Source organism: Azospirillum sp. Sh1, from assembly GCF_008365135.1.
Taxonomy (GTDB): domain Bacteria; phylum Pseudomonadota; class Alphaproteobacteria; order Azospirillales; family Azospirillaceae; genus Azospirillum; species Azospirillum oryzae.
The window spans coordinates 1-57,039 of the sequence record NZ_VTTK01000031.1 but is presented as its reverse complement, the minus strand read 5'-3'; the positions used below and the strand labels follow the sequence as shown (position 1 = coordinate 57,039).

Below are 57,039 nucleotides of genomic sequence, written 5' to 3'. Positions count from 1 at the left end.
GAAGGACCGCTGGGGACGCGGCGCCGGCCACGACGGGCGTTACGATGGGTTCGAAGCCGATGTCCGCTATTACCCCGGCCGCCGCACCGCGCTGATCTTCCTGACCAACGGTAACCAGCAGAGCGACGACGCCCTGCTGGATGCGGTGGCCGAGGAGGTGTTCGGCCCCTGAGCCGGCCGCATGACCCATGGCGAATGACGAGCGGGGTGGAAGCTTAGGGCGGGCACAGTTGACGGAAATTGTTATCAATAGGATAGTAAGTTTATAAAAACACAACTTTCATAGCAGGATGGACAGGCTCATGGCGCTCGGACTGCACGCTTCCCGCCGCAATTTCCTTGTCGGGGCCGGCCGCTTCGCGGGTGCCGCCGCGGCGGTCCGGCTGATGCCGGGCGCCGCCTTCGCGGCGGAGACGAGCGGCACCTATTGCCCGCCGCCGTCGGCCTGGACGGATCTGGCGAAGGCGGTGAAGGGCGGGGCGGTGTTGCGGCCGGAGGATCCCTTCTTCGCCGATATCTGCCGCCCCAACAACCTGCGCTATGGCGCCACCCTGCCGGCCGGCATCGCCCGCTGCGGCACTCCCCAGGATGTCCAGGCCTGCATCAAGTGGGTGAAGGAACTGGCGATGCCCTTCGCCGTGCGCTCCGGCGGCCACAATTACGCCGGCTTCTCCACCACGCCCGGCCTGCTGATCGACATGACGCTGATGGCGGGGGCGGAGCCGGTGGCGGGCTCCGACGGGCTGGTCAGGGTGCTGGGCGGCACGCTGAACTCCTACGTTTACAAGCAGATGGAGCGGCTGGGCCGCACCATCACCCACGGGCGCTGCGATTCGGTCGGCGCCGCCGGCTTCCTGCTGGGCGGCGGCATCGGCTTCAACATGCGCAAGTTCGGCATGGCGTCCGACCTGCTGCGGGCGACCGAACTGGTGACGGCGGACGGCAGCCATGTGAAGGCCGATGCCGCCACCGAGTCCGCCCTCTATTGGGCCTGCCGTGGTGGTGCCGGCGGCAATTTCGGCATCAACACCTCCTTCACCCTGGAGACCCGCCCGGCGGAGCCGGTGACGGTGTTCAACCTGGTGTGGACCAAGGATCTGCCGAAGGTCCTGAAGCTGCTGCTGACCGAACTGGCGGCCGCCCCCGACGAGTTCGGCAGCAAGATCAACGTCACCATCCCCAGTTGGCAGGAACGCTGCGCCAACGTGCCGCTCAAGCTGTCGATCCTCGGCCAGCTGCACAAGTCCAACAAGATGCTGAAGGAGATCTTCAAGTCCACCTGGGAGCTGATCGATAAGGACCAGTCGCAGGTGAAGGAGAATGTGCCCTACTGGACGGCGCAAGACTTCCTGGTGGAGACGACCTTCCCGTACTACTACCAGGAGAAATCCAGCTACATGAGAGCGGCGGACATCGGCGACGAGGCGATTGCCGCGATGTTCGACTGGGCGGCGAAGATGCCCGCCACCTCGATGCCGGTGGCCTTCAAGTTCTTCCAGGTCGGCGGCGCCATCAACCGCGTCGGCCCGACCGAGACCGCCTATGTCCACCGCGGCTATGACTGGCTGTTCTCGGTCGAGGCCAACTGGTGGCGGCCGACGGACTCGGTGCTGCTGATCGAGCAGGCGCTGGAATGGCAGCAGCGCTTCTACGACGACGTCAACCGCCGCACAAAGGCGCAAGGCGCCTTCCAGAACTTCCCCGATCCGTCGTTGGCCGACTGGCAGCGCGCCTATTACGGCGAGAACCTCGCCAGGCTGGCCCAGGTGAAGAAGGCGGTCGATCCGGCCATGCTCTTCACCTTCGCGCAGGCGATCCGCCCGGCGTGATCACGGCAGGAAGGCTGCGGGCTCAGTCCGCCCGCAGCCCCCGTGCCTGGAACTGCCCCCGCACCCGTTCCACCAGCTCGTGCGAGGGCGGCTCGGTGTCGGTCAGCATGTATTTGCGCCCCAATGCCTTCCATTTATGCTCGCCCATCTTGTGGAAGGGCAGCACGTCGACCCGGTCGACCACGCCCAGCCCGGCGACGAACTCCGCCAGCCCGTCGATCTCGGCCGCGTCGTCGGTCAGGTTGGGGACCAGCACATAGCGCAGCCAGATGCGCTTGTTCATCCCGGCCAGCCGTTCGGCGAACTCCAGCGTCGGGCGCAGCGGAACGCCGGTCAGGTGGCGATAGGTCTTTTCGGAAAAGGCCTTGATGTCGAGAAGGACGAGATCGACGTCCTCCAGCAGATGATCGTCGGCATGGTTGCCGAGGAAGCCGGAGGTGTCGAGCGCGGTGTGCATGCCCAGCGCCTTCGCCCCGCGCAGGATGGCGGCGGCGAATTCCGGCTGCACCAGCGGCTCGCCCCCGCTCAGCGTCAGCCCGCCATGGGCGCGCTTCAGGAATTCGGCATAGAGAGCAATGTCTTCGAGGACTTCGGTCGAGGTCGTCCGCGTCCCGTCATGCATGTGCTGGGTATCGGGATTGTGGCAGTACAGGCAGCGCAGCGGGCAACCCGACATGAACAGCACATAGCGGATCCCCGGCCCATCCACCGTGCCGCCGGTCTCGACCGAATGGATCCAGCCGGACACGGCGCCGGGGCGGGCCTGGGGGAGGGGGGGTGTCATAGCGTCAGGGATCCAATTTTAAAACTCTGCGTCCCTCGGTGAGTCCTCTCCCGTCCCGGGAGAGGGAGGGGACCCGCCGGAGGCGGGGAGGGTGAGGGTCAGGGCAAGAATCCCGAACCGCTTGGTTCCTTGAATCACCCCTCACCCTTCCCACCGCTTTGCGGTGGGCCCCTTCCCTCTCCCGGGGCGGGAGAGGGGACCGGATCGCCGTTTAGCGCACTCAATGCTTGTCGTGGAACGTCCGGCTGATGACGTCGAGCTGCTGCTCGCGCGTCAGCTTGATGAAGTTCACCGCGTAACCGGACACCCGGATGGTCAGCTGCGGATACAGCTCCGGATGGTCCATGGCGTGCAGCAGCGTCTCACGGTCGAAGACGTTCACGTTGATGTGGTGGCCGCCCTGGTGGGCATAGCCGTCCAGCATGCCGACCAGATTGCTCACCCGCTCGTCCTCGGTGCGACCCAATGCGCCGGGGACGATGGTGAAGGTGTAGCTGATGCCGTCCTGCGCGTGCGAATAGGGCAGCTTCGCCACGCTGGCCATCGACGCGATGGCGCCCTTCCTGTCCCGCCCGTGCATCGGGTTGGCACCCGGCGCGAAGGGCTGGCCGGCCTTGCGGCCGTCCGGCGTGTTGCCGGTCTTCTTGCCGTAGACCACGTTGGAGGTGATCGTCAGCACCGATTGGGTCGGCATGGCGTTCCGATAGGGCTTCTGCTTGCGCAGCGCCGTCATGAAGCGCTCGACCGCCCAGATCGCGATGTCGTCCACGCGGGCGTCGTTGTTGCCGAAGGCCGGGTAATCGCCCTCGATCTCGAAATCGGTTGCGAGGCCGTTGGCGTCGCGGATCACCTTGACCTTCGCGTGCTTGATCGCCGACAGGCTGTCGGCCACCACGCTCAGGCCGGCGATGCCGCAGGCCATGGTGCGCAGGATGTCGCGGTCGTGCAGGGCCATCTCCATCCGCTCGTACATGTACTTGTCGTGCATGTAGTGGATGGCGTTCAGCGCGTTCATGTAGACCTTGGCCAGCCACTCCATCATCGGCTCGAAGCGGGCCATGACCTCGTCATAGTCCAGCACGTCGCCGGTGATCGGGGCGAAGGCCGGGCCGATCTGCTCGCCCGAAACCTCGTCCTTGCCGCCGTTGATTGCGTACATCAGCGTCTTGGCCAGGTTGGCGCGGGCGCCGAAGAACTGCATCTGCTTGCCGATGCGCATCGCCGACACGCAGCAGGCGATGCCGTAATCGTCGCCCCAATAGCCGCGCATCAGGTCGTCGTTCTCGTACTGGACCGAGCAGGTCTTGATCGAGGTATCGGCGCAGAAGCGCTTGAAGCCGTCCGGCAGCTGTTCCGACCACAGAACCGTCACGTTCGGTTCCGGCGCCGGCCCCAGATTGTGCAGGGTCTGCAGCATGCGGAAATTGGTCTTGGTGACCAGCGTCCGGCCGTCCAGCCCCATGCCGCCCAGGCATTCCGTGACCCAGGTCGGGTCGCCCGAGAACAGCTGGTCGTATTCCGGCGTGCGCAGGAAGCGGACCATGCGCAGCTTCATCACGAAATGGTCGATCATCTCCTGGGCTTCCGCCTCGGTGACGACGCCGTCGCGCAGGTCGCGCTCGATGTAGATATCCAGGAAGCTGGACACGCGGCCCAGCGACATCGCCGCGCCGTTGGCTTCCTTCACCGCGGCCAGATAGGCCAGATAGGTCCACTGCACCGCTTCCCGCGCCGTCGCGGCCGGACGCTTGACGTCGAAGCCGTAGGAGGCGGCCATCTCGACCAGCTCCTTCAGCGCGCGGATCTGCTCGGAGATCTCCTCGCGCAGGCGCAGGACGTCCTCGTCGATCCGGCTGACCTCCAGCGAGGCGAGCTGGGCCTTCTTGTCCTTGATCAGGAAATCGGCGCCGTAGAGCGCCAGCCGGCGATAGTCACCGATGATGCGGCCGCGGCCATAAGCGTCGGGCAGGCCGGTGATGACGCCGGACTTGCGGCAGCGCAGCATCTCGGGCGTGTACACGTCGAACACGCCGTCATTGTGCGTCTTGCGCAGCGCCGGGAACACCTCTTCCAGCTTGGGCGACGGGGTGTAGCCGTAGGCCTCCAGCCCGGTCTTGACCATGCGCCAGCCGCCGAACGGCATGATCGCGCGCTTCAGCGGCTTGTCGGTCTGCAGGCCGACGATGACCTCCAGTTCCGGGTCGATGTAGCCGGCGGCGTGCGAGGTGATGGAGGCGAAGACTTCGGTGTCGGCGTCAAGAACGCCGCCCTTGGCGGCGCGTTCCTGCTTCAGCAGGTCGGTGACCTTGGCGAACAGCGCGGTGGTGCGGGCGGTGGGGCCGGCGACGAAGCCTGCGTCGCCTTCATAAGGGCACAGGTTGCGCTGGATGAAATCGCGGACGTCGACCGAGCGGCGCCAGACGCCCGGGGCGAAGCCGCGCCAGGGGTTGGCGGCGGACTGCTGCTCCGTTGTCTGGGCAAGTCCGTCCATCAGCAGGGTGTCCATGATGACTCCTCAGAGATTCAGACGTCGGCGCGGATCATAGGCCGTGTCGGCAGTCTCGTGGTGCCCGCGAACCGCGCGGGACGATTGGAAGCATAGGCGCGATGGGCGCCGGATTCGTTGATACACGTCATATTCTCAGGTCGGGCGGTAAACGGCAGATGCCATGGATGGATGCCGTGATTTGCGCCCGCTCTGTAGTTTTACTACATACTCCCGGACGAGCTTCCGGACAAGGCGAACCGGCTCGACATTTTGTCGCAGGGCAGGGTTCAGCAGCTTGGAAACGCTTGGAAAGGACACCGCCGCCGGGCGACGGAATCGGTCGTTCGCAGCGCTGTATATGTAGCTTTGCTACATGTGCTAGGCTGACCCGCAATCAGAAGGGAGAGCCCCCAGAATGCTGGCGAGAATCGCCGCCGTCCGCGACCAGATCCGGCCCTCGGAACGCAAGCTGGCCGACTATGCGATGGCCCATCCGGGCGACGTCATCAACCTGTCCATGGCCGAACTGGCCGACCGGGTCGGGGTGAGCGAGCCGACTGTGGCGCGTTTCTGCGCGGCTCTCGGCTGCCGCGGCTTCCGGGAATTCAAGATCAAGCTGGCGCAGGACATCGCCGGCGGCATGCCCTTCCTGCACCAAGACCTGTCGGTGGGGGGAGAACCGGGCGCCGACGGCGGGGGGCAGGGGACGGTGCCGGGCGCGGTGCTGGCCGGCAAGCTGTTCGACCGCACCATCGCCACGCTGATGCAGGTGCGCAACAATCTGCCGGCCGAGGCGGTGGACCGCGCCGCCGACGTTCTGGCTGCGGCGCGGCGGATCGAGTTCTACGGCTCCGGCAATTCCGGCACGGTGGCGGAGGACATCCAGCGCAAGTTCTTCCGGCTGGGGATGCCGACGGTCGCCTACACCGATTCCCACGTCTATTTCGCCTCCGCCCTGACGCTGGCGAAGGGTGACGCGGTGGTCGCGGTGTCCAGCACCGGCCGCACCCGCGACATCCTCGACGCGGTGCGGAACGCCCGCAAGGCCGGTGCCGACGTGGTGGCGCTGACCCGCTCCGGTTCGCCGCTGGCGGAGATGGCGACCGTCAGCCTCGTCGCCGACATCGCCGACGACTTCGATATCCATTCGCCGATGACCGTCCGCATCGCCCATCTGGTCCTGGGCGACATCCTGTCGATCGCCGTGGCCCTGCGCATGGGCGACACGTTGCAGGAGCGGCTGAAACGCCACGACCGCGCCGTGGACGCCCACGTATCGGAGAACCGCATGCCGGCCGGCGATAGTTAAGACAGGTCAGAGGTTCGCATGGCGAGGCCACAAGCGGCGCCTCTTTCAACAAATGCACCAAAAAGGAACGGGGTCCCGTAAAATCCGGCGTTACCCACCCCCTTGCGGAGGCCGGCGAGATGGAACGGCAGCCGGGATCCTGTTTCACGATGTTCCATCCGCCCGGCCATCCTCTGTCGCGGGCGGCGGGTTCAGCGGCTGCCCGGCAGCGTCGCCCCGCCGCGGGCATAGGCCTGGATCGGCCGGCAATCCTCGTCCAGCGTGACCACCAGGGCGCCGGGCTGGTCCTTCAGATAGACCCAGGCGTCCCAGCGGACGATCGCGTCGCGGAACTCGTCGCGGTAGAGGCCGTAGCTCAGGCCGCGGATGTCCCCGGCCGGAACATGCATCCCCGTCAGCACCGCCGCTGTCTGCTGGTTGCACTCGGCAGCGGAGTAGCGCTCCAGCGTGCTCAGCACCGCCGGGTCTGGCTGGGCCACCGGCGGGGGCGAGATGACGGAGGCGCAGGCCGAGACCAAAAGGGTCAGCGCACCGGCCGCGCCGGCGGCGGCAATCTTCGGCGTGTTCATGGAGGGCACCACGTGTTCTTTTCAACGTCTTGGAAATATGGGCGCCGGCCACCGGGGCGTCGACTGCACGTTCGGCAAGCCTCCTGCGTCATGTTCGCCGAACTGCCGGCGTCGTGGCGCGCGGCCCTTGCCTCCCGCCCGCCTTTGGCGCAAGAGGTGACGGGAGAAAGTCCCTGCACCGTTCACGCTGCGGAGCCCCGATCCCCATGAGCACCGATCAGATGAGCACAGATCAGACCGCCACTGCCTTCACGCCGACCTGCGACCTGTTCGACCGATTCAAGGACGATGCCCGCTATGTCCTGCCGGGCTTCCGCGACTTCGGTGCCGTCATCCGCTTCGCGGGCGAGGTCGTCACCGTGAAGTGCCTGGAGGACAATTCCCGCGTGAAGGAACTGCTGGCCACCCCCGGCGCGGGCCGCGTCCTGGTGGTGGACGGCGCCGGCAGCCTGCGCTGCGCCCTGATGGGCGACATGATCGCCGCGTCGGCCGTCAAGAACGGCTGGGCCGGGGTGGTGATCTGGGGTTGCGTCCGCGACGTGGCCGAACTGGCGACCCTGCCGCTCGGCATCAAGGCGCTGGCGTCCATCCCGCGCGCTTCCACCCGCCGCGACCAGGGGCTGGTCGATGTGCCGGTCGAACTGCCCGGTGCGGCGGTCCGCCCCGGTGACATCCTGTTCGCCGACGAGGACGGCATCGTCCTGCTGACGCCGGAGCAGGCCGCAGCGCTGAAGTAAAGCGGGGCTGGCAAAGTGGTCATACCAAGCGCCGGTAATACCAGTGCAAAAAGAATGGCTGCTTCATCCTGACCGCTTCACGTAAGCGGGGCGCCCCCTTGCACTTTCATTTAAGCGGGCATATAAACCCGACCTGAGTTCAAGCGGGCCGTCTCACGGTTCCCATCCAAGGGCCGGCCTTTCATTTATGAGGAACCCTGCCGTGCTCGAAGCCTATCGCCAGCACGCGGCCGAACGCGCCGCCCTCGGAATCCCGGCTCTGCCCCTGACCGCGAAGCAGACGTCGGAGCTGATCGACCTGCTGAAGGCCCCGCCGGCGGGCGAGGAGGCCTTCCTCCTCGACCTCATCACCCACCGCGTTCCGGCCGGCGTCGACGATGCCGCCCGCGTCAAGGCCGGCTTCCTGGCCGCCGTCGCCAAGGGCGTCGACAGCTCGCCGCTGATCTCCAAGGTGAAGGCCACCGAACTGCTGGGCACCATGCTCGGCGGCTTCAACGTCCAGCCGCTGATCGACCTGCTGTCGGACGCCGAATGCGGCGCCGCCGCCGCGGAAGGCCTGAAGAAGACCCTGCTGGTCTTCGACTTCTTCCACGACGTCAAGGAGCTGGCCGACAAGGGCAACGCCAACGCCAAGGCGGTGCTGCAGTCCTGGGCCGATGCCGAGTGGTTCACCTCGCGTCCGGAAGTCCCGGCGTCGATGACGCTGACCGTCTTCAAGGTGTCGGGCGAGACCAACACCGACGACCTGTCGCCGGCCCCCGACGCCTGGAGCCGTCCGGATATCCCGCTGCACGCGCTCGCCATGCTGAAGAACCCGCGTCCGGGTATCGAGGCCGACGAGCCGGGCCAGCGCGGCCCGACCAAGCAGCTGGAAGCGCTGAAGCAGAAGGGCAACCTGATCGCCTATGTCGGCGACGTGGTCGGCACCGGCTCCTCGCGCAAGTCCGCCACCAACTCGGTGCTGTGGTTCACGGGCGAGGACATTCCGTTCGTCCCGAACAAGCGCTTCGGCGGCGTCTGCCTCGGCACCAAGATCGCCCCGATCTTCTACAACACCATGGAAGACGCCGGCGCTCTCCCCATCGAGTTGGACGTCAACAAGATGGAGATGGGCGACGTCATCGAGCTGCGCCCCTATGAGGGCAAGGCCCTGAAGAACGGCGAGGTCATCGCCGAGTTCTCCGTGAAGTCCGAGGTGATCTTCGACGAGGTGCGTGCCGGCGGCCGCATCCCGCTGATCATCGGCCGCGGCCTGACCGCCCGCGCCCGCGAGGCGCTGGGCCTCGCCCCGTCGACCCTGTTCCGCCAGTCCGCCGCCCCGGCCGACACCGGCAAGGGCTTCACGCTGGCCCAGAAGATGGTCGGCCGCGCCTGTGGCTTGGCCGAAGGCAAGGGCGTCCGTCCGGGCACCTATTGCGAGCCGAAGATGACCACGGTGGGGTCGCAGGACACCACCGGCCCGATGACCCGCGACGAGCTGAAGGACCTGGCCTGCCTGGGCTTCTCGGCCGACCTCGTGATGCAGTCCTTCTGCCACACCGCCGCTTATCCGAAGCTGGTGGACGTGAAGATGCACCACGAGCTGCCGGACTTCATCTCCACCCGCGGCGGCGTGGCGCTGCGTCCGGGCGACGGCGTCATCCACTCCTGGCTGAACCGCCTGCTGCTGCCGGACACCGTCGGCACCGGCGGCGACAGCCACACCCGCTTCCCGATCGGCATCAGCTTCCCGGCCGGTTCCGGCCTGGTCGCCTTCGCCGCCGCCACCGGCGTCATGCCGCTGGACATGCCGGAATCGGTCCTGGTCCGCTTCAAGGGCGAAATGCAGCCGGGCGTCACCCTGCGTGACCTCGTCAACGCCATCCCGCTCTACGCGATCAAGGCCGGTCTGCTGACGGTCGAGAAGAAGGGCAAGAAGAACATCTTCTCCGGCCGCATCCTGGAGATCGAAGGTCTGCCGGACCTGAAGGTGGAGCAGGCGTTCGAGCTGTCCGACGCCTCGGCCGAGCGTTCGGCGGCGGGCTGCACTGTGCAGCTCAGCAAAGAGCCGATCATCGAGTACATGACCTCCAACATCACGCTGATGAAGTGGATGATCGCCAACGGGTATGCCGATGCGCGCACCCTGGAGCGCCGCATCAAGGCGATGGAGGCTTGGATCGCCGATCCGCAGCTGCTGAAGCCCGATGCCGACGCCGAGTATGCCGCGGTGATCGAGATCGATCTGGCCGACATCAAGGAGCCGATCCTGGCCTGCCCGAACGATCCGGACGACGTGAAGACGCTGTCCGAGGTCGCCGGCGACAAGATCGACGAGGTGTTCATCGGTTCGTGCATGACCAACATCGGCCACTTCCGCGCCGCCGGTAAGATCCTGAACGGCAAGTCGGACATCCCGACCCGCCTGTGGATCGCCCCGCCGACGAAGATGGACGCGATGATGCTGACCGAGGAAGGCTACTACGCCACCCTCGGCAAGGCCGGCGCCCGCATGGAGATGCCGGGCTGCTCGCTGTGCATGGGCAACCAGGCGCAGGTGCGCAAGGGTTCGACCGCCATCTCGACCTCGACCCGCAACTTCCCGAACCGTCTGGGCATCGACACCCGCGTCTACCTGTCGTCGGCCGAACTGGCCGCCGTCGCGGCGCTGCTGGGCAAGATCCCGACCACCGAGGAGTATCTGGCCCAGGTTGGCGTGGTGAACCAGGCCGCCGCCGACATCTACCGCTACATGAACTTCGACCAGATCCCGGCCTTCCAGGAAGTCGCGGACAAGGTCGCCGTCCCGGCCTGATAGCCGGACACAGCGGTCAGTAATGAAAACCCCCGCCGGAGCGATCCGGCGGGGCTTTTCATTTTGCAGCGTCAGTTCCGGACCGCACTTTTGAAGGCGGCCGAAAGTCCGTCCAGCGCCTCGCGCGGCCGCCCATTCTTCACCCTCGTGTGCAGAACCACCGGCAGGCGCGGCAAGACCGGAAGCCCGAGCTTCGGGCCGACATCGACCGCGCCGAACGGCACCATGCGCGGAGACAGCGCCGCGACGCCGAGCCCGACGGTAACGGCCGCCGCCACCGCGGTCACGCCGCCACCGACGAAAATCTCGGTCCAAGGCACGCCGGCCGCGTCGAGAAGCTGCCCGGCCAATGCCCGAACCCCGCAAGGCTCGGCCATGGTGGCGATCGGCAGGGGTTCGTCTGCCCGATGCTGCCAGTTCGGCGCCGCGAACCAGCCGAACTGTTCTTCCGCGAGGAGTTGGCCGTCGTCCCGCCCTGCATGCAGGCGAACGATCACGGTGTCTAGTTCCCGCCGGTCGAAACTCTGAAGCAGGTCGCCCGACGAACCGATTCGGATTTCGATCACCAACTGCGGATCCTGCGCGTTCATTCGGGCGATCAAGGACGGAAGCTCCGGCCCAGCCACGTGGTCGCTGATGCCGATGGCGATGCGCTGGCGCCCCTGCGTCAGCGACGCCAAAGCGCGATCATGTGCCTCCAGCAGGTCGCGGGCATGATCGAGAAAGGAGGCACCGCGTGCCGACAGTTGGACATGGCGTGGCGTCCGCTCTAACAGGCGGCACCCAAGCCTTTCTTCGAGACGCTTCAGCTTCAGGCTGACCGCGGCCTGTGTCGTGCGCATCGCCTCGGCCGCGCGCGTGAAACTCTCCAGTTCGGCGATATGCACGAAGGCCCGGACCGCATCGAGGTCGAGAGGGTGGTCCATCATTTCCAGGCGTTATCTTAGATATAAGAATTCATAGCATATGAAAATGACCGGTCGGTCCATATTGTCAAGGAGGACTTCATGGAAAGGAATAGCGATGCCGCTCGTTCATATCTCGCTGCGCGCCGGCAAGTCGGAGTCGTACCGGCAGGCCATCTTCGATGGCATATACCGGGCGATGCACGAAACCTTCAACGTGCCGGAAGACGATCAATTCATGACCATCACCGAACATGATGCAGCAAACTTTCGCTACAGTGCATCTTATCTCGGCGTTCCTCGCGGGGATGACCTCATATACATACAGATTACGGCGAACAACACCCGCACTGTGGAGCAGAAAAAGGCGCTGTACGGGCGGATCGTGGAGTTGCTCGGCGACAATCCCGGCATTCGGTCGCAGGACGTTTTCGTGAACATCGTCGAAGTCGCTAAGGAGAACTGGTCGCTTGGCAACGGTGTTGCCCAATATGCCTGACGCAATGGCCGGCGTCCCTTCGATGGGCGCCTGCCACGGCACGTCACACGAACACCGGCGCGGCGAGCACCCGGTGTTCGTGGCATGAAAAGCAGGGACGTCTCATCCCTCCGGAGCGCGGTAAGCACTGCGGTCCTCGGCACGTGCCGGATTTTCCAGATAGATGCCCCGCCGCGGGATGGCGATGCTGTCGAACTCGCCCGTGAGCCGGTGCAGGGCGGCGCGCATCTCGGCCCCCTTCATCGGCTCGCCATGGCCGGTGATGACCAGTTCAGGTTCCAGGGCCGCCAGCCGAGCCACCGAATCCTTGGCCTTGTCCCATTCCACCGTGAAGTACATCGGCGGTCCATGCATCTCGGCCCGCTGCACCGCCACCGCATAGGCCGACTCCTGCCCGGTGGTGACGAAGGCGTCGCCGACGATCATCGAGCGGTCCTGCTCCCGCCAGAAAGAGACATGGCCGACGCTGTGACCCGGCGTGTGAACCCAGCGCCAGTCCGGCATCCCCGGTACCGAGCCGTCCTCCGGCAGTGCACGCAGGCGCGATCCGACATCCACCGGCCTGCGCGGGTAGAAGCGTGCCAACGCGGCCATGGCGCCGCCGCCAACCGACGGGTCGCCGGGCGGGTAGGCGGCCCGGCCGTTCAGATAGGGATGCTCCAGCGGGTGGGCGTAGACCAGGGCATCCCACTCTTCCGCCAGATCCTCCAGAGCTCCGACATGGTCGAAATGGCCGTGGGTCATGACGATGGCGGCGGGGCGGGAATCGCGGCCGAACCGCTCCGCCGCCGCGCTGCGGATGAATCCCTTGGTACCGATCAGTCCGGTGTCGATCAGCACCCATTCGCGGTCGCCGGCTCGCGGCGGCCCCCAGAACACCACATTGACGATGCCGAGCCGCCGATAGGCGATGTCAGGCGCGATCTCGTGCGTATGGTCGTTGCGCAGCACGTCGAGCGCCGGATCGATCGCGCTGCTGTCCTCCGACAAGGGGATTTGCGTGGCCATGGTCGTCCATCTCCTGCCCGTGTCTTCCGACAACAGCGTGGAGCGGCGCTTGTCCTGCAATCCCCTGCCGGTCCGGCCCTTCACGGCATGAATTGGCCGCCGTTCACGTCCAGAACCTGTCCGGTGATGTAACCGGAGCAGGCATGGGAGGCGAAGAACAGGAAGGTCGGTGCGCATTCCTCCGGCTTGCCGAAGCGGCCCATCGGGATGCCGGTCGACACGCGGGCCTTGGCCGCCTCGTCCTTGTCGGCGTGGAAAGCGGTGTCGAAGGTGCCCGGCGACACTGTGTTGAATCGGATGCCGTCCTTGGTGTGGAAGGCGACCCAGTTCTTCTGGATGTTGTGCAGCCACGCCTTGGCTGCCCCATACAGCCCGGCGCCCGGCCCGCCGCCGGTATGGCCGGCGACCGACCCGACCAGAATCACCGATGCGGTCAGGCCGCTGTCCTTGGCCGACTGCCGCAGATGGGGCAGGGCGTGCTTGGTGGTCATCAGGGCGGAGCGGGCGTTCAGGTCGGTCACCGCATCGAAGAACTCGTCGTCGATCTCCTCCAGCGGCTTGCGGGCGACCAGCCCGCCGGCATTGTTGATCAGAACGTCGATGCCGCCGAACCGCTCGACGAAGGCGTCCACCACCGCCTTGCAGGCGGCGCTGTCGCTGAGGTCGCCGGCGAAGAAGGCGGCCTCGCCGCCGGCCTGCTCCATCGCGGCAAGGGTGGAGGTGAGATCGGCCGGCGCCTTGCGGCCGTTGATGCCGACCTTGGCGCCGCAGCGGGCGAAAGCCTGAGCCGCGGCCAGCCCGATCCCCTGGGTCGAGCCGGTGACGAGGACGCGGCGGCCCTTCAGATCGTCGAACATAGGCAGGTTCCTCACTGTCAGGCTTGATTCACTTGGTTTGATGGAGGGGACTGGTGGCGCCGGGCCGGCGGCTCTCCGTCCGGTGGGCACGCCAGCGCTTCACCAACGGCAGCAGCAGGGTCAGGATGGCCACCGACAGCAGCACCACGGTGATCGGCCGGGTGTAGAGGAAGTCGTAGCTTCCGCTGGAGAGTGACAGCGCCCGGCGGAAATTGGCTTCCGCCATCGGTCCCATGATCAGGGCCAGCACCACCGGGGAGGCCGGGAAGTCCCACTTCTGCATGAAGTATCCGGCGACCCCCGCCGCCAGCATGACGCCGATGTCGAACAGGCTGTTGTTGATGGCATAGGTGCCGACGATGCACAGGACCAGAATCACCGGCGTCAGCACCGACTTCGGCATCTGCAGCACCCGGCCCATGAAGCGCAGGGAGGCCAGCCCGATGACCAGCATGGCGACGTAGCAGAACAGCATGCCGGCGAACAGGGTGAAGACCAGATCCGCATGGTCCTTCAACAGCAGCGGTCCCGGCTGCAATCCCTGCAGAGTCAGAGCGCCCAGCATCACCGCGGTCACCGCGTCGCCCGGAATGCCCAGCGTCAGCATGGTCAGCAGCGCGCCGCCGGTGCAGCCGTTGGCACCGGCTTCGCACGCGGCGACGCCGGCCAGTTCGCCCTTGCCGTAATTCTCCGGCGTCCGGCTGAACCGCTTGGCCTCGTTATAGGCGACATAGGCGGCGATGTCGGCGCCGGCGCCGGGTATGATGCCGATCACGATGCCGAGGCCGGAGGAGCGCGCCACCGTACCCAGCATGCGGCGGTAGGTCGGCCAGTCCGGCAGAATGCGGCCCAGCGCCGCCGCCATGCCCAGGCGGACCTTCGGATCCTCCAGCGTCTTGAAGGCTTCGGCCGCGGCGAACAGGCCAATCATCACCGGGATGAAGGGAACGTTGAACAACTCGGTATAGCCGCCGGTGAAGCGGGGAAATCCGTCCATCGGGTCCATGCCGACGGTGGCGATCAGCAGCCCAAGGAAGCCGGCGATCAGGCCCTTGATGACCGAGCGGCCGGAAATGCTGGCGATGATGCTCAATCCGAAGACGGCCAGCGCGAAGCTCTCCGGCGCACTGAACTCGAGGGCGAAGCCGGCCAGGATCGGGGCCATGAAGATCAGCACGAAAATGCTGGCGGTGCCGCCGAGGAAGGAGGACAGCGTCGCCGTGCCCAGCGCCACCCCCGCCATGCCCTTCCTGGTCAACTCGAACCCGTCCAGGGCCGTGGCGGCGGCGGCCGGGGTGCCGGGGATGCGCAGCAGGATCGCCGTCACCGACCCGCCATAGACGCCGCCGAAGAACACCCCGGAAATCATCAGCAGGCCGGACACCGGGTCCATGCCGAAGGTGAAGGGCAGCAGGATGGCGACGCCCATGGTCGCGGTCAGGCCGGGCAGGGCACCGATGACGATGCCCAGCGTTACGCCGACCAGCGCCAGCAGCAGCGCCAGCGGATTCGACGCCAACGTGGCGAAGCCGCTCATCAGAAGGTCAAGTTCATGCATGGCGGCTGTCTCCCACCGGGCAGAGGGGCGCGACGGAGTGGAGAGTGCGGGTCATTCGAACAGGCTCCCCACCGGCAGCGGCACCTGCAGCATGTAATGGAAGACGCCGTAGACCAGCGCGGTCACGCCGACTGCAAGAACCGGATTCCAGATCGGACTGCGCTGTCCCATCAGCGCCATGATGACCGCCATGTAGACGGCAGTGGCCGGGCCGTAGCCGACATGCTCCATGGCGGCGATGCAGGCGGCGGTCGCCAGCATGCCCAGCGCGACACCGGCATAGCCGGCAATGCCGACGCGTACCTGCCCATCGGCGGCGGGGGCGGTGGGTGCGCGCAATGTGTTGGCAATCAGGATCAGGCACAGCAGGATCAGCGCGCCGGAATGAATGATCGGGAAGCGCGCGGCGCCGACATCGGCGGCGAGCATGCTTTTCGGAAAATCGGAGGTCGTGGCGATGGCCGACGCGGCGACCGCGATCAGCACGACGGAGATCACCAGATTTGCGATCTTCGTCGTCAACGGCATGGCGTTGCCGGCATCATCGCTGGAGCCGGGGCGTTCGCTCCCGGCGGACGGGGTGCTCATGGTCCGGTCTCCTCAACCGAAAAGGCGACCCCGGCGGCGGACCACCGGGGTCTGTTCGGTCAGGCGTTACTTCGCCATGCCCAGCTTGGTCATCATGCCCTTGAAGAAGGCATTGTCCTTCTGCATGACCTGACCGAACTCGGGACCGTCGGCATAGGCCCAGGTCAGGTTCATCTTGGCCAACTGGTCGCGGAAGCTCTGGTCCTCCGCCGCGGCCTTGCTGGCGGTGCGCAGGGTTTCGACGACCGCGGCCGGAGTCTTCTTCGGCACGACGATGCCGCGCCAGGTGGCGACGGTCAGGTCGATGCCCTTCTCCTTCAGCGTGGGCACGTCGGGGAAGGCCTTCTGGCGCTGATCGGCCATGATGGCCAGCATGCGCAGTTGGCCGGCGGCGAGTTGGCTCGACACCTCGGCCGGGCTGACCGATACCGCCTCGATATGGCCGCCCAGCAGCGAGGTCACGGCCGGATTGGCACCGTCGAAGGGCACATGGTTGAAGCTGGTGCCGGTCTTGTCCGCCAGCGCTTCGGCAGCGAGGTGCCAGATGGCACCGGTTCCGGAGTTGCCGATACGCACCTTGCCGGGGTTGGCCTTGGCGTAGTCCAGGAACTCCTCGAAGGTCTTCCAGGGCGAGTCGGCCTTGACGGTGATCGCGCTCGGCTCCGCATTCAGTCGGGCGATCGGGGTGAAGTCGTCCACGGTGAAGCGGGCGACGCCCATATGCGGCAGCAGGGTGATCTCCACCGTTCCCATGCCGATCTTATAGCCGTCGGGGCGGGCGGCCATGATCTCGGTCAGGCCGACGGCACCGCCGCCGCCGGTCTTGTTGACCACGCCGATCGGCTGCGGCAGATGCTTCTTCGCCGCGTCGGCGAAGGCACGGGCGACGAGGTCGGTGCCGCCGCCGGCAGCGTAGGGGACGATCAGCTCGATCTGCTTCGTCGGATAGTCGGCGGCAAAGGCCGCACCGGGCAGGGTCGCGGCCCCGGCGATCAGCACGCCCGCGGACAGGCCGACCGTCAGTGCACGGCGGGAAAGGCGATTGGTGACCTTCATGGGATTCCCTCTGTGGTGCGCCGGCGTGTACGCCGGTCGTTGGATGGCGAAAATGGAAAGTGAAATCAGCGGGCGACGGTCCCCTCCGCCCAAGCCTGGGCGAAGCGGGCGGCGCGGGCGGCCAGTTCGGCCACCGGCAGGCCGGGACTGTAGAGGGCGGAGCCGAGCCCGAAGCCGGCCGCACCCGCCGCGCGGTAGGGCTGCATGGTATCGGGCGTGATGCCGCCGACGGGGAGCAGCCGCACGTTGTGCGGAACCACCGCGCGCAACGCCTTCACCACCCGCGGGGTGATCTGCTCCGCCGGGAACAGCTTCAGCGCATCGGCGCCGGCGGCGAGCGCCGCGAAGGCCTCCGTCGCGGTGGCGACGCCGGGAACAGTGATCATCGACTGCGACTTGGCGGCGCGGATGATCGCGGTGTCCGCATGCGGCATCACCACCAGATCGGCGCCGATGGCGGCCAACCGGTCGACCTGATCCAGCGCCAGGACCGTCCCGGCCCCGACGAGCGCATCCCGCGGCAGGGCGCGGCGGATGGCCTCGATGCTGACGAACGGATCGGGGGAGTTCAGCGGCACCTCGATCAGGCGGAAGCCGGCGTCATAGAGCGCATTGGCCGCAGGCACAGCCTCCGCCGGGGTGAGGCCGCGCAGGATCGCGACCAGCGGCAGGGCGGCGAAGGCCGCATCGACGCGGGCGGAAAGCGAAAGCTCTGTCATGGTGCGCTCTTGATGCTGGAGGGCGTGGCGGACGCGGAGGGCAGAAGTCCTGCTGCGGCGGCGAACTGGAACAGGCCGCGGGGGGCGGTGTTGCCGAGTTGTGCGGTAGGTGTGGCGCCGAAGGCGGCAAGGCCGTGGCTGTAGCGGCGGCAAAGCGCCGGATCGCCGATCAGCAGCAGCGGCGTGCCGGTCGGCATCTCCGCCAGAAGAGCCAGACCGGACCGCAGTTCGTGTCCGATCAGCAGGCCCGACAGGTAATGCGCCAGTGCTTCCGGCGGCAGGCGTTTGGTCAGCCCCAGCGTGCGGGTGGCGAACAGCTGGTGCGGCAGGTCGCCCGGCCCGGCCGATTGGGCGGCGCGGATGCCGATGGAGAAGGCCGCCTCCTCATCCTCCGGCGTCGCGTCGACTCCGGCCGGCATCAGGCGGCCGAGCAGCGAGTGGGTCTTCAGAACCGCGAACAATTCGCCCGTCATGAAGGTGGAAAAGCCGGCGATGCGGCCGTCGGCGACCTGGACCCATTTGGAATGGGTGCCGGGCATCGCGACGCAGGCATTGCGCGCCCAACCGGTATTCTCGGCCAGCGCGCCGGCGATCTGGATTTCCTCGCCCCGCATGACATCGGGAATCGCAGTGGCGGAAACGCCGCCGCCAGGATCGTGCAGGACGCCCGGCGCGATCAGGATCCGCCTGCCGGCCGCCGTCTCGACCCGTGCCGCCTTGTCGGCCAGCGTCGTCGCGTCGGCCGGCGTGGTGACATAGGGCGCCTCGACCCAGCCCTGGGCGCTGCCGACCATGCCGCCGGCCACCACCGGCAGGATGGGATGGGCGTCCAGCCAATCGCCGCAAAGCCCGGCCAGTGCCGTATCGAAGCCCGCGGCGCCGGGCTGCGGCAGGTTCTGGATGCCGTGCCCGTTCGACCGCGCGGCCAATATGCGGGCGGAGCCGTCCAGCAGGAAGCCGCGCAGGCTCGACGTGCCCCAATCCAGCGCGATCAATGCAGGGTGGTCGGAGGTGGTTCCGGCGGAGGAGGTCACGGTTCGGTCCATCCCAGATCCTTGGAAATTGCCTCGGCCGTCGCGCGGACCAGCGGTCCCAGCGTCGTCATCCGGTCTTCGGGCATGTAGGGGACGGCGCTGGCGACGCTGACCGCCGCCACCACCAGATTCCGGCCGTCGCGCACCGGCGCTGCGACGCATCGGATGCCGAGTTCGTTCTCTTCCAAATCCATCGCCCAACCCTGGGCGACGTAGCGGGTCAACTGTTCCTGAAACACCGGCCACTCGGCCGGACGTGGCCGGCCGGCGGGCGACCCTGCCGGGCAGGTCAGCGCATGGAGCGTCTGCCAACGCGCCGGCGGCATCCCCAGCATCAGCGCCTTGCCCAGTCCGGTGGAGGCGAGCGGCATGCGCTGTCCGGTGCGGGACCGCATTTCCAGCCCACGGGTGCCGGGAATCTTGTCGAGGTAGAACACCTCGCCATTCTCCTCGACGCCGAGATGGACGGTGTCGCCGGTCGCCTCGGCCAATGTCTCGATATGCGGGCGGGCGATGGCGACCAGCGGGCGCTGCTCCAGCGCCTTCATGCCGAGTTGGATCAGCTTTGGTCCCAGCAGATAGCCCTTGTAGGGGATGTGGTGCAGATACCCCTCCGCCACCAGACTGGCGAGCATGCGGTTGGTGGTGCTGCGCGGGGTGCCGAGCCGCGTCGCGATGCCCTTCACGTCGCAGATACCGGCCGCCACGCATTCGAGCAGCGCAAGGCCGCGCAGCAGGGTCTGCGTCCCGGTGCCCTGGGTCTTTCCGGCGTCAGCCTCCTGCTCCGTCGCTTCCATCGCCGCGCTCATGGTTTGTTTGACCACCATTGATTTCTCCGATGCTGGCGCATGCGCCGAGATGTGTCAAATAATTCCGCATAGTGCCAAATAGCGGGACATTTGGGGCGGCGACGAACGGTCGCGGCTCCGTTCGGAGCGCTGCGAAACCCATGATCGCGCTTTCAAATTCCTGTCGTATCGGTCAGAAAAGGAAACATGCCGGGACCGGCGGACAGGGTCCCCTACAAAACAGCAATCCTGGGAGAACCAACCATGCGTCTCACCGTCCTTTCCTTCGTCAGCGCGACGGCGCTGCTGGCCGGCTTCGGCACGGCGCAGGCCGACATCGTGATCGGACTCGGCACGGCGACCACGGGTCCGGTGGCAGCACTGGGTGAGCAGTCAGTGTATGGCGCCAAGCAGGCGGTCGCGGACATCAACGCCAAGGGCGGCGTGCTGGGCCAGAAGCTGGTGCTGAAGGTGGGCGACGACGCCTGCGACCCGCGGCAGGCGGTGGCTGTCGCCAACCAGTTCGTGCGCGATCAGGTTACGGCCGTCGTCGGCCATCTCTGCTCCGGCGCCAGCATTCCGGCGGCCGACGTCTACCAGGAGGAAAGCGTGGTGATGGTCAGCCCGACCGCCACCAACCCCCTGCTGACCGCCAAGGGCTATCCGACCATTTTCCGCGTCTGCGGCCGTGACGACCAGCAGGGCGTGGTTGCCGGCAACTATCTTGCCCAGAACTTCAAGGGCAAGAACATCGCCGTGCTGGACGACAAGCAGGCCTATGGCAAGGGGCTGGCCGACGTCGTGGTGGAGACGTTGGAAAAGGCCGGCGGAAAGGTGGCCTATCGCGGTTCGGTCACGGCGGGCGAAAAGGACTTCTCGGCGCTGATCACCAGCCTGAAGGACAAGAACATCGATGCCGTCTATTACGGCGGTTACCATCCGGAACTGGGCCTGATCGTCCGTCAGGCGCAGGAACAGGGACTGAAGCCGCAGTTCATCGCCGGCGACGGCCTGAACAACCAGGAATACTGGTCGATCACCGGCCCGGCCGGCGAGGGCACGCTCTACACCGACAGCCCGTCGGCGGCCAGCGATCCCAAGGCGCAGGAGCTGATCGCCTCCTTCAAGAAGGCCGGCCTGCCGGAACCGGGCAACTTCGCCTTCTATAGCTATGCCGCGGTCCAGGTCATCGCCCAGGGCCTGCAGAAGTCCGGCGGCACCGACAGCGGCAAGCTGGCGAAGGCCCTGCATGCCAACAGCTTCGACACCGTCGTCGGTCCGATCGAGTTCGACAAGAAGGGCGACATCGTCAAGCCGAACTATGTCATGTATGTCTGGAGCAACGGCCAACCCAAGATGATTGCACAGAAGTAATCGGGTTCGAGAGCCGGTCCGGCCTTAGGCATGGGCCGGCTCTTCTTTGCCTGCGAGTTCCGGTGTTGTCACGTATTTGCGGATGAAGTCTTCGACCGGCATCGGTCGATCGAAATAGTATCCCTGGAAGATCGTGCAGCCGCGGTCTTCCAGGAAGTCCCGTTCGGCTGCCGTCTCCACCCCCTCCGCCACCGCCTTCAGGCCGAGCCGGCTGGAAATCGACAGCATCGTCTCCACCAGCACGGCATTGTGGCTGTTGCGGTCGACATCCTGGACGAAGGAGCGGTCGATCTTGATTTCTCCCACCGGCAGCCGCTTCAGATAGGACAGCGACGAGAAGCCGGTGCCGAAATCATCCAGCGAGAAGGAAATCCCGAAGGCCGCCAGTTCCGACATCTTGGCGACGGTGTCGGCGCAGTCGCCGACGGCGATGCCCTCGGTGATTTCCAAGGTCAGGCGGCGCGGATCGGTGCGGGTGGCGCGCAGGGCGGCGATGACGCCCGCGCAGAAGGTCTGCTGACGGAACTGGCGCGGACTGATGTTGACCGACAGGTGGCAGTCGCTGCCGGCATCGGCCAGACGGCGCAGCACATGGCAGGCCTCCATCAGGATCCAGTCGCCCAGCGGCAGGATCAGGCCCGACTCCTCCGCCACCGCGATGAAGGCGCCGGGGGCGACGAAGCCGCGTTGCGGATGCTGCCAGCGGATCAGCGCCTCCGCCGCGACCAGCGTGCCGTCGGCCCGGGTCTGCGGCTGCAGGAACAGGGTGAACTCCCCGGCATCGACCGCCTTGCGCAAATCCTGCTGCAGCAGCAGACGGGCCTGGGCGTCCACCAGCATGGTGGGGTCATAGTCGCGGATGGTGTTCCGCCCGCCGTCCTTGGCGGCATACATGGCGGTGTCCGCCTGCTTCAGCAGGTCCTCCACCGATTCGTCCGGCGACTTGGGGAAGACGGTCAGGCCGATGCTGGCGAAGATGCTGTGTTCGCAGCGGTCGAGCTGGAAGGGCTGGGCCACCGCCAGCCGTAGCTTTTCGGCCACCCGCCGGGCGATCTCCGCCGCCTCATCCGCCGCCTCACCCAGGTCGGGCAGAAGGATGACGAACTCGTCGCCGCTCAGCCGGCTGACCAGATCGCCCTTGCGCAGGGTGGCGTTCAGCCGCACCGCCAGTTCGCGCAGCAGCATGTCGCCGACGATGTGGCCGCGGGCGTCGTTCAGTCCCTTGAAGTCGTCGAGGTCGAGGAACATCAGCGCGCCGTAGCGGCCGGTCTGGCGCGCCGTCCGCAGATGGCTGTCGAGATGTTCCAGCAGCAGGCGACGGTTCGGCAGGTTGGTCAGCGGGTCGTAGAAAGCGAGATTCTCGATCTGCCGTTCCGTCCGCTTCCGCTCGGTGACGTCCATCACCACCGTCAGGTAGCCGCGTACCGCGCCGCCGCTGTCGCGCAGCATGCTGGTCAGGGTGGAAACGGAAATGCGGGCGCCATCCCTGCGCAGTCCGGTCCATTCGCCGGACTCCGGCTGGCCGCTGTCGCGGGTGCGGGCGACCAGCGCATCGAAACCCGCCCGCACCGGCCGGCCGAGTTCCGCGGCGAGTCCGTCGGCGTGGGCACGCAGTTCATCCCGGTCGTACAGGCGCGGCAGGTCGGTGGTGCCGACGATCTCCTCCGACGGATAGCCGAAGATGCGCTCCGCCTCGCGGTTGAAGACGCGGACGACGCCGTCCAGCGTGGTGGCGATGATGCCGCAGGCCGCGCTCTCCAGGATGCCGGTGTTCAGCGACAGGCTGTCCTTCAACGCCTCGCGGCTGGCATAGGTCTCGGTCACATCCTGGAAGACCATGACGACGCCGTGCAGCGCGCCGTCGCGGTCCTGGATGGGAGAGGCCATGTCGGCGATGTGGCTGCGGCTGCCGCCGCGCGCCACCAGCACCGTGTGGTTGGCGAGGCCGACCATGTGGCCGTTCTCCAGCACCTGCTGGACCGGTACCGGAACCCGTTGCCCGGTCTCGGCATTCTCGATGTCGAACACCTCGACCACCGGGCGGCCGACGGCTTCCGCCACCGTCCAGCCGGTCAGGCGTTCCGCCACCGGGTTCATCAGGGAAACGCGGCCGGCGGTGTCGGTGGCGATCAGCCCGTCGCCGATCGACAGCAGCGTGACGCGTGCCTGTTCCTTCTCCCGCCACAGGTCGCGCTGGGACCTGTGCAGGGCGTCATAGGGATGGTGCACGGCGGTGACGAACACGGCCCGGTACAGGTACCAATAGCCGATGACCTTGTAGATGTGCCCGGCCACATTGGCGAGGTCGTAGACGCTGAGATAGAGCGTGAAGCACATCTCGCTGATGGAAATGGCGACGGCGGCGATGACAAGGCGATGGACGTCCAACGTCTGCGCCTCGCGCCGGCGGCGGTGAAAAAGCAGGGCGGCGCCGGCATAGAGGAGAACCAGCGCATATTCGGCCGCCACCTTCAGCGGCGTCAGCCCTTGGCCCGGCAGATAGGTGCGCGGCAGCAGGTCCGGGTACCACAATATGGCGACGAACATCGCGGCGGTCGCCAGCAGCACCCCGCCGATCAGCGGATAGCGCAGCGCCGCCGATCCCGGACGCCAGGGCAGGGTGGCCGCCATCAGCAGGGAAACCGCCGCCATCAGCCGGGCGCCGAGCCAGAAGGCGATGGCCTTTTCCGGCCCCGACGGCGTCACGAAATCGGGCATTCCCGCATAGGACAGCAGATGGCCGAAATCGAGCAGCGCCACGCCGAGGAAGCCGGTGGACAGGGCCAGCAGGGCCGGCGGAGTCTCCGCGGTGTGGGAATGCCAGCCGATGGCGAAGATCAGGGCGGCGACGGCGATGGCGAAGGTTTCGAAGAAGCTGTGCAGCGGCAGGTAATGCGCGATCTCCACCGAACCGGGAAGACGGGCGGCCTGAAGGACCAGCAGGAAGGGAATGGAGAGGATGACGAGCGTCGCGATGGCGCCGGGCGGTTTCGTGCGACCCTGCAACGACTCCGTCTTCGTTGGACCTGCTGAAGTCATTTCGTCCCCCCTGGCCGCTTGGTCGGTCGCCCGGTTCGCGGTGCTTATACCCCTTTTGCGTATATTAGAGCTTAACGGTATCAGCAGTCCATGGTCCGACGCCTTCCGCCGTTCCGAAGGTTTGGAACACCGTGAAACATCTCCGCGGCGACTGTTCAATGTTCTATCCGCCGGGATCGGCTGGGGATGTCGGGGCTTGGCGGGTGTGGTGCATGCCGGGGCCTTCGGGGCAGGGGAGGGAGGTGCATTCTACCCCAGCCGTCGAAGGTCTGCGGCGGCGGTAGAGAAAACGCGCCGCAAGTGTATGGAAAACAATGATAGTCGGCGTTTGCTTGGCAGTCGCCCACTGTCCCGGCCCTGGTTTTGATCGGGCATATGGGGGAGCGGCGTCGGGTCGATTGCCGGTCGGGCCTTCGCCCCTTATCCTCGACCGGGTCGGGCCAGTCGACCAATCGGGAAGGAAACCGCATGTTCATCGCGATGAACCGTTTCAAGGTCCGCCACGGGGCCGAGCAGGAGTTCGAGGAGGTCTGGCTGAACCGCGAGGTCCATCTGCACAAGGTGCCGGGCTTCGTCGAATTCCACATGCTGCGCGGCCCGGACCGCGAGGAGTACCGGCTCTATTCCTCCCACACCGTTTGGGACTCGGAAGCCGCCTTCCAGGACTGGACGCGGTCTGAGGCCTTCCGCAACGCCCATGGCAATGCCGGCGCCCGCAAGCCGCTTTATGTCGGGCCACCGGAATTCGAGGGGTTCGAGGTGATCCAGACCGTGCCGCGCGATCCGAACGCCTGACCCCCAAAACATTTGAACCGACGGGAGGAGCCCCCATGCTGGAGATGGTGATCGAGCAGCGCCGAAAGAGCCTCGGCGGATTCGAAGTGGGACGGATCCTGCCCTTCGTTCAGCGGCGGATGGTCGGCCCCTTCGTCTTCTTCGACCATATGGGGCCGGTCGATTTCGAAGCTGGGCTGCCGCGCGACGTCGACGTGCGGCCCCACCCGCACATCGGGCTGTCGACCGTCACCTACCTGTTCGAGGGCGAGATCATGCACCGCGACAGCGTCGGCTCCGAACAGGCGATCCGGCCGGGGGAGGTGAACTGGATGACCGCCGGGCGCGGCATCACCCATTCCGAACGGTTCGAGCGCGCCCGTCAGGAAGGCGGCCGGATGCATGGAATCCAGGCCTGGGTCGCCCTGCCCGAAGCGGACGAGGAGACCGATCCGGCCTTCAGCCATTACGGCACCGGCGACCTTCCGGTGTTCGAGGAGGGCGGCGTTCGCGGCCGGCTGGTGGCGGGAGAAGCCTTCGGCGCCAAGGCCGGGGTGAAGACCCATTCGCCGCTGTTCTACATCCACTGGGATCTCGCCCCCGGCGCCCGGGTGTCCTTGCCGGAGGACGGGTGGGAGCGTGCGGTCTATGTGGTGGCGGGAAGCGTGGAGGCGGAGGGCCAGCGCGTCGAGGCCGGACGGATGATCGTCTTCGCCCCCGGCCAGCCGGCGCAGCTGACCGCCGCCACGCAATCCATCGTCATGGCCATCGGCGGCGAGCCGCTGGGTCAGCGCTTCATCGACTGGAACTTCGTGTCCTCATCGAAGGAGCGCATCGAACAGGCCAAGGCCGACTGGCGGGCCGGGCGGATGAAGCTGCCGGATCTGGACAATGGCGAGTTCATCCCGCTGCCTGAGATGCCGAAGCCGGCCAATCCGATGTCGTGAGGGGGATTTTCCCACTCGATTCTCCCTCTCCCCCCGGGGAGAGGGTCGGGGTGAGGGGGATGCACTGCGTGCCTTCCACAAAGGTCCCGCCACGCACCCCCCTCACCCTAACCCTCTCCCCGGGGGGGAGAGGGGACTAAAAGAGGGGAGAGGGCGCATCACCGCCGTTCAAACGTGGAAGCTCTCGCCGCAGCCGCAGCGGCCCTTTTCGTTGGGGTTCTTGAAGACGAAGCCGGTCTGGAACTTGTCGTCGACATAGTCCATCTCGCTGCCGATCAGGAACATGACGGCGGCCGGGTCGATCAGGATGGTGACGCCCTTGTCCTCCACCACCTCGTCGAACTTCATCTTCTCCTTGGCATACTGAACGTCGTAGCTGAGGCCGGAGCAGCCGCGCGCCTTCACGCCGATGCGCAGGCCGACCATGTCGTCGGTGGCCTTCGACATCAGCGCCTTGACGCGCTCCGCGGCGGCGTCGGTGATCGTGAGCGCCTTGGGCAGGGAACGGGCCATGGTGACGGTCTCCTAAAACGGCTCAGAACATATCCAGTTGCAGGCGGGCTTCTTCGGACATCATGCCCTGGTGCCAGGGCGGCTCCCACACCAGTTCGATCTTGACCTCGTTGACGTCCTCGACGCCCAGCACGGCTTGGCGCACCTGCTCGGGCAGTTCGCCGGCCACCGGACACATGGGGCTGGTCAGCGTCATATCAATCTCGACATTGCGCTGACCATCCATGTCCACACGGTAGATCAGGCCGAGTTCCCAGATATCGACCGGGATTTCGGGGTCGTAGCAGGTCTTGATGGCCGCCACGACGCGATCCATGATCTCCTCCCGCGGGTCGTAACCCTCGGGCGGCTTGGGCATCGGCGCGAAGTCCTTGGACTCGGACGCCTCATTCGCCGTGTCGGCCTTCAACTGCGCCTCGGCTTCGGCCGGGTTCGGGGCGATCGGGCGCTGCGTCAGGGTTTCATCGGGCATTTCGATCCCCCTTCCCTCAAAACTGGTCGCTGGAGGCCGCAGCCTCGCCGTGGAGTGCCGCGTTCATCGCGTGCCAGGCCAGCGTCGCGCACTTCACCCGCACCGGGAACTGGCGCACGCCGGACATCACCATCAGCTTTTCCATGGTCTCGTCGTCGACACCCTCGGGGATGTCGGGTTCGTCCTGGGTGCACAGCTCGTGGAAGGCATGGAAGAGCTTCTCCGCCTCTGCCGCCGTCTTGCCGCGCACCAGCTCCGTCATCATCGAGGCGCTGGCGGTGGAGATGGCGCAGCCGCGGCCCTGGAAGGCCACGTCGTCGACCACCCCGTCCTTCAGGGTCAGATAGACCATGAAGCGGTCGCCGCACATCGGGTTCTCGCCCTTCGCCTCGCGATTGGCGTCGTCGGGATGGCGGAAGTTGCGGGGATTCTTGCCGTGGTCCAGGATCACTTCCTGATACAGCTCGCGCAGATCGTCCATCATGCTCCGAAGAACTCCTTGACCGCCTGGAGGGACTGGACGAGGGCGTCGGCTTCCTCCCGCGTGTTGTAGAGGCCGAAGGAGGCGCGGACGGTTGGTCCGACATCGAACCGCTCGGCCAGCGGCTCGGCGCAATGGCGGCCGACGCGCACGGCGACGCCATACTGGTCGACGATGGTGCCGACATCGTGCGGGTGCACGCCTTCCAGCGCGAAGGAGATGATCGGCCCCTTGCCGGGCGCGGTGCCGACGATGCGAAGGCCGTCGATCTGCGACAGCTGCTGCGTCGCGTATTGCAGCAAATCGTGCTCGTGCGCGGCGATGGCGTCGCGGCCCAGCGCCTCGACATAGTCGATGGCGGCGCCCAGCCCGATCACCTCGGTGATCGGCGGCGTGCCGGCCTCGAAGCGCGACGGCGGCGCCTTGAAGGTGGTGCCCTCGAAGCTGACGCTCTCGATCATGTCGCCGCCGCCCTGGTAGGGGGGCATCTTCTTCAACAGGTCGTACTTGCCGTACAGCACGCCGAGACCGGTCGGGCCGTAGAGCTTGTGCGAGGTGAAGACGTAGAAGTCGGCGTCGATGTCCTGCACGTCGACCGTGCCGTGCACCACCGCCTGGCTGCCGTCGAACAGCACCGGGACGCCGCGCTCATGCGCCAGCCTGGCGATGGCCTTGGCCGGGGTGACGGTTCCCAGCACGTTGGAGCAGTGGGTGATCGCCACCAGCTTCGTGCGGTCGGACAGCAGATCCTTGTAGGCGTCCATGTCGAGGACGCCGTCCTCGTCGCAGGGCACGACCTTGATGACGATCTTCTTCTCGGCCTGGAGCAGCTGCCACGGAACGATGTTCGCGTGATGCTCCATGATCGACAGGATGACCTCGTCGCCTTCGTTGAGGAAGGTGCGGCCATAGCTGGATGCGACGAGGTTGATCGCCTCGGTCGAGCTGCGGGTGAAGACGATGCAGCGGTCGCTGGGCGCGTTCAGAAAGCGCGCGACCTTGGTGCGCACCGCCTCGAACTGGTCGGTGGCGGTCTGCGACAGGAAATGAACGCCGCGATGGATGTTGGAGTAATCCTCCTCCAGAAAGCGGGTCATGGCCTGGATGACCTGACGCGGCTTCTGGGCGGACGCGCCGCTGTCCAGATAGACCAGCGGCTTGCCGGGCTTTCCCTTCCTGGCGTGGACGCTGCGGGCGAGGATGGGGAAATCCTCCCGCACCCGCTGCACGTCGTAGGCTTGGTTCAGGATGGCATCGGACATGGTTACTTCTGCTCCTCCAGCCAGCCGGCCACGATCCCCTGGAAGGCGTCGCGGATCGACTCCTCGGCGATCTCCTCGAGGGATTCCGACAGGAATGCGCCGATCAGCAGGCCCTGGGCGGTGTCGCGGTCGATGCCGCGGGCGCGCAGGTAGAACAGCGCGTCGTCGTCCAACTCGCCCGCGGTGCAGCCGTGGCTGCACTTCACGTCGTCGGCATGGATTTCCAGTTCCGGCTTGCTGTCGATCTCGGCCCCGTCGGACAACAGCAGGGCGCGGTTCAACTGATAGCCGTCGGTCTTCTGCGCGTCGGGGCAGACGGTGATCTTGCCCTGGAACACGGCCCGCGCCGTGTCGTCGATGACGCCCTTGTAGACCTCGCGGCTGGTGCCGTTCGGCTGGGCGTGGACGATCAGCGTGGTGGTGTCGGCATGCTGGGTGCCGCGGACAAGATAGCCGCCGCTGACATGGGTCCGCGCCTCGGTGCCGTCGAGGCGGCTGACCACCTCGTTTCGCGACAGCTTCGCACCCGTCGTCAGGATGAAGTTGTCGTAGCAGCCGCCGGCCGCCACCGTAGCCGCGATGTGCGACAGGTGGATGGCGCCGGTGCCTTCGCGCTGCGACTTGTAATGGTGAAGCGTGGCGCCTTCGCCGACGAACACCTCGGTGACGTGGTTGGACAGCGTGGTGCCGGCGCCGCGGCCGACATGGTGTTCGACCACCACCGCCTTCGACCCGGCCTCCGCGATCAGCAGCATGCGCGGATGGCAGGTGGTCGCCTGCGATTCCGACCCGACCGAGACGAAGACCAGTTCGATCGGCCGTTCGACCTGGACATTGGCCGGCACGTGCAGGACCGCACCATCGGCGAGATAGGCGCTGTTCAGCGCCACCAGCGGACGGTCGTCGGCCGCGGCGAGGCGGCCGAGATGGTCGGCCAGCAGGCCGGAATGGGTGCTCAGCGCGGCGTCGAGGCTCAGCAGATCGACACGCGGCGGCAGCCCGTCGACCGACGACAGGTCGCCCCGGAAGCGGCCGTCGACGAAGACCAGACGCGGGCCGTCCTGCCCCTCGGCCCGGACGGTCGGCAGCAGGTCGATCGCGGCGGCGGCGGGAGCGGCCGGCTGGAAGGTCAGCTTGGTAAGGTCGCGCAGGTTGGTGTAGCGCCAGCTCTCGTTCTTGATCGTCGGCAGGCCGACGGCGGCGAAGCGCTCACGCCCGGCGGCGCGCAGTTCGTTCAGCCAGGACAACCCGCTGCCGGGCAGGCCGGATCCCATCTGGTCGAGCGGCGCCAGGAAGGCCGGCGCTGTCGCCGGATCGGCGCCCCGCGTCGAGTAGGTCATGGGATGAAGGGGGGAGGGATGTTGCGCCGTCATCACGCCGCCTCGCTCGCGCCGAAGTCGCGGTAGCCGTTCTTTTCCAGCTCCAGCGCCAGTTCCTTGCCGCCCGACTTCACGATGCGGCCGGCGGCCAGCACATGGACATAGTCGGGAATGATGTAGTCGAGCAGGCGCTGGTAGTGGGTGATGACCAGCATCGAACGCTCCGGCGAGCGCAGGGCATTGACGCCCTCGGCCACGATCTTCAGCGCGTCGATGTCGAGGCCGCTGTCGGTTTCGTCGAGGATGGCGAATTTCGGTTCCAGCACCGCCATCTGCAGCGTCTCGTTGCGTTTCTTCTCACCGCCGGAGAAGCCGACATTGACCGCGCGCTTCAGCATCTCGTCCGACATGCCAAGCGCCTTGGTCTTGGCGCGGATCAGCTTCAGGAACTGCATGGCGTCCAGCTCCTTCTCGCCGCGATGCTTGCGGATGGCGTTGATCGCGGTCTTCAGGAAGGTGGTGTTGCCGACGCCGGGGATTTCGACCGGATACTGGAAGGCCAGGAAGACGCCCTCGGCCGCCCGCTCTTCCGGCTCCATCGCCAGCAGGTCCTTGCCGTAATAGGTGACCGAGCCTTCCGTGACCTCGTAGCCGTCGCGGCCGGCCAGGACGTAGGACATGGTGCTCTTGCCGGCGCCGTTCGGCCCCATGATGGCATGGACCTCGCCCGGGCGGATGGTCAGGTCGACGCCCTTGAGGATTTCCTTGCCGTCCACGGTGGCGTGCAGGTTCTTGATTTCGATCATCGTCTTCGCCTCGTTGTCTTCTTCAGGCCGCCGGCACGTCCGGTTCCGAGCGTTCTCTTCCTAAATCCACACCATCATTTGGTCGGCCGTCATCCCCGCGAAGGCGGGGATCCAGGCGTCCCGGTGAGTGCATCCTGGCCCAAGTCTGGATCCCCGCCTTCGCGGGGATGACGTGGCCTACCGAGGAACTCGCCTATGCGTTCAACCTCTCATAAAGATCCGCCCAGTCGGGGTTGTGTTCCTCGATCAGACGGATCTTCCAGTCCCGGTTCCACTTCTTCAGCCTCTTCTCACGTGTGATGGCCTCTTCGGCAGTGGCATAGGGCTCCAGATAGACAAGGCGTTTCACACCATATCGCTCCGTAAAGCCCGGAATGATGCCATCCCGGTGTTCCATCATCCGGCGTCCGAGGTTCGACGTGATACCGACATACAAAGTTCCGTTTCTTTGGCTTGCCAGGATGTAGACGAAGAACCGCTCATCCATCCCGTCAACCCTTTTTCTACCTCTACCCGTCATCCCCGCGGAGGCGGGGATCTAGGTTATTTGCCTTCACTCTCGATGCGAACGCCTGGATCCCCGCCTTCGCGGGGATGACGGTCCCAAGAAGTGCTGTTTGATTGACTAGCCCACGCTGCCTTCCAGGCTGATGCCCACCAGCTTCTGAGCCTCCACGGCGAATTCCATGGGGAGTTCCTTCAGGACCTCCTTGCAGAAGCCGTTGACGATCAGGGACACCGCGTCCTCTTCCGAGATGCCGCGCTGGCGGCAGTAGAAGAGCTGGTCCTCGCTGATCTTCGCCGTCGTCGCCTCGTGCTCGATGCGGGCGGAGCGGTTGCGGCTCTCGATGTAGGGGACCGTGTGGGCGCCGCACTTGTCGCCGATCAGCAGGCTGTCGCACTGGGTGTGGTTGCGCGCACCCTCCGCCCTGGGCAGGATCTTCACCAAGCCGCGGTAGGTCTGCTGCGCCTTGCCGGCAGAGATGCCCTTCGACACGATGGTCGAGCGGGTGTTCTTGCCGATGTGGATCATCTTGGTGCCGGTGTCGGCCTGCTGGAAGTTGTTGGTGATGGCGACCGAATAGAACTCGCCCACCGAATTGTCGCCCTGCAGGATGCAGCTCGGATACTTCCAGGTGATCGCGGAGCCGGTTTCCACCTGCGTCCACGAGATCTTGGAGTTCCTGCCGCGGCAGGCGCCACGCTTGGTGACGAAGTTGTAGATGCCGCCGACACCCTCGGCGTTGCCGGGATACCAGTTCTGGACGGTCGAGTACTTGATCGTCGCGTCGTCCATCGCCACCAGTTCGACCACGGCGGCGTGCAGCTGGTTCTCGTCGCGCTGGGGCGCGGTGCAGCCTTCCAGATAGCTGACGTAAGACCCTTCGTCGGCGATGATCAGCGTGCGCTCGAACTGGCCGGTGTTGGCCTGGTTGATGCGGAAATAGGTCGACAGCTCCATCGGGCAGCGCACGCCCTTGGGGATGTAGACGAAGCTGCCGTCGGTGAAGACCGCGCAGTTCAGCGTGGCGTAATAGTTGTCGGTGTAGGGCACCACCGAACCGAGATACTTCTTCACGAGATCCGGGTGCTTCTGCACCGCCTCGGAGATCGCGCAGAAGATGATGCCCATCTCCTCCAGCTTCGCCTTGAAGGTGGTGGCGACCGACACGCTGTCGAACACCGCGTCGACGGCGATCGCCGGGCTCTTGCCCTCCGACCCCTCGACGCCGGCCAGGATCTCCTGCTCACGCAGCGGGATGCCCAGCTTCTCGTAGGTCTTCAGCAGTTCGGGATCGACCTCGTCCAGCGACTTCGGCCCGGCCTTCTTCTTCGGCGCGGCGTAGTAGTGCGCATCCTGATAGTCGATGGGCGGGAAGCTGACGGCGGCCCATTGCGGCTCCTCCATCGTCTGCCACACGCGGAAAGCCTTCAGGCGCCAGTCCAGCAGCCACTCCGGCTCCTCCTTCTTGGCGGAGATGAAGCGGACGATGTCCTCGTTCAGGCCCTTCGGCGCGACGTCGGATTCGATGTCGGTCGTGAAGCCGTACTTGTACTTCTGCTCCGTGACGGCGCGGACCTGCTCGACGGTTTCCGGTTGGGCGGCCATGGCTTTGCCTCGTCCTTCTCAAGAATGCTGTTCGGTGCGCGCCGTTCAGTGCGCAGGGCGGGCCGGCTGGGCGGCTGTGGAAGTCGTTGCGGCTGCCGGGGCCGGGAAGGTGATCGGGGCCATCATGTCGGCCAGCGTCACCTCCTCCAGCGCGCCGCGAATGGCGCGGTTCACCTTCTCCCAACCGCCGCGCATGGGGCAAAGTTGCTCCACCCCGCACTGGCTGTCGGCACCGTCGACGCAGGCGGTCAGCGCGATGGGACCGTCGAGCGCCGTGATGATTTCCGCGATGGAGATTGCATCGGCCGCCCGGCTCAGCGCATAACCGCCGGCGGCGCCGCGTTGCGAGGTGGTGAGTCCCGCCGGGGTCATCGCCTTCATCAGCTTGGCGACGGTGGGAGCGGGAACGCCGGTGCGGTCGGCAAGATGGGCGACGGTATGGACCGTGCCGACCTGGCGCGCCATCTCGCTCAACACGACGATGGCATAGTCGGTCAGCTTGCTCAGCCGGATCATGCCCGCACCCCGTTTCACCCCGGTTTCGAATACAGGACCAATTTAGTCCTGATTGCTTCGGGGGGCAAGGGGCGTTTGTCGATTAAAGTGCAGGGTTTCTGCCGGTTTGGCGGGTTTGCATGGCTGATGCGCCGGCAATACCCGTCAATGCTGCTCGGTTATAGCGCCGCTCCTGCCACCACGCTACCGCGAAGCCGCGGCATTCCCGTCGCGGTGCGACGGTTTGTCGCGGGGGATGGGCCCCGAATACGGAAAACCCCGCGCCGGTGGCGGCGCGGGGTTGGTCCGGCAAAGCTCGGGCTGGAGGTCAGCCCGGCTTCTTCACTTCCTCGCGGGCGGCGTTGGTGGCCTCCGACACGACGTCGCGGACATCCTCCTTGGCCGACTCGACCACCGTCTCGGCAGCGGCCTGGGCGGCGCGGGTGCCGCGATCCAGCGCGTCCATGGCGATGGCCTTGGCGCGCTCGGTCGCCTCGTCGGCATACTCGCCCACCCACTGCTTCTCATAGCGGGTGCCCGGCAGGGCGGCGCCGATGGCCGCACCCAGCGCCACGCCCATGGCGCCCGCGACGATGGGATGGTCCTCCACCAGTTCCCAGAAGCCGGTCGACATGTCATGCGCGCGGTGGCGCAGATGGTCGGTCGACGGCGCCATGGAGGACAGGCGCGACATGCCGCGGCTGGCATAGGACTGAGACTGCCGCTGGCCGTGGAGATCGCCCCGGTTGTCACCCCGGCCCGACGCATGGTCGCCGTCCGACCCGCCCATCATGCCGCTGACAGTGCCCGTTGCACTGTCGTAGGCGGAGCTGACCGCGCCCGACGCGCTGTCATAGGCGGAACTGGCGGCATGGCGGACGCTGTCGGTGGCGTCGCTCAGCGATTCGCGGGCGTAGTCCACGGCGTCGCCCATGCGGTGGCGGGCGTTGCGGACGGTGCTGGACCGGGCGATGCGGCGGTCGTAGCCCGTGCTCGACAGGGCGAGCCAGCCCAGCCCGATGCCGACCAGGGCCAGCGGGATCGGATTGCTGGTCATGCTGTCGAGCATCGATCCCGACGAGTGCGACTGCCGGGAATGGACGGTCTGGCCGCTCTCATAGCGGTCCGACTGTTGCGACGGCGAATAGGTGTGCTTCATGGAATTCTCCATCAGGGATTGGGGAGACCACCGCGTCAGTCTGTCGCGCAGACGGGAACTGCGGTCGCGCAGCGCCTCGACGGTGCCGCCGATGCGCGCGCGGCTGGCGCGGATGTCGCCCTCCAGGGCGTCGAGATCCTGCGGACCCGCTGCTGATTTATGAACGTCGTCCGTCATCGGCCGGCCCCTCAGCGGGCAAGCTGGGACTTGGCCCAGCGCTTGTCCTCGTCCAGCGTGTTGATCGTGCGGCGGGGGCGGAGGTTGGCGGGGCTCAGCCGGTTCTTGCCGACATAGGCCAGGATGCCGCCGACCAGCAGAACCACCACGCCGACGATCAGCGCGGACAGCCACGGGGCCAGGACGTTGGACAGGCCGAGAACCGCGGCGGCAAGCAGGACAAGAACGCCGGCGAAGGCGATCAGTCCGCCGACGGCGATGAAGGCCACGCCGCCGGCGGCCTCGCTGGCCTTGTCGGTCAGCTCGGCCTTCGCCAACGCGATCTCGGATCGGGCAAGGTTGGCGGATTCGCGGGCGAGATCGGCGAACAGGCCGGCGAGCGGCCGGTCCTGCCGAGGATCCCGCGGCTCGTCATAGCGGTTCTCGGCGGCGCTCATGGACGCTGTCCCTGCGGCTTGGAGGTGGAGGAGGTGGTCCCGCCCTGGGTCCCGCCGACGCCGGTGGTGCCGGAGTTCATGGCACTGCCGGTGCTGCCGGTCGTGCCGCCCAGGGTGCCGCCGGGGGTGCCGCCGGGGGTGCCGACGGTGCTGGTGCCGAGCGCCGTATCGGGCGATGCCCCGGTGCCGCGGCCAGTGACGGAGGCCGGGGCGGTGGACAGCGGCATGCCGATGCGGCCGGCGGCCTGCTTCGGTTCACCCAGGCGCTCCGAAGCGCGCTCCGACTCCATGCGGCCGGCCAGGTTGCCGGTGTTGACGGCGGAGGACCCGGTCGTCGGCGTGTCGGCGGGGTGGGATGGCATGCTGCGGCTGACGGACTCGCCGATGCCGCCGGCCATGCCGCGGCTGGGGCCGGAGCTGCGGCCGGTGTCGCGATTCATGTCGCGGCCGGTGTCGTAGGCGGAACCACGCGCGGTGCGCACGGACTGCGACGGGTGCGCATTGCCTTGCCTGGAGGTCGAAGTGCGGTGCATCCGCCGCTCGCCGGAGCTTTTGATGAAGCGCGCGGCGAGGAAGCCGACGGCGAAGGCGGCACCGATGAACACTTCGGGCTGGCGGCGGGCGAAGCCCTCGACCTCGCCGACGATGTCGTCGACATTCGCGTCGCGCAGCATGTCGGCGACCCGCTCGACGCGGCTGGCCGCCTGCTCGGCGTAATCGGCGACCACGCCGCCATTCTCCTCGTTCAACTGCTCGGCAGCCTTGTGGAGGGCGTTGGCGACCCCGCCCAGCTGGTCGGCGGCGCGGCCGGTCTGCTGTTCCAGGAGGGAGCGGATACGGCCCTGGGCATTGCCCAGCGTCTCCTTCCCGGTGGCCATCGCATCGTCGGCGGCGCGGCTGACGGTCTTCTTGATATCCTCGACGCCGCTGCGCCCGCCCGACGTGCTGTTGCCGAGGGTGGAGCTGCCGGCGGCGAGATTTCCAGTCTGCGAACTTCCGGTGGTGGAACTTCCGGTGGTGGAGCCGGTCGGGTTCGGTCCGCCGGTGCCGGTCATGTCGCGGTTCGGCATCTTGTCTTTCCTCCTCGGGGATTCCGGTATTCCGCGGCTCCGCGCCTGCGGCATCAAACCGCCCGTTGCGGAATCGGGTGTCGGTAGGGAAACACCAGCCAAGCCTTCGGGGTTCCACGCGGGCGCTGCGCGAAATGGACAGTTTCTCCGATTGTGCTAAACTTTGCCGCGAACAAGTCGGTGCGGCCGGACCGGGGGATGGCGGCATGAGCGTCTTCAGCGTGGTGGCCGACGGTCAGGCCGGACTTTTCCGCCTGCAGCAGGCGAAGAAGCCGTGGGAGAAGGAGCTTCGGGCGAAGGACGCCCAGGGCCAGCTCGCCCAGAAGGCGGAGCGGGCGCAGGCGCTGACCCAGGCCGCTGCCAAATGGCAGAGCGACCATGCCAGCGCCCGGGCGGCGCTGGAGGAAGCGAGGCGGGTCGGCGGGCCCAAGCAGGCCGCCGCCGCCCGGCTTGAGCAGGTCGAACGCAAGATCGAGCAACTGAAGCTGGCGATGCGCTTCGCCCAGGGCGATCCGCAGAAGCTGGCGACCCTGGCGCGGGAGGCGGCGCTGCTGGCGCGCGAGGCCGGGCGCGCCGCCAAGGAATATGGTGCCGGCATCAAGGCCGCGGCGGAGATGGGGCTGCCCGGCGATACCAGCGCCGCCACCGGCGGCAGCACGATGCTGTCGTCGGAGACGACGATCACCCGCAGCACCACCAGCCTGACCCTGCAGCAGACCGAAGTGACGCTGACCATCGGCATTTCGACGGGGGAGGGGGCTTCGGCCGCCGCCGGTTCTGCGGAAAGCGCGGCCGACCTGATGGCTGCGGATGCCTGTGCCGATGCGAATTTTCAGTCCGCGGGCGCGGCGGAGGTGCGGGACGGCAAGCTGCCGGATGACATCGCCCGCATGGTGGAGGACGTGCTGTCGGGCCTGGGCAATGGGGGAATGACCTCCGCCGGCCCATCCGACGCCGATCCGTCCGCCGCCGGCCCGTCTGCCGCCGCGACTGCCGGCACCGGCGGGCGAAGCGCGATGATCCAGCAGCTGATGGCCGACAACGCCGTGAAGATGTCGCGTTACCGCGAAGCCGACACCTTCGGCCAGCGGGTGGAGGGGGTGCTCGCCACCTCCAAGCGCATCATCGGCGAGGCGAAGGCTGCCAACATGCTGGACGAGTCGGAGAAACGGCGGCGCGAGCGGCGGGAGGGCTTCAAGGCCGACGACAAGATGGTCGAAGCCGCCCAGAAGGAGGTCAACGCCCTGCGCGCCGCGGCGTTCGGGTCCAGCGAAGCCCTTGCCGTGGCCGGACTGCTCGGCGGCGATGCGGAAAGTGCGGAGATGCCGGCCATGCCATCGACCGCCGATCCGGCCGTCCAGCCGGCCGCGGCGCTGAATCTGCTGGCGTGAGTGTGTACAGGTTTTCAGCCGCCTTCATCGGCCGTCATCCCCGCGAAGGCGGGGAACCAGGAAACTCCGCAGATGAGTGACCGAAACAGCTGGATTCCCGCCTTCGCGGGAATGACGGCTGAAAAAAGTGCATGGTGAGATTTGATGCGGAAGTAGGCAAATTTGAAGCGTCTCTCAGCAGGTAGCCTGGAAATACCTAAACTCTGATCACCGCATATCCGGCGCCGGCCGCCTGCTACCATTTCTCCATACGCTGCGGTGCGACATTGTGTTGACCGGCTCGCGGGGAAGACGCGATAACCGATGAACCAAGACTCCCGGAGAGGAGTCTGCGAACCGAGCGCAAGAGAATGGGACACGCAACGAGATGAGCAACTGGATCCGCCGTGGCGGCCTCGAAATCGCCCAGCCGCTGTACGACTTCATCAATGACGAGGCGCTGCCGGGGACCGGTGTCGACGCCGACCGTCTCTGGACCGGCCTCGACCAGCTCCTGCACGAGCTGGCGCCGCGCAACAAGGCTCTGCTGGACAAGCGCGACAGCCTGCAGGCGCAGATCGACGCGTGGCATGTCGCCCGCCGCGGCAAGGTCTTCGATCAGGCCGAATACGAATCCTTCCTGCGCGAGATCGGCTATCTGGTGCCGGAGGGCGGCGACTTCGCCGTCGGCACCGGCAATATCGATCCGGAAATCGCCTATCTCGCCGGTCCGCAGCTGGTGGTGCCAATCACCAACGCCCGCTATGCCCTGAACGCCGCCAACGCGCGCTGGGGCAGCCTGTACGACGCGCTGTACGGCACCGACGCCATTCCGGGCACCCCGGCGGCCGGCGGTTATGACGCCGCCCGCGGCGCGCAGGTGATCGCCTGGGCGCGCAAGTTCCTGGACGACAGCGTTCCGCTGGCCGAGGGCAGCCATGCCGACGCCACTGCTTACGCGGTCGAGGGCGACACGCTGGCGGTGACGCTGAAGAGCGGCGGCAAGACCGGCCTGAAGGACAAGGCCGCCTTCGTCGGCTGGCAGGGCGAGGCTTCGGCGCCGTCGGCCGTGCTGCTGGTCCAGAACGGCACCCACATCGAAATCCGCATCGACCGCAGCAGCGTGATCGGCAAGGACGATGCGGCCGGCGTCGCCGACGTGGTGCTGGAAGCGGCGCTGTCGACCATCCAGGACTGCGAGGATTCCGTCGCCGCCGTGGATGCGGAGGACAAGGTCGTCGCCTATCGCAACTGGCTGGGCCTGATGAAGGGCACGCTGGAGGCGAGCTTCCCCAAGGGCGACAAGACCGTCGTCCGCAAGCTGAACCCGGATCGCGTCTACACCACGCCGACCGGCAGCGTCACCCTGCATGGCCGCAGCCTGCTGCTGGTCCGGAATGTCGGCCACCTGATGACCATCGACATGGTCAAGCTGTCCGACGGCAGCGAGGCGCCGGAGGGCATCCTCGACGGCGTCTTCACCTCGCTGATCGCGCTGCATGACCTTAAGGCTGAAGGCGGTCTGCGCAACAGCCGCGCCGGCTCGGTCTACATCGTGAAGCCGAAGATGCACGGGCCGGAAGAGGTCGCCTTCGCCGACGAGCTGTTCGGCCGCGTCGAGGATCTGCTGGGCATGGCCCGCAACACCCTCAAGGTCGGCATCATGGACGAGGAGCGCCGCACCAGCGTCAACCTCAAGGAGTGCATCCGCGCCGCCAAGGACCGCGTGGTGTTCATCAACACCGGCTTCCTCGACCGCACCGGCGACGAGATCCACACCTCGATGGAGGCCGGCCCGGTCGTCCGCAAGGCGGCGATGAAGGCCACCAAGTGGATCTCGGCCTACGAGGACAATAATGTCGATGTCGGCCTGCGCGCCGGGCTGAAGGGCCGCGCCCAGATCGGCAAGGGCATGTGGGCGATGCCGGACTTGATGGCCGACATGCTGGTCGCCAAGATCGGCCACCCGAAGGCCGGCGCCAACACCGCCTGGGTCCCATCGCCGACCGCCGCCACCCTGCATGCCACCCACTATCACGCCGTGAACGTGGCCGAGGTGCAGGACCAGCTTGCCAAGCGTCAGGCAGCATCCCTGTCCGACATCCTGACCATCCCGCTCGCCGACCGCCCCAACTGGTCGGAGGACGAGATTCGGCAGGAGCTGGAGAACAACGCCCAGGGCATCCTCGGCTATGTGGTGCGCTGGATCGACCAGGGCGTCGGCTGTTCCAAGGTGCCGGACATCCACGACGTCGGGTTGATGGAAGACCGCGCCACCCTGCGCATCTCCAGCCAGCACATCGCCAACTGGCTGCACCACGGCATCTGCACCGAGGCGCAGGTGATGGAGGTCATGAAGCGCATGGCCGCCGTCGTCGACAAGCAGAATGCCGGCGACCCGCTGTACAAGCCGATGGCCGGCAATTTCGACGGCAGCATCGCCTTCCAGGCGGCGTGCGATCTGGTGTTCAAGGGCCGCGTCCAGCCGAACGGCTACACCGAGCCGGTCCTGCACGCGCGTCGCCGTCAGCTGAAGGCGGCGGGGTGAGTTGGTATTTGCGGCGGAGGGGCATTGCCCCCTCTGCCGCAGCCCTTGTTCAGGTTCCGATCCCCAGCATCCGCACCGCCACTTGCTTGGTGTAGGGGCTGGCCGCGAAATACTCGTAGCGGACCGCGTTCTCCGCGGCGAATTCCTGGAACGCCCGGTATTCGTCGTCGCGCCAGCTGCGGTTGCCGATATACTCGTCGAAGACGATGACGGTTCCCGGCCGTACCCGGTCAGCCAACGCGGTCAGCACGGTGCGGGCTGAGGCGTAGATGTCGCTGTCGACATTGACGAAGCGCACCGGCCCCCGATGGGCGGCGAGGAAAGGCGGCAGGCTGTCCTCGAACCACCCCACATGCAGGCGGGCGTTGTCGCGCACCGGCGGCAACTGGCTGCCGGTGGTCAGCACGCCGCGGGGGGAGTTGACCCAGCCCTCCGGCAGCCCCTCGAACGAATCGAAGCCGTGGACCTCCTGCCCAGCCACATCGGCGATATGGTTGAGCGAGGTGCCGCGCCGCACGCCGAACTCCAGAACCAGACCGGAAGTCGCGGTGCAGGCCAGCGCGTGGCGCAGCAGCCGGCCGCTGTTGCCGAACAGGCGGAAGTCGGAGGAGAGCTTCGGCAGCAGCGCCTTGGCGCCGTCGGGAAGCGGCCGGCGCTTCGGGTTGTCGCCGATCTCGGTATCCTCGACGGCGTCGGCCTCCGCAGTGCGGCCGAGCAGCCGCAGGGTGGCGGCGAGATAGCCCCAGTATTTGCCGTTGGCGCCGCCGCAGCGGGTGGCGCGGCGCAGGCGGCGAAGCGCCTCGTCGGAGCCGTGATGGTGCAGCGCCTGGGCATGGCTGCCGAACCAAGCGGCGGCATGTTCGGGATCGTCGGCCAGCAACGCGTCGAAATGGGCCAGCGCCTCCGCATCCTCGCCGAGATAGGCTGCGGCCATCGCCGCCTCATAGCGGATGTCGGGCGAAGTGTCTCCGTCTTGGATCGCCGCCAGTGCCAGGGCCAGCGCGTCACCATAGCGGGCATCGCGGCGCAGAGCCCCGGCCAGGGATGCGGTGAGTGTCGCTTCGCCGGGCGTGACCCAGGCGGCGCGTTCGAACCAGCGGACGGCGGGGAAGGGGGCGTTGTCGGCCTGATGGGCCTGGGCCAGGGCCGACAGCAGGTCCGGATCGTCCGGCCGGTGGGCCAGAACGCGGCGCAGGCAGGCGATGGCCGCCGGGGCGTCGCGATGGCCGAGATGGGCCAGCCCCAGCAGATGCAGACGTTCAAGTCTGTTGGCAAGTCCGTTGGCAAGCCCGTGGGGGAGGGCATCGCCGCGCAGCAGGCGCAGGGCGGGGCGGTAACGGCGCGCGTCGATCAGGGCGCGCGCTTCGTCCAATACAGTGTCAGCGGTCAAAATGACTCGTCGTCAGGGCAGCCGGCGGAAAGTCCAGACCGACGCCGGCGGCAGGTTCCGGGCGATCCAGGCATGACGCCGCGGCTTCAGCCGCAGCCGCCGGATCAGTTCCGGATTGACCGGGGCGAAGGGACCATAGGTGAATTGCACGAAAACGCCGTCCTGCGCCAGCACGGAAAATGCGCCGCGCACGATGCGGGCCTGGACCGACAGCGGCATGGCGATCAGCGGCAGGCCCGACACCACCGCGTCGCAGGTCTCCCAGCCATGGGCCTGGACGATGCGGTGGACGCGCGTGGCGTCGCCGCGCACCACCGTGGCGTTGGGGTGCAGAATCGACAGATGGTCGGCGAAGGCGGGGTCGAGTTCCACCATCAGCAGATTGTCGGGAGTGACGCCATGGGCCAGCAGCGCGGAGGTGACCGGACCGGTGCCCGGACCCAACTCCACAACGCGGCGACCGGGATCGCAGTGGGCGGCCTTCGCCATGGCGCGGCACAGTTCAGGACCGCTTGGAGTTACCGACGCGACCTTCAGGGGTGAGCGAATCCAGCGCTCTACAAAAAGCTTGCGTTCAGCAAGTGACATCGACCGACCTCCCAACAGACGCCGGATCAATTCCTCGGCTCTGCTTCAACCCTTTTTACTGAGTTACGTTTCATTGCGCCAGCCGAATGGATTTTGAATGATCGTTTAACAAAACGGTGACGCTGCAATGACGGATCCTTTTCACCGAGTATTTCCATTGGACATCCCCCCGATGGGTTAGCCGGAAGAGTGGGAGAGGACCGGGCCGTGCCCGCTCCGGCGAACCGCAACGGCAATGTTCTCCTTTTCTTCCACTGCACCGTTGACAGGGCCGTGACCGCCGGGCACCGTTGCGGAACCGGAAGGACGCCGGACGGACAGGGGACCAGGGGACCGGAACAGGACATGCCGACGCTCGCACCCGATCATTCGGATCTGTTCGACGATACGGGCAAGCCGCCCCGGCTGTTGGAACTCGACGTCGCACGGGTGATGCGCAATCCGGGCATGCCGCGCCGCCATTTCGACCCGCAGGAGATGCAGAGTCTGGCCGACTCGATTGCGCATTACGGGCTGAAGCAGCCGATCCTGGTGCAGGAGGTCGTGGGCGGCCATCGGCTGGTCGCCGGCGAACGGCGGCTGCGTGCGCATGAGATGCTGGGGCTGGCGACCATCTACGCGCTGGTCACCTCCGGCAATCCGGACGAGCTGACGCTGGTGGAGAATGTGCAGCGCGTCGATCTGGATGCGCTGGAACTGGCGGAGGCGCTGTCCCGCCTGATCGACCGCTTCGGCTACACCCAGGAACAACTCGGCCGCATCATCGGCAAGAGCCAGAGCAACGTCAGCCACACCTTGCGGCTGAACAGCCTGCCGGAGACGATAAAGCAGGAATATGCCGCCGCCCACCACGACGTCTCGCGCTCCACCCTGATCGAGATCGCCTGGATCAAGGATCTGGACGAGCAGATGGCGTTGTGGGAGCAGGTGAAGGCCGGCGACGGCACCGTCCAGGCCGCCCGCAGCCGCAAGGACGCCGCCAAGGAACCGTCGCTGCGCACCATGTCGGCGGTCGGCCGCTTCCTCGACGCGCTGCGCCGCGCGACCGCCCGGCTGGGCGATCCGCGCGAGCACCGCGCCTATGTCGACGACATGCAGCGCCGCGAACTCATCAGCCTGCGCCGCCGCATCGACCTGCTGCTGGGCGACGAGCCGATGGTGGATTGAGGGCGCGTAGCGTTCAGTCGTTCAAAAACGGATTGTAAAGCCGCTCTTCCCCGAAATTCGACATCGGGCCGTGGCCGGGGATGAAGGCGATGTCGTCGCCGTAGGGGAACAGCTTGTCGCGGATCGAGGCGATGAGGTCGGCGTAGTTGCCCTTGGGAAAATCGGTGCGGCCGATCGAGCCCTGAAACAGCACGTCGCCGACGATGGCCAGCTTCGACGGCCGGTGGACGAACACGACATGGCCGGGGGTGTGGCCGGGGCAGTGGCGGACCTCCAGCGTCTGGTTGCCGACGGTCACCGTATCGCCCTCCTCCAGCCAGCGGTCGGGCGTGAAGGAGCGGACGGGCGGGAAGCCGAACATCTGGCTCTGCATCGGCATGCCGTCGATCCAGAACTGGTCGTCGCGGTGCGGCCCCTCGATCGGCAGCGACAGCTTGTCGGCCAGATCGGCGACGGCGCCGGCATGGTCGATGTGGCCGTGGGTGACCAGGATCTTCTCCAGCGTTACGCCCTTCGCCTTGGCCGCCGCCAGGATGCGGTCCAGGTCGCCGCCCGGATCGATGGCGGCGCCCTTCATCGTCTCGGGGCACCAGAGCACCGTGCAGTTCTGCTGGAACGGGGTGACCGGAACGATGGCGTACTGCATGTCCTGACCTTCGACTCTGCGTGGAAACGGCGGAATGACCCTTGGGGCCGAGGGACCTTAACGCGCCCGCGCCGGATGCCGCAAACCATTCGCGCAAAGCCGGTCGCAATGGCCGGCGAAACTGGCTAAGGTCCGGGCGTCCGGCGGGAACACGCCTTTGGGTGGAATACCGGGCCGGCACGAAATGTTAACCTCCGAAGCTTTAGATCGGGGCGGACCAACCACCGCCGCCGCAATAAAACGGATTCCGCCGGAATGCTGTCGCAGAAAGCCAAATATGCGTTGCGTGCCCTCATCATGCTGGCGGAGAAGGACACCGGCGACCTGATCCTGATCGCCGACATCGCGGAGCGCGAGAATATCCCGCGCAAGTTCCTGGAAGCGATCCTGGTCGAACTGCGCAAGGAAGGCATCCTGTTCGCCAAGCGCGGCAAGAGCGGCGGCTACCGGCTGGCCCGCCCCGCCGCCCAGATCACCTTCGGCGAGGTGATTCGCCTGATCGACGGCCATCTCGCCCCGCTCCCCTGCGCCAGCAAGGGCTCCTTCAAGCCGTGCGAGGATTGTATCGATACGGAGACCTGCTCGGTCCGCTGGCTGATGCTGCAGGTCCGCGACGCCACCGCCTCCGTGCTCGACAACCGGACGCTGGCCGACGCCCTGCGCCACCGCCAGTCCACCGGCAGCATCGCCGCCAACTTCGACATCTGACCGTCTCCCGAACCCGCTTCCCGCCCTGAAATCGCATTTGAGGCGGCAGGCAGCCCCCCTTATGGTTGGTCAAACCATTGATCAGGGAGGGTTCGGCATGTCTGAAGAGAAGGTGGCCGTCGTCACGGCCGGGGGCAGCGGCATGGGGGCGGCCTCGGCGCGCCGGCTGGCGGCCGACGGGTTCAAGGTCGCGATCCTGTCCTCCTCCGGCAAGGGCGAGGCGCTGGCCGCGGAGCTGGACGGCATCGGGGTCACCGGATCGAACCAGTCCAACGACGACCTGAAGCGGCTGGTCGATGCGACGATGCAGCGCTGGGGCCGCATCGACGCGCTGGTCAACAGTGCCGGCCACGGGCCGCGTGGTCCCCTGCTGGAGATCAGCGACGAGGACTGGCACCGCGGGATCGAGGTCTATTTCCTCAACGTCGTGCGGGCGGTCCGGCTGGTGGCACCGATCATGGTGGCTCAGAAGGCGGGCTCCATCGTCAACATCTCCACCGCCTGGGCGTTCGAGCCGAGCGCGATGTTCCCGACATCCGCCGTCGCGCGGGCGGGGCTGGCCGCCTATACCAAGATCTTCGCCGACCAGTATGCGGCGGAGAATGTGCGGATGAACAACGTCCTGCCGGGCTGGATCGACAGCCTGCCCGCGACCGAGGACCGGCGCCAGAGCGTGCCGATGCAGCGCTACGGCAGCAGCGAGGAGATCGCGGCGACGGTGGCCTTCCTGGCCTCGCCGGGCGCCGGCTACATCACCGGCCAGAACATCCGGGTCGATGGCGGGCTGAGCCGCTCGGTGTGAGCGGAGAAGCCGCGGACAACGGATGCGTCCCTGAGCCCGTGGGACCAAAAGGACTTTGCGTCATCCCCGCGAAGGCGGGGATCCAGGGAACGTTGCGGATGAGGTGCTCCGTCGGCTGGATTCCCGCCTTCGCGGGAATGACGGCCGAAGGAGCACCTGATTCTATCACGTTTGTAGAAACGAAAAGGGCCGGCGAAGTGCCGGCCCTTTTTGCTTGGCAGAACCCCGCCGTATCAGTCGGCGAAGGGGTCCGTCATCAGGATGGTGTCGTCGCGTTCCGGGCTGGTCGACAGCAGGGCGACCGGGGCCTGGATCAGTTCCTCGATGTGGCGGACATACTTGACCGCCTGGGCCGGCAGCTCCGCCCAGGAGCGGGCGCCGCGGGTGGTGTCCTTCCAGCCTTCGAAGGTCTCGTAGATCGGCTCGACGCGGGCCTGGGAACCGGCGTTCGACGGGTAATAGTCGATCTCCTTGCCGTCCAGCTTGTAGCCGACGCAGACCTTGATCTCGTCGAAGCCGTCCAGCACGTCCAGCTTGGTCAGCGCGATGCCGTCGATGCCGCCGGTCTTGACCGCCTGGCGGACCATGACGGCGTCGAACCAGCCGCAGCGGCGCTTGCGCCCGGTGACCACGCCGAACTCCTTGCCCTTCTGGCCGATCAGCTCGCCGATGTCGTCCAGCAGCTCGGTCGGGAAGGGGCCGGAGCCGACGCGGGTGGTGTAGGCCTTGCAGATGCCCAGCACATAGCCGACGGCGCGCGGCCCCATGCCGCTGCCGGCGGCGGCGTTGCCGGCCACCGTGTTGGAGGAGGTGACGTAGGGGTAGGTGCCGTGGTCGATGTCCAGCATCGTGCCCTGGGCGCCTTCGAACAGGATGCGCTTGCCGGCGCGGCGCAGCTCGTCCAGCTGCTTCCAGACGACGGCGGCGTAGGGCAGGACCTGCGGCGCGATCTCGCGCAGGGGATCCAGGATGTCGGCCGGGGTCATCTCCGGCGCGCCCAACGCGCGGAACAGCGCGTTGTGGTGGGCGAGCAGGGCGTCGACCTTCTCCACCAGCACGGCGTCGTCGGTCAGGTCGCACAGGCGGATGGCGCGGCGGGCGACCTTGTCCTCATAGGCCGGGCCGATGCCGCGGCCGGTGGTGCCGATCTTGCCGGCGCCCTTGGCCTCTTCGCGCGCCTTGTCCAGCGCGCTGTGCACCGGCAGGATCAGGGGCACGTTCTCGGCGACGATCAGGTTCTCCGGGGTGACGGAGACGCCCTTTTCCTTGATCGCGTTCACTTCGCGGATGAAGGCCCACGGGTCGAAGACGACGCCGTTGCCGATGACCGACAGCTTGTTCTGGCGCACCACGCCGGACGGCAGCAGGCTCAGCTTGTATTCGACGCCGTTGATCACCAGCGTGTGGCCGGCGTTGTGACCGCCCTGGAAGCGCACCACCACATCGGCCCGGCTGGACAGCCAGTCGACGATCTTGCCCTTGCCCTCGTCGCCCCACTGGGCGCCGACCACCGCAACGTTGGCCATCTCTCGTCTCCGCAAAACTTCAAAAGGAACCGCTCAACCACCCGATCCACCGCAGGGCACCATCCGCGCGGCGTGGGGGTCCGTTCACCCTAAACCCAAGCTCATCGAACCCAAGCTTATCCGGCCGGCTTGACGTCCCCGCCGGCCAGCCAATGGCCGCACTGGAGCCGTTTGGCTTCCGCGGCCGCATCGGCCACCGGGGCGAGCCCGGCGACCGTCACCCATCCGTCGGCCCGCAGCCTGCGCGCCGTCTCCCAACCGCTGCCATGCGGCACATACACCCGGCCGGGGGCCTTGGCCGCAGGAACCGCGCGCAGAAGCGTGTCCATGTAGAGCGTGAAGCCGGTCGCCGGCTCCCCACGGCCATCGCCCTTGGCTTCGCCCTGGGCGCCGGCGCGGTAGCGACCGCCCTGGCCCAGCTCCCCCGCGGCGCGGGAGAACAGGGTGAAGCTGAGGCCGGTCTGATATTCAAAGCCGCGATGTTCCACCAGATCGATGGTCACCGTCAGGTCGGGCATCGCCGCGCGCAGCAGGGCCAGCGTGTCGGTCAGCCGGCGGCGGTCCTTCTCGGCGCCTTCCGGTAGCGGCAGCGCGGCCAGCGCCTGCATGGCGCGGTCGGCGGGACCGGAAGCGTCCATCAGCGTTTCGAGCAGCTTGGCCGCCGGGCCGCCGACGGCCGCGACCGCGGCGGAGTCCTTGCGGTCGAGCGCGGCGCGCAGCTGGCGGATCTCGTCCTCGCCCAGGCCGAGGCCGGCGCAGATGCGCGAGACCATGGTCGGCACGCAGAGGTCGACCGACAGGTGCGGCACGCCGATGGCGGTCAGCGCCTGGACGGCCAGCAGCACCACCTCGGCATCCGCCTCCGCCTCCAGGGCGCCGATCAGCTCGACGCCGACCTGGGTGAACTGGCGTTCGGGGCGCAGCTGCGATCCCTTCACCCGCAGCACCTGCCCGGCGTAGCACAGGCGCAGCGGCCGGGCCTCGTTCTTCAGGCGGGTGGTGGCGATGCGGGCGATCTGCGGGGTGATGTCGGCGCGGACCGCCATCATCCGCTGCGAATGCGGGTCCATCAGCCGGAAGGTCTGCTTGGACATCGCCGCGCCGGGGCCGGAGAGCAGGTTCTCCTCGAACTCGACCAGCGGCGGATCGACGCGGCGGTAACCCTGCGCGGCGAATTCCGCCAGCAGGCGTTCGACGGCCGCCGCCTCATGCGCCGCTTCGGACGGCAGCACGTCGTGCAGTCCGGCGGGAAGCAGGGCGGAGCTTAGTGCGTCGGCGGGCATGACCAGCGTGTCTCGTTGCAGGCAGGGACAGGGATGCCGCGGCGAATGTCGGGCACACGGGGCGGGCTAATACCCGACCCCCGCGCCGCATGCAAACGGAAAAGCCCCGCACGGTGGCGGTATCTCCCCTGCGCGGGCGGATTCACCGCAGGCGGATGGGCAGAAAAGGGGGTCGGGAGAGGGCGCTGGTGGCAGCCGGACTCAGCCGGCGTCGGCCGGGCCGGCGTCGTCCAGGTCGGGGGGGAGCGGCAGGTCGGTGTCCGGAGCGGCGGGGGAGATCACGGCGAAGCTGCTGCCGTCATTCTTCGGGCGCAGCACGGTCAGCGGCGAGCCGACCACCAGGAAGTGGATGATCTCGGCGATGTTGGTGGCGTGGTCGCCGATCCGCTCCAGATTCTTCGCCATGAACAGCAGGTGCGTGCAGGGCGTGATGTTGCGCGGATCCTCCATCATATAGGTCAGGACCTCGCGGAACAGGCTGGTGTAGAGGTCGTCCAGCTCCTCGTCGCGTTCCCAGGCGGCGATCGCCTTGTCGACGTCGCGCTCGATGTAGGCGTCGAGCACCTCCTTCAGGATCGTCTCGACCAGCCGGCCCATGCGCGGGATGCCGGCGGCCGGCCGCACCACCGGCACCTGGGCCAGCGCCAGCGACCGCTTGGCGATGTTGGCGGCATAGTCGCCGATGCGTTCCAGGTCGGCGGAGACCTTCAGGGCGGAGACGATCTCGCGCAGGTCCTGCGCCATCGGCTGGCGCAGGGCCAGCAGCCGCACCGCCTCCGCGTCGATGTCGCGTTCGTAGGCGTCGAGCCGGGCATCGGCCTGCATCACCTGGGAGGCGAGCCCGACGTCGCGGCGGGTCACCGCCTTCACCGCGGCTTCGACCTGCGCCTCCGCGACGCCGCCCATCTGGGTGACGAGGTTGGACAGGCGCTGCAATTCCTGCGCGAAGGAGCGGACGATGTGTTCGGTGCCCATGTTCGGTCGCGACGCTCCAATGATGTCCGGTCCGTCCGCCACAGCCCGCAGGGCCGCCACGCGCGGGACGTGTATATTAGCCTGTGGTCATGACGCCGGTGTGGCGGGTTTATTTCACTTCCTTGACAATCGCGTGTCGGCGGAGCGCCCCGGCTTTACTGGCGGCCCGCCCGTGACCTTGCCCGCCGGCGACGTATTGGATTTGAAGTAACTCGGTAACTTCGCTAAAGGGTACGCAGCCGTATTGAAACCGTCCGCATGGGGCACGACCCCCTGCACTGACCGGGAGGCCGTTTTCCATGTCCGTCGCGTTCCAGATGCCTGTCCTTCGGATGCCCGGCCGCGCCATCGCCGCAGGATCCCTGCTCCTGCTGGCTGCGTCGCCGCTGGCGCTCGCCGCCGATCCGGCTCCGGCCGCAGGCGCTCCCACCGCTTTGGTCGAGGATGTGTCGGACGGCGTCGACGGCGTGCAGCCGATGGATTACCTGGCGGCCGGCCGCACCGTGGCGCTGAAGTCCGGCCAGACGCTGACGCTGAGCTATCTGGAATCCTGCGTGAACGAGACGATCACCGGCGGCTCGGTGACGGTCGGCGCCCGCGAGTCGGCGGTGGAAGGCGGCAGCATCGACCGCCACACGCTGCCTTGCGACGGCGGCAAGCTGCTGCTGGCCTCCAACGAGGCGGGCAAGGCGGGGGTGACCGTCTTCCGCAGCGCGCCCATCGCCCTGCCGGGCATGAAGGCGCCGCTGCCGAAGCCGGACCTGACCCTGTTCAAGACCCATCCGGTACTGATCCTGTCGGCTCCCGGCCCCGTCACCATCGACCGGCTGGACGTGCAGGGCATCGCGCTGACGACCGTCAATGTCCCCGGCACCACGCTGGACACCGCGAAGAAGGGCAGCGGGCTGGAGCCGGGCGGCCTCTACAAGGTTTCCACCGGGCAGAAGTCCTTCATCGTGAAGATCGACGAGAAGGCCGCCGGCGGCGGCGGTCCGGCGCTCGGCCGCCTGATCCGCTTCTGAGCGGCGGGCACGACCGTTGACTAGGATGAGGCTGCCCCGGCGCGTCCGGCTGGTCCTGCTCGGCGCGGTGGCGCCGGTCGTGGCATCACTTCTGGTGCTGGCCGCCTCGTCGTCGCTGCAGGGGCCGTCGATCGACAGCCTCTATTGGCTGCGGGAGCGGCTGCATGGCCCCCGGCCGGCCCCCGATCCGTCGCCGGTGGTGGTGGTCGGCATCGACGAGGAGACCTATCGCCGCCCGCCCTTCGCCGGCACGCCGCAGGCGCTGTGGGGTCCGCGGCTGGGCACCGTGCTCGGCGCCATGCTGGACGGCGGGGCGGCGGCCATCGGCCTCGACCTCGTCCACCCGACCTCGGTCGAGACGCTGATCCCCGGATTCGAGCGCGACTACCTGCTGACCCTGCGCCGCGGCGGCAAGGAGGGACGGCTGGTGCTGGCCAAGGTGCAGCATCAGAGCGACCCGCTGATGCCCTACCGCGGCTATATGATCGCCGCCGGGGTCAACAATGTCCGCTCGGTCAATCTGGTGGAGGATGCCGACGGCGTGCTGCGCCGCGTGCCGCTGACGCTGACCGTGGCCGGCCCCGACGGCAGGCCGAAGGCCGAGCCGGGCATGGCGGTGGAGGTGGCGTCGCGCGCGCTGAAGGCGCCACTGGAATGGGGGGCCGACGGCTCCGCCACGCTGGCCGGCTACCGGATTCCGGGCGGGGAGGGCAACCGGCTGCTGGTCAACCACGCCACCGCGCCCGGCGCCATCCCGACCTATTCGCTGGCCGACCTGTATGCCTGCGCCGAGGCCGGCAAGTCCGACTTTTTCGCCAGCCACTTCAAGGGCAAGGCGGTGATGGTCGGTACGGTGCTGGACGTGGAGGACCGCAAGCTCTCCTCCAACCGCTGGGTCACCAAGCCGGAGGGGGTGAATCTTCCCGAACGCTGCGCCCTGCCGGTGATGAGCGGGCTGTATGTCGCCGGCCGCACCCGCGACAGCATTCCCGGCGTCTACATCCATGCCGCCGCCATCTCCAACCTGATGGCGCACGATGCGTTGGCGGAGACCGGCCGGCCGGCCGCCGCGGCGCTGGTCCTGCTGCTGGCCGGACTGGCCGCCGTGGTGACGCTGGCGACCCGGCCGCCGGTGGCCGCAGCCGGCCTGCTCCTGCTGCTGGCGGGGTGGAGCGGCGTGGCGGTGGAGGCCTTCCAGGGCGGGCTGGTCCTGCCCTATCTGCAGGCGGCGCTGGCGGCGCTGCTGGTCTTCCCGCTGGCGCTGGGTCTGCGCTTCGCGGTGCTGGACCGCGACCAGCGGCACATCCGCAACGCCTTCAAGCTCTATCTGCCGGGGTCCCTGATCGACGACATGATCGCGTCGGGCCAGTCGCCCAGCCTGGGCGGGGAGGAGCGCGACCTGTCGATCCTGTTCTGCGACATCGCCGGCTTCACCAAGATGTCGGAGGGGATGGAGCCGGAAGCCCTGGTCGCCGTGCTGAACCGCTATTTCACGGTGATGACCGACATCATCGAGGCGCATGGCGGCTTCGTCGACAAATACATCGGCGACGCCGTTCTGGCGGTGTTCGGCGCCCCCTATGCCATCGACAACCATGCCCGCGCCGCTGTGGCGGCGGCGCTGGCGATGCGTCAGGCGATGGCGGACGACCCGACCCTGCTGGCGACCGCCAGCGGGCGCGGCTCCAACCGCATCGGCATCGCCACCGGGCCGGCGCTGATCGGCAACATCGGCTCGCCCCGCCGCTTCAACTACACGGTGATGGGCGACACGGTGAATCTGGCCTCGCGGCTGGAGGGCGCCAACAAATACTACAACACCGTTCTGATGGTCAGCGGCGAGACGATGCGCCACCATGGCGACCCGGAGGCCTTCCGCGCGCTCGACATCGTGCAGGTCGTCGGCCGCAGCGAACCGGTCGAAGTGTTCGAGCCGCTGTCCGACGCCCGCCGCGCCGATCCGGAGGACCGCGCCCAGCGCGCCGCCTACGCGACCGCCCTCGACCATTGGCGCGCCGGCCGGTTCGAGGCCGCCGCCGCCGGCTTCCGCGCCCTGGTCGCCACCGACGGCGCTGCCCTGGCGATGCTGCACAAGGCGGAAAAGCGCATCGGCCGGACGCCCGAGCCGGACTGGGCCGGCGTCACCGCCCTTACCGACAAATAGCCGGACGACGACAAGCCGTGTCCCGAACCGCGATGCCCACTCCCATGCCCCGACGCCTGCATCGGCTCGCCCGCCTGTCCGCCCTGCTGCTGGCGGGCGTCGCCGGTCCGCTGCCGGCGCTGGCCCAGACGGTGCCGCCGGTTTTGCCGCCCTCGCTCGATCCCAATCGTCTGGAGCAGCGCTTCGAACGGCCGGCCGTGCCGCAATCCTCGCCGGAAATCGAGATGCCGGCGCCGGAAAAGGCGCCGCCGCCCCGCGATGCCGAGCGCATCACCCTGACGCTGAGCGAAGTCCGCATCGACGGCAACAGCGTCTATGACAGCGTCAGCCTGTCCGCCCTGTGGCACGACAAGCTGGGCAAGCCGATCACCCTGGCCGACCTCTACGCCATCCGCGACGCCATCACCGCGCGCTACCGCAACGACGGCTATGTGCTGTCCCAGGCGGTGGTGCCGGCCCAGCGCATCCGCGACGGCGTCGTCCGCCTGCAGGTGGTGGAAGGCTACGTCGACGAGGTGGTCATCCAGGGCGAGGCGACCGACCGGCTCGGCCTGCTGCGGCGGATGAGGGAGAAGATCAAGGCTTCCCGGCCGCTGCGCATGGCGGATATGGAGCGCTATGTCCTGCTGGCCGACGACCTGCCCGGCGTCGCGGTGAAGACGGTGCTGGAGGCGTCGCCGGACACCCCCGGTGCCTCGCGCCTGACGCTGGCGCTGGAGCGCACGCCCTTCAATGGCTTCCTGTCGCTCGACAACCGCGGCACCCGCTCGATCGGTCCGTTCCAACTGACCGGCGTCGCCAGCGTCGAGGACCAGCTCGGCCTGTTCGAACGCACCACCGCCCAGGGCATCGTCACCCCGCAGCTCCGCGAACTGCGGTTCTTCGACGTTGGGCAACTGGTGCCAATCGATTCTGAAGGCACGACGGTGGAGTATGGCGTCCGCCGTTCCTGGTCGCAGCCCGGCGACAGCGTGCGGCCGCTCGATCTCTATAGCCTGACCACCTCCGGCCGCATCGCGGTGGCGCATCCCTTCATCCGCAGCCGGACGGAGACGCTGCGCGCCGGCCTCAGTTTCACCATCCGCGACAGCCGCACCGATGCGCTGGGCGACAAGCTGTCGCAGGACCGGCTGCGCATCGTCGCCGCCAATGTCGCTTACGATTTCGCAGACGGCTGGGGCGGGTCGAACCTGCTGACGGCGGAATTGTCCAAGGGTCTGGACATCCTGAACGCCACGGAATCCGGCAGTGCCAACCTGACCCGCAGCGGTGGGCGCAGCGATTTCCGCAAGCTGCTGGTCTCGGCCCAGCGCAACCAGCCGCTGACCGAATCGCTGGTCCTCGTCCTCTCCGGCGAGGCGCAATACAGCCCCGACCAATTGCTGTCGTCGGAGGAATACGGCCTCGGCGGCAAGCAGTATGGCCGTGCCTTCGACCCGTCGGAGATCACCGGCGACAGCGGCTTCGCCGGCCGTGCGGAACTGCAGTACATCCTGCCGGTCCAGGAGGAGGGGCTGGATTACGTGGTCGGCTACGGCTTCGGCGATTATGGCGCGGTCTACAACTACGAGGGCGGAACGCGTCACGGCCGCCGGTCCCTCGCCTCGGCCGGCGTCGGCCTGCGATTCGGCGTGTTCCGGCGCATCGACGCCAGTGTTGAGCTTGCCAAGCCCTTCATCACCACGCCGTTCAGCACGCAAGACCGCGCACCGCGCGCCTTCTTCACACTCTCAACGCGGTTCTAGACCAACCCGGTTCCAGCTCCACGCACGGCAATCGCCGCGCGGCAGGCCCGTCAAGGGCCAACCCGCGGCGGCAATCGCAGTTGAATGGCGTGTCGTCAGATCAGCTCGACCCGCTGGGCGACCGGCGCATCTTCCGACCCGACGGCCAGATACCGGACGTCCTCGCCGTCGGCGACGATGTCCAGGCCCGACTGGCGCAGGGTCGCACGGTCGAAATAGACGGTCGCGCCGTCTTCCCACGGCTCGATCAGGCCCGACTGGCTGTCCAGATTGTACCAGCGCACCGTGCCGTAGGCCATCGTCGCCGGGCCGGCCGGCTCGGCCTGACGCTCGCGCCGTTCGCGCGGCGGCTTCGGCGGGCGGGCAAAGCCTTCGCCGCCATCGTCAGGCTGCGCACCCAGTCCGGGAGGCTGGCTCATCGGCTGGGCGGCCGATGCGGTGGCGCGCGGCGGGCGCTGGTTGCGGGCGCGCGGGGCCGGCGGGGTTTCCGGCGGCGTGGCGGAGTGAATGGCGACGACCTGGGGTCCCTTGGCGCCCTGGGCCAGATCGCAGACGACCGTCGTGCCCTCGACCGGGTTGGGCAGGGAGGCGGCGGCCAGGACCGAAGCGTGCAAGAATGCCTCTCCGGAGCCATCGGCGAGGCGGACGAACCCAAAACCCTTTTCCGGCTTGAACCACTTTACCGTCGCGGTGACGTTCGTCGCGGTGACGTTCTTCAACTCTTCGCTCAAGACAGGTCCCTTTCACGTCCTGTAGCCGGGGGGAGGGCGGCCCTGACGCTGAACTGGGCGCGGCACCGCTGTATGACCAAGAACAAGACCCCGGCGGTGGCAAGCTTATCATAAAATTCCAGAAAATGGCCAGTGCGGCGATGACCTGTAACGTTACCGCAAATGCCGGAACCGCTTGGGCTTCCGCCCATGCCCGCATTGCGCGAGCAAAGCGGTGCGGATCCAAGTCTCCATCCATATTCCGGTTTCACAAACAAAATCGGACAAGAACGATACAAAATTCCGGTACGGTATCAGGATACAAATTACCGATCTTGCAGTTACAACCTGTCCGTCGGAGGTACTTAAGCTGTAAATAAATTTTTAACTAAAAAATTCGACTCATGCCTCCATCAGAACGGAGGAATGACTTATGACGACCACCGACCAGACCGCTTTTTTCGTGTCCACCAAGGGCAATGACAGCTGGTCCGGGCGGCTCGCCGCTCCCAACGCCGCCGGCACCGACGGTCCCTTCGCCAGCCTCGAGAAGGCGCGGGACGCAATGCGGGCAAGCGACATCGACACGACCTATGTTCGTGGCGGCACCTATCGCCTGAACAAGACCCTGACCCTCGACTCCCACGACGACGGCCACAGCTTCCTCGCCTACAAGAGCGAGACTCCGGTGCTGAGCGGTGGGGAACGGGTGACCGGTTTCACCTACGAGGGCAAAGGCCTCTATTCGGCCAAGCTCTCCTCTGCCAACGGCCTTGACGTCAGCATCGGCGGCGTCCGCCAGCATGCGGCGCAGACCGGCGACTTCAACCCGGACCATGCCGCAACCAGCGGCTGGCATGTGCTGAAGGCGAACTCCACCGGCGCCAGCAAGACCAGCTTCAACTTCACGAACGCCGACATCCCCTCGGGCCTCAAGCCCCATGCCGGGCTGGTCGTTCAGACCTTCGACACCGAAAGGCTGAAGGACGACATCTCGCATGTGAAGTCGATCGACCAATACCACCACACGGTGACGCTCGACGACGCGGCGTCCTACGGCCTGCGCACCGGCGGCACCTACCGGGTGATGAACGACGCCTCGCTGATCCGCGACGCCGGTGAATTCGGCTGGCGCGCCAGCGACGGCAAGCTGGTGGTGAAGCCGGAACATGCCGCGAGCTTCCAGTCGGACGGCGTGGTCGTCGCCCGGCTCGGCACGCTGATCAAGACCAGCAATGCCAGCAATGTCAGCTTCGAAGGTCTGACCTTCTCCGACACCCGCTATGACGGCTCTGCGCTGTCGATGCAGGGCGGGCACGGCAACTCGGTCGGCGGCAATCACTTCGTCAATGTCGGGACGGCGGTTTCGCTTGACGGCACCGACACCAGCCGCATCGCCGGCAACCATATGGAGCAACTCGGCGGCAACGGCGTTTCGATGATCCACGCCGCCAACGGCAACCGCATCTACGCCAACACCATCGAGCATATCGGCCAGATCACCAAGGGCGGTGCCGGCATCGGCGCGGTCGGCAGCAGCAACACGCTGGTCAGCCACAACGACATCACCGATGCCCCGCGTTACGGCGTGTCGTTCAAGGAATGGGACGACGGCCAGTTGAACCGCAAGAACATCGTGGAGTTCAACAAGATCCACCATGTTGGGCAGGAGACCGCCGACGGCGGCGGTATCGAGATGCTCGGCCGTTCGGCCCAGAACATGGGCTCGGTGATCCGTGGCAACGAGGTGATCGACACCGGCGGCCTCGCCACCGACGGCAAAGGCAACTGGCTGACCGATCACAAGGGCTGGGGCATTTCGCTCGACGATCTGACCAGCGGCGTCGTGGTGCGCGACAACTTCGTGAAGGGTTTCGCCTGGGCCGGGATCTATGTCCATGGCGGAGACGACAATCTGTTGGAAAACAACTTTGGCATCGCCAGCCGTCCGGAAGACGCTTTCATCCGACTGGAATGGGTGCCCAAGGCTGGGGCGGAGGCCCGTCCCCACGACAACATGGTGATTCACAACCTCACGGCCGGTGACAGCCCGATCAATCAGTACTGGAAGCTGCTCAGCCCCGGCAGGCTGACCATGGACGGCAATGTGGCCGCCAACGGGCGTGCCTATGGCCCGAATGACGCGGTCTTCAATCCGGGTTTCCGCGACAGCGCCCATGCCGACTACTCGCTGAAGGATCACGCGCCGGTTCTGTCCCACGGCATCCATGACCTCAGCTGGTCGTCGATGGGCACGGACGGCTACCAGGCCGACAGCAGCATGGCACAGTTCTGGGACCACGCCGCCTATTGACGGGCAGGGGGCGTCGGCCTGTCCGGCGCCCCCTAAACGCCTCTGGCCAAAAAATCGTCATGGGAGATGAAAAAAGGTCTTGCGCGGTTTGGGGGGTGCCGCATATAAAGCGCCTCCCGACGCG

General features: G+C 67.1%; 50 protein-coding genes (1 of these 50 only partly in view). 18 read left to right on the top strand and 32 right to left on the bottom strand.

The features are described 5' to 3' along the window. Positions 1-172, top strand: partial view of a serine hydrolase domain-containing protein gene (locus FZ029_RS24885; protein ID WP_149272405.1) — the final stretch only. 881 nt of this gene lie to the left of the window's left edge; 172 of the gene's 1,053 nt are visible here — the last part of the coding sequence; its start codon lies off the left edge, out of view; it ends in the stop codon at positions 170-172. Positions 173-302: 130 nt separating this feature from the next. Continuing rightward, positions 303-1,829: an FAD-binding oxidoreductase gene (locus FZ029_RS24880; protein ID WP_247892485.1), complete on the top strand. Its 1,527-nt coding sequence runs from the start codon at positions 303-305 to the stop codon at positions 1,827-1,829. A 22-nt stretch (positions 1,830-1,851) separates the two neighbouring features. Here the strand turns inward: FZ029_RS24880 and pflA are convergent, their stop codons facing one another. Then, positions 1,852-2,613: a pyruvate formate-lyase-activating protein gene (pflA, locus tag FZ029_RS24875; RefSeq protein ID WP_149272394.1), complete on the bottom strand. Its 762-nt coding sequence runs from the start codon at positions 2,611-2,613 to the stop codon at positions 1,852-1,854. Between the two features lie 220 nt (positions 2,614-2,833). Further along, the gene (gene pflB, locus FZ029_RS24870) at positions 2,834-5,119 is read right to left on the bottom strand and encodes a formate C-acetyltransferase (RefSeq protein WP_149272393.1); all 2,286 of its coding nucleotides are present in this window, start codon (positions 5,117-5,119) and stop codon (positions 2,834-2,836) included. Positions 5,120-5,516: 397 nt separating this feature from the next. Between pflB and FZ029_RS24865 the strand changes: the two genes are divergently transcribed. Then, positions 5,517-6,410: a MurR/RpiR family transcriptional regulator gene (locus FZ029_RS24865; RefSeq protein ID WP_149199074.1), complete on the top strand. Its 894-nt coding sequence runs from the start codon at positions 5,517-5,519 to the stop codon at positions 6,408-6,410. 191 nt (positions 6,411-6,601) lie between these two features. Here FZ029_RS24865 and FZ029_RS24860 read toward each other — a convergent pair whose 3' ends face one another. Beyond that, positions 6,602-6,979 (bottom strand): hypothetical protein, encoded by a 378-nt coding sequence (locus tag FZ029_RS24860; RefSeq protein WP_149272392.1) that lies wholly within the window; start codon positions 6,977-6,979, stop codon positions 6,602-6,604. A gap of 221 nt (positions 6,980-7,200) precedes the next feature. Here FZ029_RS24860 and rraA point away from each other — a divergent pair, with 221 nt between their 5' ends. Further along, a complete protein-coding gene (gene rraA / locus FZ029_RS24855) occupies positions 7,201-7,716 on the top strand; it encodes a ribonuclease E activity regulator RraA (protein ID WP_149272391.1) in 516 nt (171 codons plus the stop codon). A 202-nt stretch (positions 7,717-7,918) separates the two neighbouring features. After that, entirely contained in the window at positions 7,919-10,510 is a 2,592-nt protein-coding gene (gene acnB / locus FZ029_RS24850) for a bifunctional aconitate hydratase 2/2-methylisocitrate dehydratase (protein ID WP_149272390.1), read from the top strand. 71 nt (positions 10,511-10,581) lie between these two features. Here the strand turns inward: acnB and FZ029_RS24845 are convergent, their stop codons facing one another. Next, positions 10,582-11,439: a LysR family transcriptional regulator gene (locus FZ029_RS24845; RefSeq protein WP_149272389.1), complete on the bottom strand. Its 858-nt coding sequence runs from the start codon at positions 11,437-11,439 to the stop codon at positions 10,582-10,584. Positions 11,440-11,533: 94 nt separating this feature from the next. On the opposite strand from FZ029_RS24845, the gene FZ029_RS24840 reads away from it, so the two are divergent. After that, positions 11,534-11,914: a tautomerase family protein gene (locus FZ029_RS24840; RefSeq protein WP_149272388.1), complete on the top strand. Its 381-nt coding sequence runs from the start codon at positions 11,534-11,536 to the stop codon at positions 11,912-11,914. A 102-nt stretch (positions 11,915-12,016) separates the two neighbouring features. Here the strand turns inward: FZ029_RS24840 and FZ029_RS24835 are convergent, their stop codons facing one another. The 8 genes from FZ029_RS24835 to FZ029_RS24800 form a co-directional block, all read right to left on the bottom strand. After that, positions 12,017-12,922: an MBL fold metallo-hydrolase gene (locus FZ029_RS24835; RefSeq protein ID WP_149272387.1), complete on the bottom strand. Its 906-nt coding sequence runs from the start codon at positions 12,920-12,922 to the stop codon at positions 12,017-12,019. Positions 12,923-13,002: 80 nt separating this feature from the next. Then, entirely contained in the window at positions 13,003-13,779 is a 777-nt protein-coding gene (locus tag FZ029_RS24830) for an SDR family NAD(P)-dependent oxidoreductase (RefSeq protein ID WP_149272386.1), read from the bottom strand. Positions 13,780-13,807: 28 nt separating this feature from the next. Continuing rightward, the gene (locus FZ029_RS24825) at positions 13,808-15,337 is read right to left on the bottom strand and encodes a tripartite tricarboxylate transporter permease (RefSeq protein WP_149272385.1); all 1,530 of its coding nucleotides are present in this window, start codon (positions 15,335-15,337) and stop codon (positions 13,808-13,810) included. A 51-nt stretch (positions 15,338-15,388) separates the two neighbouring features. After that, positions 15,389-15,925, bottom strand: coding sequence for a tripartite tricarboxylate transporter TctB family protein (locus FZ029_RS24820; protein ID WP_149272384.1), 537 nt, complete (start codon positions 15,923-15,925; stop codon positions 15,389-15,391). A gap of 66 nt (positions 15,926-15,991) precedes the next feature. Further along, the gene (locus tag FZ029_RS24815; RefSeq protein ID WP_149272383.1) at positions 15,992-16,981 is read right to left on the bottom strand and encodes a tripartite tricarboxylate transporter substrate binding protein; all 990 of its coding nucleotides are present in this window, start codon (positions 16,979-16,981) and stop codon (positions 15,992-15,994) included. 65 nt (positions 16,982-17,046) lie between these two features. Then, positions 17,047-17,700 carry a 2-dehydro-3-deoxy-6-phosphogalactonate aldolase gene (locus FZ029_RS24810; protein ID WP_149272382.1) on the bottom strand — a complete coding sequence of 218 codons (654 nt, stop codon included), beginning with the start codon at positions 17,698-17,700 and terminating at the stop codon, positions 17,047-17,049. Then, complete coding sequence (locus FZ029_RS24805) at positions 17,697-18,746, bottom strand: 2-dehydro-3-deoxygalactonokinase (protein ID WP_149272381.1); 1,050 nt, start codon at positions 18,744-18,746, stop codon at positions 17,697-17,699. The genes FZ029_RS24810 and FZ029_RS24805 overlap by 4 nt, the downstream gene beginning before the upstream one ends. Beyond that, complete coding sequence (locus FZ029_RS24800) at positions 18,731-19,543, bottom strand: IclR family transcriptional regulator (RefSeq protein ID WP_149272404.1); 813 nt, start codon at positions 19,541-19,543, stop codon at positions 18,731-18,733. Before FZ029_RS24800 ends, FZ029_RS24805 begins: the two co-directional genes overlap by 16 nt. Before the next feature lie 243 nt (positions 19,544-19,786). Between FZ029_RS24800 and FZ029_RS24795 the strand changes: the two genes are divergently transcribed. Next, the gene (locus tag FZ029_RS24795; protein ID WP_149199061.1) at positions 19,787-20,896 is read left to right on the top strand and encodes a branched-chain amino acid ABC transporter substrate-binding protein; all 1,110 of its coding nucleotides are present in this window, start codon (positions 19,787-19,789) and stop codon (positions 20,894-20,896) included. Positions 20,897-20,920: 24 nt separating this feature from the next. Here the strand turns inward: FZ029_RS24795 and FZ029_RS24790 are convergent, their stop codons facing one another. Further along, on the bottom strand, positions 20,921-23,902 hold the full coding sequence (locus FZ029_RS24790) for an MASE3 domain-containing protein (protein WP_247892483.1): 2,982 nt from the start codon (positions 23,900-23,902) through the stop codon (positions 20,921-20,923). A gap of 501 nt (positions 23,903-24,403) precedes the next feature. On the opposite strand from FZ029_RS24790, the gene FZ029_RS24785 reads away from it, so the two are divergent. Together FZ029_RS24785 and FZ029_RS24780 are read left to right on the top strand one after the other, a co-directional pair. Continuing rightward, positions 24,404-24,730, top strand: coding sequence for an antibiotic biosynthesis monooxygenase (locus FZ029_RS24785; protein WP_149199059.1), 327 nt, complete (start codon positions 24,404-24,406; stop codon positions 24,728-24,730). Positions 24,731-24,765: 35 nt separating this feature from the next. After that, positions 24,766-25,656 (top strand): pirin family protein, encoded by an 891-nt coding sequence (locus tag FZ029_RS24780; RefSeq protein ID WP_149272379.1) that lies wholly within the window; start codon positions 24,766-24,768, stop codon positions 25,654-25,656. 168 nt (positions 25,657-25,824) lie between these two features. On the opposite strand, the gene FZ029_RS24770 is transcribed toward FZ029_RS24780, so the two are convergent. From FZ029_RS24770 to FZ029_RS24715, 12 genes are all read right to left on the bottom strand, one after another. After that, positions 25,825-26,169, bottom strand: coding sequence for an iron-sulfur cluster assembly accessory protein (locus FZ029_RS24770; RefSeq protein WP_109865217.1), 345 nt, complete (start codon positions 26,167-26,169; stop codon positions 25,825-25,827). Positions 26,170-26,191: 22 nt separating this feature from the next. Beyond that, the gene (locus FZ029_RS24765; protein WP_149272377.1) at positions 26,192-26,641 is read right to left on the bottom strand and encodes an iron-sulfur cluster assembly protein; all 450 of its coding nucleotides are present in this window, start codon (positions 26,639-26,641) and stop codon (positions 26,192-26,194) included. A gap of 16 nt (positions 26,642-26,657) precedes the next feature. Then, positions 26,658-27,125 carry a Fe-S cluster assembly sulfur transfer protein SufU gene (gene sufU / locus FZ029_RS24760; protein WP_149225616.1) on the bottom strand — a complete coding sequence of 156 codons (468 nt, stop codon included), beginning with the start codon at positions 27,123-27,125 and terminating at the stop codon, positions 26,658-26,660. Next, a complete protein-coding gene (locus FZ029_RS24755; RefSeq protein ID WP_149272376.1) occupies positions 27,122-28,384 on the bottom strand; it encodes a cysteine desulfurase in 1,263 nt (420 codons plus the stop codon). Before FZ029_RS24755 ends, sufU begins: the two co-directional genes overlap by 4 nt. Positions 28,385-28,386: 2 nt before the next feature. Next, the gene (sufD, locus tag FZ029_RS24750) at positions 28,387-29,757 is read right to left on the bottom strand and encodes a Fe-S cluster assembly protein SufD (protein WP_247892482.1); all 1,371 of its coding nucleotides are present in this window, start codon (positions 29,755-29,757) and stop codon (positions 28,387-28,389) included. Beyond that, a complete protein-coding gene (gene sufC / locus FZ029_RS24745) occupies positions 29,757-30,509 on the bottom strand; it encodes a Fe-S cluster assembly ATPase SufC (RefSeq protein WP_149272375.1) in 753 nt (250 codons plus the stop codon). Before sufC ends, sufD begins: the two co-directional genes overlap by 1 nt. A 193-nt stretch (positions 30,510-30,702) precedes the next feature. Further along, entirely contained in the window at positions 30,703-30,996 is a 294-nt protein-coding gene (locus FZ029_RS24740) for a GIY-YIG nuclease family protein (RefSeq protein WP_149272374.1), read from the bottom strand. 138 nt (positions 30,997-31,134) lie between these two features. Then, entirely contained in the window at positions 31,135-32,619 is a 1,485-nt protein-coding gene (gene sufB, locus FZ029_RS24735; protein WP_149199053.1) for a Fe-S cluster assembly protein SufB, read from the bottom strand. 45 nt (positions 32,620-32,664) lie between these two features. Beyond that, the gene (locus tag FZ029_RS24730; RefSeq protein WP_085085645.1) at positions 32,665-33,135 is read right to left on the bottom strand and encodes an SUF system Fe-S cluster assembly regulator; all 471 of its coding nucleotides are present in this window, start codon (positions 33,133-33,135) and stop codon (positions 32,665-32,667) included. Positions 33,136-33,442: 307 nt separating this feature from the next. Beyond that, positions 33,443-34,450: a hypothetical protein gene (locus FZ029_RS24725; protein ID WP_149272373.1), complete on the bottom strand. Its 1,008-nt coding sequence runs from the start codon at positions 34,448-34,450 to the stop codon at positions 33,443-33,445. 11 nt (positions 34,451-34,461) lie between these two features. Continuing rightward, the gene (locus tag FZ029_RS24720; protein ID WP_149199051.1) at positions 34,462-34,887 is read right to left on the bottom strand and encodes a phage holin family protein; all 426 of its coding nucleotides are present in this window, start codon (positions 34,885-34,887) and stop codon (positions 34,462-34,464) included. Then, entirely contained in the window at positions 34,884-35,957 is a 1,074-nt protein-coding gene (locus FZ029_RS24715; RefSeq protein WP_149272372.1) for a hypothetical protein, read from the bottom strand. Before FZ029_RS24715 ends, FZ029_RS24720 begins: the two co-directional genes overlap by 4 nt. A gap of 206 nt (positions 35,958-36,163) precedes the next feature. Between FZ029_RS24715 and FZ029_RS24710 the strand changes: the two genes are divergently transcribed. Both FZ029_RS24710 and FZ029_RS24705 read left to right on the top strand, forming a co-directional pair. Next, the gene (locus FZ029_RS24710) at positions 36,164-37,348 is read left to right on the top strand and encodes a hypothetical protein (protein WP_149272371.1); all 1,185 of its coding nucleotides are present in this window, start codon (positions 36,164-36,166) and stop codon (positions 37,346-37,348) included. A 367-nt stretch (positions 37,349-37,715) separates the two neighbouring features. Then, complete coding sequence (locus FZ029_RS24705) at positions 37,716-39,875, top strand: malate synthase G (protein WP_149272370.1); 2,160 nt, start codon at positions 37,716-37,718, stop codon at positions 39,873-39,875. A 49-nt stretch (positions 39,876-39,924) separates the two neighbouring features. Here FZ029_RS24705 and FZ029_RS24700 read toward each other — a convergent pair whose 3' ends face one another. Both FZ029_RS24700 and FZ029_RS24695 read right to left on the bottom strand, forming a co-directional pair. Continuing rightward, on the bottom strand, positions 39,925-41,265 hold the full coding sequence (locus tag FZ029_RS24700) for a class I SAM-dependent methyltransferase (RefSeq protein ID WP_247892481.1): 1,341 nt from the start codon (positions 41,263-41,265) through the stop codon (positions 39,925-39,927). Positions 41,266-41,277: 12 nt separating this feature from the next. Further along, positions 41,278-41,754 carry a ribose ABC transporter permease gene (locus FZ029_RS24695; protein ID WP_149272368.1) on the bottom strand — a complete coding sequence of 159 codons (477 nt, stop codon included), beginning with the start codon at positions 41,752-41,754 and terminating at the stop codon, positions 41,278-41,280. A 444-nt stretch (positions 41,755-42,198) separates the two neighbouring features. Between FZ029_RS24695 and FZ029_RS24690 the strand changes: the two genes are divergently transcribed. Beyond that, the gene (locus FZ029_RS24690) at positions 42,199-43,020 is read left to right on the top strand and encodes a ParB/RepB/Spo0J family partition protein (RefSeq protein WP_149199046.1); all 822 of its coding nucleotides are present in this window, start codon (positions 42,199-42,201) and stop codon (positions 43,018-43,020) included. Between the two features lie 13 nt (positions 43,021-43,033). On the opposite strand, the gene FZ029_RS24685 is transcribed toward FZ029_RS24690, so the two are convergent. After that, on the bottom strand, positions 43,034-43,666 hold the full coding sequence (locus FZ029_RS24685; RefSeq protein WP_149272367.1) for an MBL fold metallo-hydrolase: 633 nt from the start codon (positions 43,664-43,666) through the stop codon (positions 43,034-43,036). A 255-nt stretch (positions 43,667-43,921) separates the two neighbouring features. Between FZ029_RS24685 and FZ029_RS24680 the strand changes: the two genes are divergently transcribed. Then, the gene (locus tag FZ029_RS24680) at positions 43,922-44,374 is read left to right on the top strand and encodes an Rrf2 family transcriptional regulator (protein ID WP_085085625.1); all 453 of its coding nucleotides are present in this window, start codon (positions 43,922-43,924) and stop codon (positions 44,372-44,374) included. A 97-nt stretch (positions 44,375-44,471) separates the two neighbouring features. Continuing rightward, on the top strand, positions 44,472-45,176 hold the full coding sequence (locus FZ029_RS24675; protein WP_149272366.1) for an SDR family oxidoreductase: 705 nt from the start codon (positions 44,472-44,474) through the stop codon (positions 45,174-45,176). Between the two features lie 233 nt (positions 45,177-45,409). On the opposite strand, the gene FZ029_RS24670 is transcribed toward FZ029_RS24675, so the two are convergent. The 3 genes from FZ029_RS24670 to phoU form a co-directional block, all read right to left on the bottom strand. Further along, positions 45,410-46,702 (bottom strand): adenylosuccinate synthase, encoded by a 1,293-nt coding sequence (locus FZ029_RS24670; protein WP_149199042.1) that lies wholly within the window; start codon positions 46,700-46,702, stop codon positions 45,410-45,412. A gap of 116 nt (positions 46,703-46,818) precedes the next feature. After that, positions 46,819-47,985 (bottom strand): ATP phosphoribosyltransferase regulatory subunit, encoded by a 1,167-nt coding sequence (locus tag FZ029_RS24665; RefSeq protein WP_149272365.1) that lies wholly within the window; start codon positions 47,983-47,985, stop codon positions 46,819-46,821. Between the two features lie 201 nt (positions 47,986-48,186). Further along, positions 48,187-48,960 (bottom strand): phosphate signaling complex protein PhoU, encoded by a 774-nt coding sequence (gene phoU, locus FZ029_RS24660; RefSeq protein WP_149272364.1) that lies wholly within the window; start codon positions 48,958-48,960, stop codon positions 48,187-48,189. A gap of 299 nt (positions 48,961-49,259) precedes the next feature. Here phoU and FZ029_RS24655 point away from each other — a divergent pair, with 299 nt between their 5' ends. The 3 genes from FZ029_RS24655 to FZ029_RS24645 are packed head-to-tail and all read left to right on the top strand — an operon-like array spanning position 49,260 to position 53,891. Beyond that, entirely contained in the window at positions 49,260-49,982 is a 723-nt protein-coding gene (locus FZ029_RS24655) for a hypothetical protein (RefSeq protein WP_149272363.1), read from the top strand. 25 nt (positions 49,983-50,007) lie between these two features. Beyond that, positions 50,008-52,146 carry an adenylate/guanylate cyclase domain-containing protein gene (locus FZ029_RS24650; RefSeq protein ID WP_149272362.1) on the top strand — a complete coding sequence of 713 codons (2,139 nt, stop codon included), beginning with the start codon at positions 50,008-50,010 and terminating at the stop codon, positions 52,144-52,146. A 44-nt stretch (positions 52,147-52,190) separates the two neighbouring features. Further along, positions 52,191-53,891 (top strand): ShlB/FhaC/HecB family hemolysin secretion/activation protein, encoded by a 1,701-nt coding sequence (locus tag FZ029_RS24645; RefSeq protein WP_247892480.1) that lies wholly within the window; start codon positions 52,191-52,193, stop codon positions 53,889-53,891. A 95-nt stretch (positions 53,892-53,986) separates the two neighbouring features. Here the strand turns inward: FZ029_RS24645 and FZ029_RS24640 are convergent, their stop codons facing one another. After that, the gene (locus tag FZ029_RS24640; protein WP_246457208.1) at positions 53,987-54,622 is read right to left on the bottom strand and encodes a cold shock domain-containing protein; all 636 of its coding nucleotides are present in this window, start codon (positions 54,620-54,622) and stop codon (positions 53,987-53,989) included. A 412-nt stretch (positions 54,623-55,034) separates the two neighbouring features. Here FZ029_RS24640 and FZ029_RS24635 point away from each other — a divergent pair, with 412 nt between their 5' ends. Next, positions 55,035-56,915: a right-handed parallel beta-helix repeat-containing protein gene (locus FZ029_RS24635; RefSeq protein ID WP_149272360.1), complete on the top strand. Its 1,881-nt coding sequence runs from the start codon at positions 55,035-55,037 to the stop codon at positions 56,913-56,915. Positions 56,916-57,039: the final 124 nt, after the last annotated feature.

Coding starts and splice junctions, on each gene's coding strand:
- FZ029_RS24740 (WP_149272374.1), bottom strand. CDS start 30,996: ATGGATGAGCGGTTCTTCGTCTACATCCTGGCAAGCCAAAGAAACGGA.
- FZ029_RS24830 (WP_149272386.1), bottom strand. CDS start 13,779: ATGTTCGACGATCTGAAGGGCCGCCGCGTCCTCGTCACCGGCTCGACC.
- FZ029_RS24690 (WP_149199046.1), top strand. CDS start 42,199: ATGCCGACGCTCGCACCCGATCATTCGGATCTGTTCGACGATACGGGC.
- FZ029_RS24670 (WP_149199042.1), bottom strand. CDS start 46,702: ATGGCCAACGTTGCGGTGGTCGGCGCCCAGTGGGGCGACGAGGGCAAG.
- FZ029_RS24755 (WP_149272376.1), bottom strand. CDS start 28,384: ATGTCCGATGCCATCCTGAACCAAGCCTACGACGTGCAGCGGGTGCGG.
- phoU (WP_149272364.1), bottom strand. CDS start 48,960: ATGGGCACCGAACACATCGTCCGCTCCTTCGCGCAGGAATTGCAGCGC.
- FZ029_RS24805 (WP_149272381.1), bottom strand. CDS start 18,746: ATGGACCGAACCGTGACCTCCTCCGCCGGAACCACCTCCGACCACCCT.
- FZ029_RS24680 (WP_085085625.1), top strand. CDS start 43,922: ATGCTGTCGCAGAAAGCCAAATATGCGTTGCGTGCCCTCATCATGCTG.
- FZ029_RS24685 (WP_149272367.1), bottom strand. CDS start 43,666: ATGCAGTACGCCATCGTTCCGGTCACCCCGTTCCAGCAGAACTGCACG.
- FZ029_RS24770 (WP_109865217.1), bottom strand. CDS start 26,169: ATGGCCCGTTCCCTGCCCAAGGCGCTCACGATCACCGACGCCGCCGCG.
- FZ029_RS24815 (WP_149272383.1), bottom strand. CDS start 16,981: ATGAAGGTCACCAATCGCCTTTCCCGCCGTGCACTGACGGTCGGCCTG.
- FZ029_RS24825 (WP_149272385.1), bottom strand. CDS start 15,337: ATGCATGAACTTGACCTTCTGATGAGCGGCTTCGCCACGTTGGCGTCG.
- FZ029_RS24835 (WP_149272387.1), bottom strand. CDS start 12,922: ATGGCCACGCAAATCCCCTTGTCGGAGGACAGCAGCGCGATCGATCCG.
- FZ029_RS24715 (WP_149272372.1), bottom strand. CDS start 35,957: ATGCCGAACCGCGACATGACCGGCACCGGCGGACCGAACCCGACCGGC.
- FZ029_RS24880 (WP_247892485.1), top strand. CDS start 303: ATGGCGCTCGGACTGCACGCTTCCCGCCGCAATTTCCTTGTCGGGGCC.
- FZ029_RS24845 (WP_149272389.1), bottom strand. CDS start 11,439: ATGATGGACCACCCTCTCGACCTCGATGCGGTCCGGGCCTTCGTGCAT.
- FZ029_RS24785 (WP_149199059.1), top strand. CDS start 24,404: ATGTTCATCGCGATGAACCGTTTCAAGGTCCGCCACGGGGCCGAGCAG.
- FZ029_RS24720 (WP_149199051.1), bottom strand. CDS start 34,887: ATGAGCGCCGCCGAGAACCGCTATGACGAGCCGCGGGATCCTCGGCAG.
- pflA (WP_149272394.1), bottom strand. CDS start 2,613: ATGACACCCCCCCTCCCCCAGGCCCGCCCCGGCGCCGTGTCCGGCTGG.
- FZ029_RS24675 (WP_149272366.1), top strand. CDS start 44,472: ATGTCTGAAGAGAAGGTGGCCGTCGTCACGGCCGGGGGCAGCGGCATG.
- FZ029_RS24655 (WP_149272363.1), top strand. CDS start 49,260: ATGTCCGTCGCGTTCCAGATGCCTGTCCTTCGGATGCCCGGCCGCGCC.
- FZ029_RS24795 (WP_149199061.1), top strand. CDS start 19,787: ATGCGTCTCACCGTCCTTTCCTTCGTCAGCGCGACGGCGCTGCTGGCC.
- FZ029_RS24705 (WP_149272370.1), top strand. CDS start 37,716: ATGAGCAACTGGATCCGCCGTGGCGGCCTCGAAATCGCCCAGCCGCTG.
- FZ029_RS24665 (WP_149272365.1), bottom strand. CDS start 47,985: ATGCCCGCCGACGCACTAAGCTCCGCCCTGCTTCCCGCCGGACTGCAC.
- FZ029_RS24860 (WP_149272392.1), bottom strand. CDS start 6,979: ATGAACACGCCGAAGATTGCCGCCGCCGGCGCGGCCGGTGCGCTGACC.
- FZ029_RS24820 (WP_149272384.1), bottom strand. CDS start 15,925: ATGAGCACCCCGTCCGCCGGGAGCGAACGCCCCGGCTCCAGCGATGAT.
- sufC (WP_149272375.1), bottom strand. CDS start 30,509: ATGATCGAAATCAAGAACCTGCACGCCACCGTGGACGGCAAGGAAATC.
- FZ029_RS24725 (WP_149272373.1), bottom strand. CDS start 34,450: ATGACGGACGACGTTCATAAATCAGCAGCGGGTCCGCAGGATCTCGAC.
- FZ029_RS24800 (WP_149272404.1), bottom strand. CDS start 19,543: ATGAGCGCGGCGATGGAAGCGACGGAGCAGGAGGCTGACGCCGGAAAG.
- FZ029_RS24635 (WP_149272360.1), top strand. CDS start 55,035: ATGACGACCACCGACCAGACCGCTTTTTTCGTGTCCACCAAGGGCAAT.
- FZ029_RS24695 (WP_149272368.1), bottom strand. CDS start 41,754: ATGGCGAAGGCCGCCCACTGCGATCCCGGTCGCCGCGTTGTGGAGTTG.
- sufB (WP_149199053.1), bottom strand. CDS start 32,619: ATGGCCGCCCAACCGGAAACCGTCGAGCAGGTCCGCGCCGTCACGGAG.
- FZ029_RS24810 (WP_149272382.1), bottom strand. CDS start 17,700: ATGACAGAGCTTTCGCTTTCCGCCCGCGTCGATGCGGCCTTCGCCGCC.
- FZ029_RS24650 (WP_149272362.1), top strand. CDS start 50,008: ATGAGGCTGCCCCGGCGCGTCCGGCTGGTCCTGCTCGGCGCGGTGGCG.
- FZ029_RS24710 (WP_149272371.1), top strand. CDS start 36,164: ATGAGCGTCTTCAGCGTGGTGGCCGACGGTCAGGCCGGACTTTTCCGC.
- FZ029_RS24645 (WP_247892480.1), top strand. CDS start 52,191: ATGCCCCGACGCCTGCATCGGCTCGCCCGCCTGTCCGCCCTGCTGCTG.
- pflB (WP_149272393.1), bottom strand. CDS start 5,119: ATGGACACCCTGCTGATGGACGGACTTGCCCAGACAACGGAGCAGCAG.
- sufU (WP_149225616.1), bottom strand. CDS start 27,125: ATGATGGACGATCTGCGCGAGCTGTATCAGGAAGTGATCCTGGACCAC.
- FZ029_RS24840 (WP_149272388.1), top strand. CDS start 11,534: ATGCCGCTCGTTCATATCTCGCTGCGCGCCGGCAAGTCGGAGTCGTAC.
- rraA (WP_149272391.1), top strand. CDS start 7,201: ATGAGCACAGATCAGACCGCCACTGCCTTCACGCCGACCTGCGACCTG.
- FZ029_RS24865 (WP_149199074.1), top strand. CDS start 5,517: ATGCTGGCGAGAATCGCCGCCGTCCGCGACCAGATCCGGCCCTCGGAA.
- FZ029_RS24780 (WP_149272379.1), top strand. CDS start 24,766: ATGCTGGAGATGGTGATCGAGCAGCGCCGAAAGAGCCTCGGCGGATTC.
- FZ029_RS24765 (WP_149272377.1), bottom strand. CDS start 26,641: ATGCCCGATGAAACCCTGACGCAGCGCCCGATCGCCCCGAACCCGGCC.
- sufD (WP_247892482.1), bottom strand. CDS start 29,757: ATGACGGCGCAACATCCCTCCCCCCTTCATCCCATGACCTACTCGACG.
- FZ029_RS24730 (WP_085085645.1), bottom strand. CDS start 33,135: ATGATCCGGCTGAGCAAGCTGACCGACTATGCCATCGTCGTGTTGAGC.